Origin of the sequence: Oscillibacter sp. 1-3 (assembly GCF_000403435.2) — a bacterium.
In the GTDB taxonomy this organism is placed as follows: domain Bacteria; phylum Bacillota; class Clostridia; order Oscillospirales; family Oscillospiraceae; genus Oscillibacter.
Genome location: NZ_KE159707.1, coordinates 2,274 through 59,944, shown reverse-complemented (window position 1 = coordinate 59,944; position 57,671 = coordinate 2,274). Strand labels below are relative to the sequence as shown.

Annotated in this window: 41 protein-coding genes and 1 pseudogene; 29 read left to right on the top strand and 13 right to left on the bottom strand. The window is 54.5% G+C overall.

Annotated elements, in window-relative coordinates; all coding sequences use genetic code 11:
- Positions 1–149: 149 nt before the first annotated feature.
- From C816_RS25570 to C816_RS06575, 15 genes are all read left to right on the top strand, one after another.
- Complete coding sequence (locus C816_RS25570) at positions 150–3,236, top strand: flagellin N-terminal helical domain-containing protein (RefSeq protein ID WP_016321622.1); 3,087 nt, start codon at positions 150–152, stop codon at positions 3,234–3,236.
- 194 nt (positions 3,237–3,430) lie between these two features.
- Positions 3,431–4,240: a hypothetical protein gene (locus C816_RS06635; protein WP_016321621.1), complete on the top strand. Its 810-nt coding sequence runs from the start codon at positions 3,431–3,433 to the stop codon at positions 4,238–4,240.
- Positions 4,241–4,273: 33 nt separating this feature from the next.
- On the top strand, positions 4,274–4,840 hold the full coding sequence (locus tag C816_RS06630) for a hypothetical protein (RefSeq protein ID WP_016321620.1): 567 nt from the start codon (positions 4,274–4,276) through the stop codon (positions 4,838–4,840).
- 140 nt (positions 4,841–4,980) lie between these two features.
- A complete protein-coding gene (gene fliB, locus C816_RS06625) occupies positions 4,981–6,195 on the top strand; it encodes a flagellin lysine-N-methylase (RefSeq protein WP_016321619.1) in 1,215 nt (404 codons plus the stop codon).
- Positions 6,196–6,262: 67 nt separating this feature from the next.
- Positions 6,263–7,762 carry a tetratricopeptide repeat protein gene (locus C816_RS06620; RefSeq protein WP_016321618.1) on the top strand — a complete coding sequence of 500 codons (1,500 nt, stop codon included), beginning with the start codon at positions 6,263–6,265 and terminating at the stop codon, positions 7,760–7,762.
- Between the two features lie 67 nt (positions 7,763–7,829).
- Positions 7,830–9,167: an S-layer homology domain-containing protein gene (locus C816_RS06615; RefSeq protein WP_016321617.1), complete on the top strand. Its 1,338-nt coding sequence runs from the start codon at positions 7,830–7,832 to the stop codon at positions 9,165–9,167.
- Positions 9,168–9,757: 590 nt separating this feature from the next.
- Complete coding sequence (locus C816_RS06610) at positions 9,758–10,243, top strand: sigma-70 RNA polymerase sigma factor region 4 domain-containing protein (protein ID WP_016321616.1); 486 nt, start codon at positions 9,758–9,760, stop codon at positions 10,241–10,243.
- A gap of 497 nt (positions 10,244–10,740) precedes the next feature.
- Complete coding sequence (locus tag C816_RS06605; protein ID WP_016321615.1) at positions 10,741–12,669, top strand: ATP-dependent DNA helicase; 1,929 nt, start codon at positions 10,741–10,743, stop codon at positions 12,667–12,669.
- A complete protein-coding gene (locus C816_RS24215; RefSeq protein ID WP_016321614.1) occupies positions 12,666–12,821 on the top strand; it encodes a hypothetical protein in 156 nt (51 codons plus the stop codon). Before C816_RS06605 ends, C816_RS24215 begins: the two co-directional genes overlap by 4 nt.
- Positions 12,822–12,922: 101 nt before the next feature.
- On the top strand, positions 12,923–14,446 hold the full coding sequence (locus tag C816_RS06600) for a recombinase family protein (RefSeq protein WP_242832152.1): 1,524 nt from the start codon (positions 12,923–12,925) through the stop codon (positions 14,444–14,446).
- On the top strand, positions 14,443–15,219 hold the full coding sequence (locus C816_RS06595) for a recombinase family protein (protein ID WP_016321612.1): 777 nt from the start codon (positions 14,443–14,445) through the stop codon (positions 15,217–15,219). The genes C816_RS06600 and C816_RS06595 overlap by 4 nt, the downstream gene beginning before the upstream one ends.
- A gap of 19 nt (positions 15,220–15,238) precedes the next feature.
- Positions 15,239–15,721 (top strand): recombinase family protein, encoded by a 483-nt coding sequence (locus tag C816_RS06590; RefSeq protein ID WP_016321611.1) that lies wholly within the window; start codon positions 15,239–15,241, stop codon positions 15,719–15,721.
- Positions 15,722–15,746: 25 nt separating this feature from the next.
- The gene (locus C816_RS06585) at positions 15,747–17,381 is read left to right on the top strand and encodes a recombinase family protein (RefSeq protein ID WP_016321610.1); all 1,635 of its coding nucleotides are present in this window, start codon (positions 15,747–15,749) and stop codon (positions 17,379–17,381) included.
- A 22-nt stretch (positions 17,382–17,403) separates the two neighbouring features.
- Positions 17,404–18,156, top strand: a complete 753-nt coding sequence (locus tag C816_RS06580; RefSeq protein WP_016321609.1) for a metallophosphoesterase family protein — start codon at positions 17,404–17,406, stop codon at positions 18,154–18,156.
- Between the two features lie 462 nt (positions 18,157–18,618).
- A complete protein-coding gene (locus C816_RS06575) occupies positions 18,619–19,185 on the top strand; it encodes a hypothetical protein (protein WP_016321608.1) in 567 nt (188 codons plus the stop codon).
- Positions 19,186–19,679: 494 nt separating this feature from the next.
- Here C816_RS06575 and C816_RS06570 read toward each other — a convergent pair whose 3' ends face one another.
- Together C816_RS06570 and C816_RS21660 are read right to left on the bottom strand one after the other, a co-directional pair.
- On the bottom strand, positions 19,680–21,161 hold the full coding sequence (locus tag C816_RS06570; protein ID WP_207636898.1) for an FRG domain-containing protein: 1,482 nt from the start codon (positions 21,159–21,161) through the stop codon (positions 19,680–19,682).
- Between the two features lie 316 nt (positions 21,162–21,477).
- Complete coding sequence (locus C816_RS21660) at positions 21,478–21,903, bottom strand: transposase (protein ID WP_155978943.1); 426 nt, start codon at positions 21,901–21,903, stop codon at positions 21,478–21,480.
- Between the two features lie 837 nt (positions 21,904–22,740).
- On the opposite strand from C816_RS21660, the gene C816_RS06555 reads away from it, so the two are divergent.
- Both C816_RS06555 and C816_RS06550 read left to right on the top strand, forming a co-directional pair.
- Positions 22,741–23,091 carry a hypothetical protein gene (locus C816_RS06555; protein WP_040655063.1) on the top strand — a complete coding sequence of 117 codons (351 nt, stop codon included), beginning with the start codon at positions 22,741–22,743 and terminating at the stop codon, positions 23,089–23,091.
- 260 nt (positions 23,092–23,351) lie between these two features.
- Positions 23,352–24,041 (top strand): SWIM zinc finger family protein, encoded by a 690-nt coding sequence (locus C816_RS06550; protein ID WP_016321602.1) that lies wholly within the window; start codon positions 23,352–23,354, stop codon positions 24,039–24,041.
- A 242-nt stretch (positions 24,042–24,283) separates the two neighbouring features.
- On the opposite strand, the gene C816_RS06545 is transcribed toward C816_RS06550, so the two are convergent.
- From C816_RS06545 to C816_RS21655, 5 genes and pseudogenes are all read right to left on the bottom strand, one after another.
- The gene (locus tag C816_RS06545) at positions 24,284–25,900 is read right to left on the bottom strand and encodes an AAA family ATPase (RefSeq protein ID WP_016321601.1); all 1,617 of its coding nucleotides are present in this window, start codon (positions 25,898–25,900) and stop codon (positions 24,284–24,286) included.
- 23 nt (positions 25,901–25,923) lie between these two features.
- Complete coding sequence (locus C816_RS06540) at positions 25,924–26,373, bottom strand: low molecular weight protein-tyrosine-phosphatase (protein WP_016321600.1); 450 nt, start codon at positions 26,371–26,373, stop codon at positions 25,924–25,926.
- 91 nt (positions 26,374–26,464) lie between these two features.
- Positions 26,465–26,776 (bottom strand): annotated as a pseudogene (locus C816_RS25565) (DUF1016 N-terminal domain-containing protein); the annotation flags it as partial.
- Between the two features lie 777 nt (positions 26,777–27,553).
- Positions 27,554–28,021, bottom strand: coding sequence for a hypothetical protein (locus tag C816_RS06535; protein WP_016321599.1), 468 nt, complete (start codon positions 28,019–28,021; stop codon positions 27,554–27,556).
- Between the two features lie 217 nt (positions 28,022–28,238).
- The gene (locus C816_RS21655; protein ID WP_016321598.1) at positions 28,239–28,841 is read right to left on the bottom strand and encodes a helix-turn-helix domain-containing protein; all 603 of its coding nucleotides are present in this window, start codon (positions 28,839–28,841) and stop codon (positions 28,239–28,241) included.
- Between the two features lie 371 nt (positions 28,842–29,212).
- Between C816_RS21655 and C816_RS06520 the strand changes: the two genes are divergently transcribed.
- On the top strand, positions 29,213–31,108 hold the full coding sequence (locus C816_RS06520; protein ID WP_016321597.1) for a hypothetical protein: 1,896 nt from the start codon (positions 29,213–29,215) through the stop codon (positions 31,106–31,108).
- Positions 31,109–31,504: 396 nt separating this feature from the next.
- On the opposite strand, the gene C816_RS06510 is transcribed toward C816_RS06520, so the two are convergent.
- The 5 genes from C816_RS06510 to C816_RS06490 form a co-directional block, all read right to left on the bottom strand.
- Positions 31,505–32,068 carry an RNA 2'-phosphotransferase gene (locus C816_RS06510; protein WP_016321596.1) on the bottom strand — a complete coding sequence of 188 codons (564 nt, stop codon included), beginning with the start codon at positions 32,066–32,068 and terminating at the stop codon, positions 31,505–31,507.
- Positions 32,069–32,228: 160 nt separating this feature from the next.
- Positions 32,229–32,978: a metallophosphoesterase family protein gene (locus tag C816_RS06505; protein ID WP_016321595.1), complete on the bottom strand. Its 750-nt coding sequence runs from the start codon at positions 32,976–32,978 to the stop codon at positions 32,229–32,231.
- Entirely contained in the window at positions 32,975–34,414 is a 1,440-nt protein-coding gene (locus C816_RS06500; protein WP_016321594.1) for a recombinase family protein, read from the bottom strand. The genes C816_RS06505 and C816_RS06500 overlap by 4 nt, the downstream gene beginning before the upstream one ends.
- A gap of 143 nt (positions 34,415–34,557) precedes the next feature.
- The gene (locus C816_RS06495) at positions 34,558–34,935 is read right to left on the bottom strand and encodes a recombinase family protein (protein WP_016321593.1); all 378 of its coding nucleotides are present in this window, start codon (positions 34,933–34,935) and stop codon (positions 34,558–34,560) included.
- A complete protein-coding gene (locus C816_RS06490; RefSeq protein WP_081646316.1) occupies positions 34,925–36,508 on the bottom strand; it encodes a recombinase family protein in 1,584 nt (527 codons plus the stop codon). The genes C816_RS06495 and C816_RS06490 overlap by 11 nt, the downstream gene beginning before the upstream one ends.
- 126 nt (positions 36,509–36,634) lie before the next feature.
- Between C816_RS06490 and C816_RS06485 the strand changes: the two genes are divergently transcribed.
- From C816_RS06485 to C816_RS06435, 10 genes are all read left to right on the top strand, one after another.
- On the top strand, positions 36,635–37,420 hold the full coding sequence (locus C816_RS06485) for a ParA family protein (protein ID WP_016321591.1): 786 nt from the start codon (positions 36,635–36,637) through the stop codon (positions 37,418–37,420).
- Positions 37,417–38,328 carry a ParB/RepB/Spo0J family partition protein gene (locus C816_RS06480; RefSeq protein ID WP_016321590.1) on the top strand — a complete coding sequence of 304 codons (912 nt, stop codon included), beginning with the start codon at positions 37,417–37,419 and terminating at the stop codon, positions 38,326–38,328. The genes C816_RS06485 and C816_RS06480 overlap by 4 nt, the downstream gene beginning before the upstream one ends.
- A gap of 55 nt (positions 38,329–38,383) precedes the next feature.
- Positions 38,384–39,505: a DUF6017 domain-containing protein gene (locus C816_RS06475; protein ID WP_242832151.1), complete on the top strand. Its 1,122-nt coding sequence runs from the start codon at positions 38,384–38,386 to the stop codon at positions 39,503–39,505.
- Positions 39,506–39,536: 31 nt separating this feature from the next.
- Positions 39,537–39,878: a DUF3846 domain-containing protein gene (locus tag C816_RS06470; protein ID WP_016321588.1), complete on the top strand. Its 342-nt coding sequence runs from the start codon at positions 39,537–39,539 to the stop codon at positions 39,876–39,878.
- An 85-nt stretch (positions 39,879–39,963) separates the two neighbouring features.
- Positions 39,964–45,795, top strand: a complete 5,832-nt coding sequence (locus C816_RS21650) for an S-layer homology domain-containing protein (protein ID WP_016321587.1) — start codon at positions 39,964–39,966, stop codon at positions 45,793–45,795.
- A 27-nt stretch (positions 45,796–45,822) separates the two neighbouring features.
- A complete protein-coding gene (locus tag C816_RS06460; RefSeq protein WP_016321586.1) occupies positions 45,823–52,515 on the top strand; it encodes an S-layer homology domain-containing protein in 6,693 nt (2,230 codons plus the stop codon).
- Positions 52,516–52,527: 12 nt separating this feature from the next.
- Positions 52,528–53,376, top strand: coding sequence for a phosphoadenosine phosphosulfate reductase domain-containing protein (locus C816_RS06455; RefSeq protein WP_155978941.1), 849 nt, complete (start codon positions 52,528–52,530; stop codon positions 53,374–53,376).
- Between the two features lie 87 nt (positions 53,377–53,463).
- On the top strand, positions 53,464–54,441 hold the full coding sequence (locus C816_RS21645) for a hypothetical protein (protein WP_016321584.1): 978 nt from the start codon (positions 53,464–53,466) through the stop codon (positions 54,439–54,441).
- A 39-nt stretch (positions 54,442–54,480) separates the two neighbouring features.
- On the top strand, positions 54,481–54,960 hold the full coding sequence (locus C816_RS06440) for a PcfB family protein (protein WP_016321583.1): 480 nt from the start codon (positions 54,481–54,483) through the stop codon (positions 54,958–54,960).
- Positions 54,957–56,729: a VirD4-like conjugal transfer protein, CD1115 family gene (locus C816_RS06435; protein WP_016321582.1), complete on the top strand. Its 1,773-nt coding sequence runs from the start codon at positions 54,957–54,959 to the stop codon at positions 56,727–56,729. Before C816_RS06440 ends, C816_RS06435 begins: the two co-directional genes overlap by 4 nt.
- Here the strand turns inward: C816_RS06435 and C816_RS06430 are convergent.
- Positions 56,687–57,160 (bottom strand): hypothetical protein, encoded by a 474-nt coding sequence (locus C816_RS06430; protein ID WP_051147054.1) that lies wholly within the window; start codon positions 57,158–57,160, stop codon positions 56,687–56,689. The two genes, C816_RS06435 and C816_RS06430, sit on opposite strands and share 43 nt — an antisense overlap.
- 242 nt (positions 57,161–57,402) lie before the next feature.
- Here C816_RS06430 and C816_RS06425 point away from each other — a divergent pair, with 242 nt between their 5' ends.
- Positions 57,403–57,618 (top strand): Maff2 family mobile element protein, encoded by a 216-nt coding sequence (locus tag C816_RS06425; RefSeq protein WP_016321580.1) that lies wholly within the window; start codon positions 57,403–57,405, stop codon positions 57,616–57,618.
- Positions 57,619–57,671: the final 53 nt, after the last annotated feature.

Sequence of the window (57,671 nt, the reverse complement as noted above, 5' to 3'; positions counted from 1 at the left end):
GAAATATAGCACCGTACCCGAGATCCTCGCTCCAAAGGCCACGGGGCTTGGATCGGACGGCGTGCCCTCCACTGTGTGGGAGCAGGGAAAATTAGCGAAAGCACAGTGGAACGTAAACTCTAAATTTATTTTGGAAAGGAATCTGAATCATGAGAATCCAACACAACATCCTCGCCATGAACGCGTACCGGAATTACAACACCAATACCAGTGCGCTGGCGAAAAACCTGGAGAAGCTCTCCTCCGGCTATAAGATCAACCGGGCGGGCGACGACGCCGCGGGCCTTGCCATTTCCGAGAAGATGCGGGCTCAGATCACCGGCCTGAACGCCGCCCAGAAGAACGTCAAGGACGGCATCTCCCTGGTGAAGACCGCCGAGGGCGCCATGCAGGAGATCCAGGACATGCTCAACCGCATGGAGTATCTGGCCACCCAGTCCGCCAACGGCACCTATGACAATACCGTGGACCGCACTAACCTCCAGAAGGAGGTCGACGCCCTGAAGAGCGAAATCAACCGTATCGCCGATTCCGCCAACTTCAACGGCATCAACCTGCTGGACGGCAAGACCGCCAAGGCCACCAGCATCAGCGCCCTGGGCGCTATGGACAAGGACTCCATGATCGACGGCACCGACCCCACCGCCGGCGGCAAGGCGCAGGTCACCGTCAACATGGGCGGCGCGGCCGGAACGAATCCCTCGCTCACCGGGATCACGGCGTCCACGGACCCGGCGGAGACCTTTGACGGTCAGGCTCCCAGCGCCGCTACGGCGGACGTCCTGGTGTTCACGACCAATGGTAACGATACAGCTTTCGGCGGATTTACCTTCTCTACCGCCAAAACGGTTACTGACCTTGAAAACGCTCTCGGTGGAAAGTATACTATTTCGGTTAATGATGGCGCTAAAACCGGTACTGCTAATTTCGCGGCCGACGACGTCATTAAACTGACCGCCAAGAAACCGGGCGCTTCCGGTATTGCCGCGTCCGATGTCACCAACGCCAAGGGCCAGGTAGACTTTACCGCCGGTATCAATGAGGGCGACGGCACCGCCGCGACCAACGCAACGTATACCTTCGAGCTGGACGTGAACCAGCTGGAAGGCGGCCAGAAAATCTCCCTGGGCGGCAAAGAGCTGCTAATTTCCAATACGGATGGTGCCACCACCGCAGCGGGAAAGTTTGAAATCAGAAACCTTGATCCGACCGATGCCGGCGGAACGTTGGCCAGCGACCTCGAGACCGCTCTGGGCGTCTTTAATACTGACTTTACCGCCAAGGTTACGTATGACAAAGGCACCGGCAAAGCATCCGTCACTCTGACCGCCAAAAACCGGGGCGCGGCTGGCAACAAGGGCGAACTGGAAGTCAGCACCGCGGCTGGAAAGACCCCCGTCGGCAACATCGTTCACACCGTTGGCCAGGACGCGCAGGCGGGCACCGCCGGAAAGAAGGCCCAGGCGACCTTCAAGAGCGCGGACCTCGCGCTCGACAACCTCCAGAAGGTCGGCACGAAGTTCAAGTTTGGCGGCACCACGTATGAGGTGGTGGCCGACACCGCGACAAACCTCACGGCGAACCAGATCAAGACGAGCGACCTGAGCGCTGACAAGGTCAAGGAGCTCCTCGCAAAGGAAATCGGCGAGGTCGACCACAAGACCAACGTCAGTTACACCGACGACGGTGTGATCACCCTCACCGGCACGGATGCCGCGGCTAATACCCTGGACGCGCTGAAAGGCAAGACGATTGAGGTCGCGAACGCCCCCGCCGCGGGCACCAAGGCGGGCAATGCCGCCACTGGCTGGAACGGCCTGGAGATCGAGGTCGGCAAGACGACGCTCCAGGAGCTGAAGGATCACGAGATCACCCTGGACAACGGCGATACGGTCAAGCTGGGCGAACTCTTCGATATCAAGGCCACCAACGCGACCGCCGCCATCTCTGCCGACAGCGTTATCACCTTCGAGGCCAAGCAGACCGGCAAGCTGTCCGACAAGGTAATGAACGCCATTACCTATGACAAAAACGCCGCCTCCGAGGTCCGGGACGGCTGGGACGAGGGCCAGACCGGCGCGGGCAACAACACCCACTATGAGCTGGAGATCAACACCTCCAGCGACAAGCTGGCGGGCGGCGCGTCCTTCTCCTTCGGCACGGGCAGCAACATCAAGACTTTTGACATCAGCTATGACGGCGTACTGACCGGCAACGGCTCCATTGGCACCGGCAAGGATGAAGTGGGCGCCGGTCGCGTCAAGATCGACCTGTCCTCCAGCATGACCGACAACCAGAAGGCCGAGGCCATCAAGAAGGCTGTGTCTGACGCCATGGGCGGCTTCAATGTGAAGACCACCGTCAGCGGCGGCAGCATCAAGCTGGAGGCGGACGCCAAGACCGCCACCCCCGACACCAACTATGGCGGCGTGCGCTTCAGCAGCGCGGGCGGCGCGTTCAGCGGCGGCGTGTACAGGGCTTACAACGCTTTCGACGGCGGCACCGAGGGCACCTATGCCCAGGTTGGCTACGAGTTCGACCCCTCCAAGCTGAAGGCCGGCGACAAGGTGACCATCGGCGGAACCACCATCACCGTGGGCGAGAAGGACTCCACCGTGAAGAACGACGACGGCACGGTCAGCATTACCATTGCCGAGAGCAAGGCTCAGGACGCCGACGAGCTGATCTCCGCCTTCGAGTCCGCCGGATTCCAGTCCGGCCAGCTGGAGATCGCCGACGGCAAGCTGACCATCACCGGCCAGAAGACCGGCCAGACCGCCGAGGACCTGGCGAAGGCCATGGGCGTTGAGGTGACCTCCTCCCGCGTGCTGACCACGGGCGGCCTGACCTTCCAGATCGGAGCCACCGCGGATTCCTTCAACCAGATGACCGTGTCCATCGGCGACATGCACACCAAGGCCATGGGCATCGACGGCCTGGACATCAGCCTGCAAGACGGAGCGAAGAACGCCATCCAGACCATCAAGGACGCGATCAACTATGTGTCCTCCGTCCGCGGCGACCTGGGCGCCACCCAGAACCGCCTGGAGCACACCGCCAACAACCTGAGCGTCATGGCGGAGAACATCCAGGACGCCGAGTCCACCATCCGGGACACCGACGTGGCCGAGGAGATGATGGCCTACACGAAGAACAACATCCTGATCCAGTCCGCCCAGGCCATGCTGGCCCAGGCCAACGCGGTTCCCCAGGGCGTGCTGCAGCTGCTCGGTTAATCTGGGCGGGAATTTACAGACCGCATAATCCCACACAAAAAGAGGGGAACGAGGCTTGCCCTCGTTCCCCTCTCGCTGTAATCGGAAGCCGCGCAAATCATGGTGAGGATCGAGCGGATTCTCTAAAAATCGGCGGGAGACAGGGCCTGTGCGCCTTACCTCCCGCGAACAATAAAGGCGAGGAGGATATTACTGTGACAGAGTTGGAACAGGCCCGCCTGGAACAGGCTTTTCAGGCCGCGAAGGAATGGAAGCGGCAGCGCGTCAGCCTCCGCAACGACGGCGGGGAAGGCTGGGAGGAGGCCAAAACGAAATTTGAGAAGGCCAAAAATGATATCATGCTGGAGTACGACCAGAATGTCAATCCCGACGCCGTCAGCAAAGAGCTGGAGGACCAGCTTCGCTTTGTGATGCAGGTGGTCCAGCAGCAGGCCAGCAACACGTTCGTGAAAAGGGGCGATGATTTCACCCGTAACCCGGAGCTTTGGATCGCGTTCTTCGCACGCTATCCGCTGCTGTTCAACTTCCGCGAGCGGGAAAGCAAAACCTTTGATAAAAAGGAATTTTCCCTGGACGCCAACGCGGAGCTCATCACCGACTGCCTGGGGGCCAATACGCCCAAGAGCATCGCGGAATCCTTCATCAAGGCGCTGCAAAAGGCATCCGGCAAGGTGATCTCAGCCAGCAGCGAAAACGAGCATCTCCAGTACCTGACCCTGATCCGCTCCTATGATAAGGCAAGCACGCTGACCATCTACCGGGCGGAATTGAAGCTGGAGGTCAAGAAGGTAAAGACCATCTGCGCGGGAACCGCCAAGCAGGACCTTCACATTGATTATGACCGGACCGTCTTCGAGATCAACAACCTGCTGGCCCAGGCCCTGTATGAGCCGCTGGTGAAGGCCGCCAAGGACGAGCTGGTTGCCCGTCTCACGGAATTTTTCCTGAAAATGGCGAAGGAGCAGTTCGACGATTTCGACAAGTGGCTGAACGATCCCAAATGACAGAGACCGGAGACGAGAGGAGATGAACAGGCGATGATCTATTTCAAATTAAGAACAGGAGAGCAGAAGATTCTGTCTATTCGCAGCACGTTTGCGAGTCAGGCGGACACGGGCGCTGATCTCGACCAGGCGATGGCAAACCCGGTCATCGATCCAATCGGACTGAATATCAGGATTGCTTCCCAAAATCCGTGTTTTGTCGTGGAGAAAACGTGGTACAGCGCGGAGCAGCTGGCCTCCCAAAACCACGACAGCTTTATTGTTGGCGGCTTGACATGCTGTGCGGCCGTGTTGTCTTACGATGGGGCGTCAAATCTGGTCAACGTGGGCCACGCTCAGGGCGGATTCATCAACGATAGCCAACTGGCTTATATCAAATCTCTTTGCGATTGCGGGAGCATCCAGCATATTATTTACGCGACGCCGATTCTTTCGACCAGCGGCGCCGGTGCGGATAAGGGCTACAAAGACGAAATTTCCCGTCTGGTCAACGCAGCCGGGAACAGCAGGATCTACATAATTGATGGGTTTGGAAGAGGCGTCGGCTCAATCGAAGGCACAGTCTATGGGGATATGATGGGAAACATTTGTTTCCGTTAGGATAGCAGCTTTTTATGGCAGCACCCGCGCTGTGGGAGCTGCCATAAAATTCTTTTGCGCATCCTTTCAGTGACATGATTCCCGTGTTATATTGACCTGCCCCATAACCCCAGCTCAGATTACGGAAAGGAGACGGCTATATGCCTGAAACACCATATCAAGTTCTAATCGATAAAGATTTACGCCCCGCGTACTATGATGATTTTCGCTGCCTGTCCTCTGCCTGCCGGCTCAACTGCTGCGGGGACGGCTGGCATATTGGTTTCGATAAAAAGGACTACCAGACGATAAAGCGGCAGAAGGGCACACCGGAGCTGAATGCGCGCCTGGAACACTGTGTGCGCCGTGTCCGCTCAGGAGAATTCGCGGGCAGGAACTACGGGGAATTTGTCCTTCATGACGGCGTGTGCCCTCTGCTGCGGGATGGCATCTGCTCTCTCCAGCGTGAAAAAGGCGAGGAAGCGCTGCCCAAAATCTGCCGGGCCTTCCCCCGCAGTGAGAGCTGCTCTCCGTCCGGGTATTTCGAGCGAATGCTCGGCCTTGGCTGTGAAGGCGTCCTGTCCCTGCTGTGGAATCTTCCCGGCGGCGTGAATTTTGTGTCGGACCCGCTGCCGAAAGCGCGGCGCCGTATGTGGGAGCCGCCGAAAGATCAGCCGCTGCCGCCCTATTTTCAAGAGATTCGTTCTGTATGCATTGATATTTTGCAAGATCGCCGTCTTGCGCTTCCAGAGCGAATTTTTGTGATGGGTATGGCCCTCCGGGAGCTGGCGGACGGAGAGGAGGACATCCCGCGCTGGCTGGCGCGCGCCGCTGTCTTGGCGGATCAGATAGAGCCGGGACAATTTTTGCGGCATGATTCTTCTACGCTCTCTATATTCCTGATGAACAATGCCAACAACCTGCATTTGCTGATACAAGGCGGCAGGCCGTCGCTGCTCGGCTTGGCGAAATCGTTGGAACTGGAGCGGAACCCGGAGAGCGGCCATTTCAGGCTTCGCCGCAGCCACTATTTGAGCGCTCAGGCCCGTTTCAATGAAACGCTTGGAAAGCAGGAGTGGTTTTGGGAGAACCTCATGGTTACGCTATTTTATAACTGGCGTCTGCCAGACTGCACTTCGCGGGAGCTGCTGTGGCGCAGCTATGTGAATTTTTGCAATATGTATTCGATATACCGCTTTCTTTCAGTTATGAGCTGCCGTGACGGCGTTTCAGAAACAAAAGAAGAACTATTCCGGCTGCTGGTCATCGTCAGCCGCGCTTTGATTCACAGCACGGGCGCGCGGTTCCTCAGTGACCAGATGCTTCAGCACGACAGCGCCACGCTGGCTCACATGGCGATTTTGCTGAGTGGCTGACCAGTGCTTGAATAATTATATACCGAGGACGGCATGGCATTCCTAAAATTACCTGGGAGGGATTTCAATGAGCAGAAATAGAAAGGATTCTTCAATTTCTCCGCTGAGAATGCGCAATTTGAACTTCAACGCTCCTTTCGTTTTAATGTTGATGTTCCTGCTGGGAGTATTGCTGAAATACGCTTCGGGACATTTGCCGATCCCCGAATTTTGGCGTGATATTGTCAGTATTTTAGGGGATGGCATTATTACAACGACGGTCCTGGGCTTTTTCGTTTCTATTTCTACTGAAAGAGACACGATCAAGAATTTTTCGGAGGAAATATGCAGTCATATCGATGTGCTGTGGAGAAATGATTATTTTCCTGTCCGTTTTGCGAAACCCATAGGCATTCTAAACACAGAAGATATCGCTGGAAATTCTGGAATACCGGCCAAAGAATTGCGCGATTCATTTCAAAACTATATCAAGGACATTGCGCAATACACAGATGATCTTGCGGAACAATTGGTCTATATCCACAACTTCACCAGACAGGTTTCCCTGTATATCAGTGAAGCCAATGATTTTGTTGAGGTGTATACCATCACGGATGCCATCTATGTGAATCTAAGCAGAGACCCGTATAAGGCCGCGCACAATCCACAGTTTCTGAAAACAGATGGAAGCGGGCCGTCTTACCAGATCATACAGATGGAAGTGAATGGTGAGGATCAGACCAAAGAGGCGCAGGAGAGCTTACGGCAAATGGCGTTGAAGCCCATATTTGAAAGCAGCGTTTATGAACATGGAAAAGGCTATGATGTGGAAGTTCCTGCGCATCAGGCGATAAGAATCCATCTGAAAACCGTTCATAAGATGCCGCTTAGTATGTTCTTTCAGTCTAAGGTATTTGACATTCCCTGTATGAATTTTTCTCTTACAGCAAATTTGCACACTGCAAAGACGGATGGCGATGCTATAAAAAATCTCACTTTTCGATACCAGCTTTTTGAAACAAAGGCCCCTTCCTCTAAGGAAACGATCAAAACGCAAAAAGCGTTTACGGAAGGCTGCGACGGCCCTTTACATCTATCCGGCAAGTACATGAAACCTGGAAGCGGATATGCGATAACCCTTGGATTTATTTATGATGCCAACAGTTTGAACTTGCTTGGAAAAATTAGAGGTTTATCGAACGAGATTGGCGTCAGCGTAATTCTGGAAGAAGCAATCAGGTGGAAAAAGCAGGCTGATCCCAAAAAAAGACCCGACTTAAAAGAAAACCCGAAAAGAGAATTCGAAAAGGCCAAGCTGCTGTTTGAATATGTCCTCCTTGTGGAGCCAACCAACCAAGAGGCCCTCATAGAATACGGAGGACTATACTATGACGCCAAACAGTATGTGAAAGCGTTGGAAAAGTGGAAGGCGCTGCTTGTTCAAAAAAAATCAGCGTACCACTGCTGGCTGTGTGCCCATGCGGCTTCCTGTATGGGGGATATGCTGCAAAAAGGAAATTACCGCCACGAAGGGCTGAACTGCCCGGATGAGCACGATGGCTGGCACGAAAAACTACGAGAGATGTAGCCCTGTAAGAATTAGCCCTGCTTGACTTTTTTATAGTTCGCAAACCAGATGATGGGAGGGATATGGGGTGAACAATATTGATTTTTTTCGATATTATTTGGCAAGCGAAACTGGACTGATTATAAGCATAACTGCGCTTATCTTTGATTTTTGGGCTTTCTTTTATAGCAATAGTTTACCCTGGAATGCAGAAGTAGCCTTCTCAAATCTCAGCGCACAGGAAAAAAAGGCTGCAGAGTATATCGAAAGAAAAAAGCTGGAAAGTCGGCGGCATTTCAAAAACAGTGTGTGCTTCATTGTTTTAATTCTGTCAATTCTGGTTATTGCGAATTATGTTTCTGTCAAATTCATTGAGCGAAACCCATTGGTTGAAGTTCCAACTTTGCAAAACCTGCCGTATTCGGATGCTGTTATTTTACTCCGGTCCGTTGGCTTGACCGAAAAAATTACGGGTGAGAGTGATTCCGATGAATGGGCGAACTGCACTGTTCAAGAACAGCATCCCAACGCAGGAGAGGGAGTGCTGCCAGGATCGTCTGTCATATTGGAACTTGCGGATAAAAATTTGAACTCCCTGCACTACATTGCTGTTGATCCGCTCATAAGCGATTATGTGGATGTTCGAGAGGTCCCCTCTCGGGCCGTCTGCGGGGAAACTGTTACGATAAGAGCGACGTTCCCTGAGCAAGCACTTGTTTTTGTGGTTGGACATAATGGGGATATGCTCGAGCTCTTATGGACTACCGAAGATGAATTCACGTTTATCATGCCGGAACAAGATGTTACGGTATGTATGGACCCACCCGCTGGAGCCGATGAAAACCCGGTTGACGAAAATTTGACCGATTCGCCTGGCAGCTCAATCGATGTAGATTCAGAAATATGGGACTACAACGCAATTGAGTTTGTTTTGAACGCAAGTTTGATGAGTAACTACGAGGACGGTACATTTCATCCTGGAGAAGCGGTTTCTCGAGCAGAAGTCGTCGGCATTTTGTATAGGATGGCAGGTGAACCACCGCCAAAAACTATGGGACATCTCGACTTTCAGGATGTGGAACTCGACGCTTGGTATTTTGACGCTGTCCTATGGGCCGTGCAGAATGGAATCGTTATTGGCAACAGCGGTTTGCGCTTTTACCCAGACGATTCCGCTACGGTTGAACAAGTCGCTGATATGCTCTGGCGTTATGTGGGGAGCCCTTCTGTCAGAAGTATAGCTCCAGCTTTTATAGATGATGATTTGGTGGATGAGTCCATGCACGAGGCCACCATATGGGCTGTGGAGCAGAAAATTATAACAACTACAAGTACGGGAATGCTTTACGCTAAAAGTTTTGTAACTCGTAACCACCTAGCTCAAATTCTTAGGCGATATTATAGTGCGGATTTTCAACGTATTTAAAGATTACCGATTATACAGCTATTTTCAGCTTTTAACCTCATTTGTGGACAACCCTCTGCGAAAATACACTCGTCTGGATTTCAGTTCATTTTTCTGAGAAGCGGATTCGACCGCTTGTGTCGTGTCCAGAGCACCTTCACCATAATAAAGCTGATAAGAAAACGAGGGTGAGCATTTTATAAACTGACAATAGCAGAACTCAAGCGGGTGAGATCATGAGGCGGCCTTTCGATTTACTTAAGGCTGTTAGTTGGCGAAGTTCAATTCCATTATCATATTTTTTGAGATCGGTGCGGACGGCCCTGTGGCTGTCTGCACCATCTTTTTTCCTCGACGGTTTTCCCCAAAATCCTCTTATATTCGACAGGGGATTTTGGGGAAAACCGTCGAATCATATCCCCGGAGCCTGCCCTCTTTGTCGGGTCTCGGGGAAAAAGGGGGAGCTATTTAGAAAAAGTTTACAGTTGCGCAAAAAATGGCGGTTTCTTTGCTTTCGGCTTGTTCCCACGGATTGGGACCCCCGCATAGCTAAATACCCGTGATCTTCAATCTCAGACTCTTTACAAATTCTGAGATTGGAGATCAAACAAATGAAAAACTGGCAGGAAAGCCGGAATTATAGGCGAATCAAGGATAAAGACGGCAATATTATTGCAAACATCATCACGGTAGACGGCGTAGATGTGGAGGTCACAGAAGATGTTTTCCTGGCTTATTCCCAAGCAGACCGCAGAGAACGTTACATAGCTGAAGAAGTGGAACCCGGTAGAGTCTTGTCGTTGGAAAGACTGATGGAGGACGGGGTTCCTTTGGCCAAATTAGGGATTGAGCAAGAGCCGAGTGCGGAGAGCATCGTACTGGAAGGAGAGGACGAAAAAGAGCTGGCGATTCAGAAGTCTCGCCTTATTTCGGCTCTTTCTAGCCTGAATGAAGCTGAAAAACAGCTTGTTCAAGCTCTTTTCTTTGACAGCATCCCGCTCCGTGAGTACGCAAGATGTCTGAATGTCCAGCTTCGGACGGTTCAATATCGCCGGGATAAACTGCTGGATAAATTGCGGCGTGAAATTTTTTCGTGAATTTGTTAGTCACCCGTTGATTCGTCGGGAGGGGGAGTGAGGGAATTATTGCCTCCCTCACTGCTCCTTGACAACTGAACATCAGCAGTACGGGGAACCACCTGAGCAGACGAGCGTCCAGCAGCGCACGCCATGACATCGAAGTGCAGCGTACCATAATGTGGCGAACACGAATTTTATCGCCACATCTCTTTCTCTCCCCCGGAGCCGTTCCATCCCGGAACGGCTCCGGGGCCTTCGATGAGCGAGAATGCCACCTGCGGAACGGCCTTTGGCAAGGCCGTCAGCATTGACCCTGTCCAGGTTTATAATGAGACACCTTCGCGCGGCCTGAAACCCAGGCCGCGGGGCTGCCCTGGAGTTGAAAGCAGTAGAGACTCCTGGTATACGCCCGCGCAGGTCCCGCCAGACCTGACCCGTACTGTTCCCGATCCACCGGGGCGCGCGCGCAAATACGGTGGAATTGACGAAAGAACATTGATTGGGGACTTTTACGGATGAATACTTCAAACAGGCAAGATTCCCATAACGAAATCGGACACATCTTCAAGGACTTACTCCCTGCTCAGGGGATGCCGGAGCGCCCGGAGCAAATTGCCCTGAGCTATCGGATGCTGGACGCCATGCTGGACGGCGGCATCGCCCTGTGCGACGCCGGAACGGGCATCGGCAAAACCTATGCCTACTTGGTCGCCGGAACGGCGTACCAGCGGTTCCTGGCGGACAGCGGCAAGTCTCTCCGCCCCATCCTCATTTCCACCTCCAGCATCGCCCTCCAACGGGCCGTGCGGGACGAATACCTGCCCTTTCTCTCCGCTGTGCTGATGGCGGACGGCATGATCGCCGCGCCCATTCAAGCGGTGATCCGCAAGGGTAAGTCTCACTATGTCTGCGACGAGCGCCTGGAGCGGCGGCTGGGCCAGCTGGACCTGAGAAAGAAAAACTGGAGGGCCGGAAATGCCCTGCTTTCCCTTCGGGAGAGCCTGGACCTCGACGGAGCCGCCCGCCTGAGTCACTATGACCGGGAGCGCGTCTGCGTTCCCCAGGTCTGTGACTGCAAGCGTGAGCATTGCCGTTACCGAACCTTCCTGGAGAGCTGTGACAGCAACTGGTATCAATTCCAGATTTGCAACCACAACCTTCTACTGGCCGACGCCATCCACCGTGGGACAGGCCGAAGGCCCATCCTCCCGGACAGCCGGGCCATTATCATCGACGAGGCCCACAAACTGCCGGAGACGGCCCGCCAGATGTTCGGCGTATCCCTTCGGGCCGAGGACATCCAGGGCCTCATCCACGATCTGCGGAAGGAAAAGTATCTGCTGGCGGCGGACGCTCTGGCGGACACCACGCGGCTCCTTCTGCGGAAGCTGGGCCAGCCCTACGATCAGAACCGGCACTTTTCGGAGTACACTCGGCTTCTCATCGCGCCCAACCGAGCGATGGAGGTCGTTCACAAGCAGATCAACTACCTGCTCTCGCCTCCGGTACGCAAGCGGCTGGAGAAGCTGGCTTCCACAATGGCGCTGTTCAGCGAGGGCCATCCGAACATGGTGTTTTATGTCTCCGAGGATGCCCGCAACAGCGTCATGCTCTGCGCCACGATATCCGACCTGACCGCCCAGCTCCGAAGCACCCTTTGGAACCAACCCCGCCCCATCCTGCTGACCTCCGGCACCCTGGCCGTAGGCAGCGACTTCCGACGCTTCCGGGAGGAAGCGGGGCTGATGACCAACGACCGGGTGACAGAGTCTGTTTCTCTTTCCCCTTTTGACTACCGGGAGAACTGCCTGCTCTACATCCCGCAGTACCCTCCCGGCTTAAAAGACCATGCGTATTACAATACCCTGGCAGAAGAAATCGGCCTGCTGCTGGGAGCGGTCGGAGGCCACGCACTGGTGCTGTTCACCTCCTACGCCGCCATGTCCGCCGTGAAGGAACGGCTGGCTGAAAGCGGCCTCGCTTGGCCCCTGTTCACCCTGGGCCGCAACGCGGTACATACCACGGAGCAGTTCAAGGCCAAACCCGGAAGCGTCCTGCTGGCCACCGGGGCCGCCTGGGAAGGCTTTGATTTTCCCGGCGACTGCGTGTCGCTGCTGGTCATCCCCCGCCTGCCCTTCGCCCACCCGGACGCTCTCAAAGAGAAGGAAAAGGAGCTGTATCCCAGCCTCCGCGCCTTCATCCGGGCCGTGGTGGTGCCGGAGATGCAGATCAAGCTGAAGCAGGGTTTTGGCAGGGCCATCCGCACCGAAACGGACACCTGCGTGGTGGCCATTCTGGACGAGCGGTCTGTCCCCGGAAAACGGTACTTCGAGGACGTGAAAACCGCCCTGCCGGAAATGCGGATCACCGATGACCTGGATGACGTGGAAGCGTTTATTCGAAGCGTTAAGGGACCGGACTATTTTCGGGAGGACGGCAGATGAGCGGCGTCAATGCGAAAAACGAAATCCGGTACATTCTCGTCACCCGGACGCTGGAGGATATGGCCCAGGCGGGCTTCCTGACGGCGGAGGAATTGGCGGTCGCCAAACACCTTGCGGTGCAGAAATATCGTCCTTCGGCTGTGTGGGAATAGTTCTGGATATCTCCGCCAAGGTGTGGTAGTGTTGGCGTTGCAAAAAAGGAAGGAGGCGCTGATCGATGGCGGCAAATGTGAAAATCATCCCTCCCAGAGAGATGAAACCTGACACTCTGCGTGTCGCAGCCTACTGCCGGGTCAGTTCCGACTCCTCCGACCAGCTCCATTCCTACGCCGCCCAAATTCGTGCCTATACCGAAAAGATCGGCAATCACGAGGGCTGGGAGCTGGTGGATATCTACGCCGACGAGGGCCTGACGGGCACCCGGATGGACAAGCGGGAGGACTTTCACCGTATGCTCGACCACTGCCGGAAGGGCAGGATCGACAAGATTCTGGTGAAATCCATCTCCCGCTTCGCCCGGAACACCAAGGACTGCCTCGCCTCCCTGCGGGAGCTGACGGTCCTGGGCGTGTCCGTCGACTTCGAGGAAAATCATATCAGCACCGAAACGCTCACCACCGAACTGATGGTGAGCGTTTTCGGCGCCCTGGCCCAGCAGGAATCCGTCTCCATCTCGCAGAACCAGCGGATGAGCTATCAGCGCCGGATGGAGCGGGGGGAGTTCATCACCACCAAGGCTCCCTTCGGCTACCGGCTGAAAGACGGGAAGAACCTTGAAATCGCGGAGGACGAAGCGTGGCTGATCCGCAAAATATTCGGCCTGTATCTCTGCGGCATCGGCACAGAGGAAATAGCGAAAGCCGTCACCCAAACCGGAGTTCGCACAAGAGATGGCCATGCGGAATGGAACCATGTGGGCATCAACTATATCCTCCGAAACGAAAAATACATTGGTGACGCCCTATGCCAGAAAACGCTGGCCACGGACAGCTTCCCATTCGCCAAAAAGCGGAACGAGGGTGAAAAGGACCAATACTATGTGGATGGCACTCATCCCGCCATCATTTCAAAGGACACGTTCCAAAGGGTGCAGAGGCTTCTTAACACGAGAAGCCAGCACCTGGACGGTCCCTATAAGGTCTATCCTCTCTCCAAAAAGATACTCTGCGGCGTGTGCGGTTCCACCTTCGTCCGCAAGGCGTCCCCCAGCGGATACGTCAGCTGGGTTTGCCGCAAGCACAATGAAAGTGCCGTCGGCTGCCCCATAGGCCGAATCGCTGAGAGCGAGATATACGCCGCCTTTGTGCGGATGTACAACAAACTCAGGCTCCATGAGGGCGTCATCCTCAAACCCGCTCTTGCCCAGCTGAGGGACCTGAACGACGCCCTCCAGCGGAGCAGCCCCGCCATGCTGGCGGTGAACAAGGCCATTGCCGAAGCCACGGAGCAGAGCTATAAGGTCGCCACCCTGCAAAGCAGGGGCCTGCTGGACGCCGCCGCCTGTACCGCCAAGCTGCGGACCATCGAATGCAGGCTGACGGAGCTTCGGCGGGAACGCCGCCGTCTGTTGAAGAACGAGGACCTGGACGAAACCATGGAGACGCTCCGCCAGACAGTGAATATCATCCGCGGCGGACCGGAACGGCTGGAGGACTTCGACGAAATCCTGTTCGCTGATCTGGTGGAGCGGATCACGGCGGAGTCCCAGACCCAAGTCCGCTTCCGGCTCTACGGCGGGATCGAGCTGACGGAACAGCTCCGGGAGGCGCGGAGATGAAAAACCGGAAGATTTTATATGGCTATCAAATCCAGCGGGGCGAGTTCGTTATCCAGCCCCAGGAGGCCATCATCGTGAAGCGGATAGCGACAATGTACATTGACGGCCTCTCCTATCAGAAAATTGCCGATACGCTCAACCGCGACGGCATCCCGTTCAGCGCGGAAGTCCCGCTCTGGAACAAGCACAAGGTCAAGCGGCTCCTGGAGAATCCCCGTTACACGGGGGCGGACGGTTATCCCGCTATCATCGACGGCGAAACCTTCCAAATCATCCAGCGCAAAATCATGGGCAAGACCGAAAATTACTCAAAAGCGGAAAAACGGCCCGCCCTTTCTTTAAAAGATTCCCTTCGCTGCCAATGCGGCGGCGATTTACATAGGACCGCCGGACCGAACCGGCGAAAAGATACCCTGTATCTCAAATGCGGGGCCTGTGGTCAACAGTTCACGATATTAGACGCCGACCTACTGACTGAGGTATCCAAACAAATGGCATCGCATGATACGCCTGCCGAGGAAAGCTATGCCCCCTCCGGCAAGGTCATTCGTCTGACCAACGCCATCAACCGCGGCCTGGAGCATCCCGGCAAGCCGGAGGACGTGGTATCCCTGATCCTGCAAGGCGTTTCCGCCCGGTACGACTGCTGTCCCGGTCCAATGGAATCCAACGCCTCCAACCACCCAGCCGTGGTGGACTTCAAGTCCTTCGGTCAGGCGGTTTCTTATATCACGATCTCGGAGGAAAACACCATCACGGTACATTTCAAATAGGCGAAAGGAGCGTATCATTATGGAACGCAAAAGAACCAGACGAGACGGCAGGCTGCGGGTCGCGGTTTACTGCCGCGTCAGCCCCGACGGTGGCGACCTGTCCAACACCCTCGAAGCGCAGAGAGAACACTACACGCAAGAAATCCAGGCCCACCCCGAATGGAAGCTGGCCGGAATCTTCGCTGACAAGGGCCTGACCGGGGCGGACATGAAAAGACGGCCTGGGTTTAACCGTATGATGTCCGCCTGTAAGCGAGGGAGCGTTGATGTGATCCTCACGAGGTCCGTGACCCGTTTCGACCGGTGCCTCTATGATGTTCTCAAAACAATCCGATCCCTGAAAGCTATGGGCGTCAATGTGGTTTTCGAAAAGGAAAACATCAATACCGCTTCGGACAACCAGGAGTTCCAGACTGTCGTATACGACCTCTTCGCCACGCTGGAAAGCAAGTGCATCGCACGGAGTTTCATCTACCCCGTTAACCGGCCCACGATGCGGTAAAGACGAACCGGGAAAGGAGAGGCATATGACACAGACCATACAGCGGCGGGTGCGTATCATCCCCGCCACTAAGCCTCTGGCCTCCAACGGCCCCAGGCACAGCGGCAAGCAGCGGGTCGCCGCCTACTGCCGGGTATCCACCGACAGCGAGGAGCAGCTCAACAGCTACGAGGCCCAGAAAACCTACTACACCCAGAAGATCGAGGAGAACCCTGATTGGGAGCTGGCCGGGATCTTCGCCGACGAGGGCCTGAGCGGCACGAGTTTGAAAAAGCGGGCGGAGTTCAACCGCATGATCGCCGCCTGCAAGCGGGGACGCATCGACATGATCCTCACGAAATCCGCCTCCCGTTTCTCACGGAACACGGTGGACTGCCTCAAGATCATCCGGGTCCTCAAGGCCAGGGGCATCGGCGTGATCTTTGAAAAAGAGAACATCAACACGCTCACGGAAACCAGCGAATTTCTAATCACGCTGTTCAGCGGCTTCTCTCAGGCGGAGAGCGAATCCCTCAGAACCAATGTGATCTGGGGAATGCAGCAGAGCATGAAAGAGGGAAAACTCGTCTTTCACTACGACAAAACGCTGGGCTACCGTAAGGGGGCGGACGGCGAGCCGGAGATTGACCCGGAGGAGGCCGAAATCGTCCGCATGATTTACGCCCGGTATCTGGAGGGCCGCAGCCTTGGAGATATCCAGAAGGAGCTGACGGCGAAGGAGATTCCCACGGCGGTGGGCGTCCAGGGCTGGTCCCGGCAGGTGATTCAGAACATCCTGACCAATGAGAAATACATTGGCGACGGCCTCCGGCAAAAGACCTACACCACCGACTGCATCAGCAAAAAGGTGAAGAAAAATGAGGGCGAACTGCCGCAATACTATGTGGAGAACAATCACCCCGCCATCATTCCCAGGGAAATCTTCCTGCGGGTGAAGGAGGAGATGGCCCGCCGGGCCAGCAAACGGAAGGTGATGCAAAAGACGGGCAGGACCGAGCAGGGCAAGTATTCCGCCAAATACGCCCTCTCCGAGCTGCTGGTCTGCGGCGAGTGCGGAACGCCCTATAAACGCTGTACCTGGGCCAGGAACGGCAAGAAGCGTATCGTCTGGCGGTGTATCTCCCGCCTGGAGTTCGCCCGGCAATACTGCCACGACTCCCCCACCATCGACGAGGACAGGCTCCACAAGGCCATCGTGGCCGCCCTGAACCAGTACGGCGCCGTCCGGGACGAGGTGAGGGCCGACGCCCTGGAGCTGGCGAGGCTGGCCCAGAGCCGCGGCGTGGACGGCGGTGACAGCCTCCTGGAGCTGCGTCAAAGGCTGGACGCCCTGTCGGCGGAACAGGCCCTTCTGCTGGACGAGATTCTGGAGGACATGGACAACGCCCAACTGAACGTTCAGCTCAAGGCCATGGCGGAGGAAAAGCAGGACCTTCTGGAGCGGATAGAAGCTCTTGAGCAGGATGAGGCCCAGCAGGCCCTCCAGGCGTCCCGGCAGCGGGAGATGGAGGAATGGCTGGAAACCCAACCTCTGTGCTTCACGGAATACGAGGATACCGCCACCCGGAAATTGATTGAAAAGATCACGGTGGAGGACGCCGAAACCATCCTGGTCAAAATTCGGGACGTCGATGTAGTGATCGAACAGAAAATGTGCTAAAATAGGACAAGGGAGTGAGCGTATGGCGATATTCGTAACAGGCGACACCCACGGAGATTTCACCCGCTTCAAAAAAGAAATCTTTTATGAGCAGGCGGAGCTGACCAAAGATGACTGCGTTATAATTGCCGGCGATTTTGGCAGCGTATGGGACGGCAGCGCCAGAGAGCGGTGTCAGTTGGACTGGCTGGAGCGGAAGTCCTTCACAACGCTGTTTGTATCCGGGAACCACGAAAACTTCGACCTTCTGGCGGAGTACCCCACAGAGGATTGGCATGGCGGAAAGGTCCAGCGTATCCGCCCCTCGGTAATTCACCTGCTGCGTGGGCAGGTCTATGACATCCAGGGCAAGACCTTCTTTACGATGGGCGGAGGAAGCAGTCATGACATCAGCGGGGGCATCCTGGAGCCGGACGATCCGCAGTTTAAGCGCAAGCGCCGGAAGCTGGACGCCAGCAGGGCGCTGTACCGGGTGAACCACCGCTCCTGGTGGAAGGAGGAGCTGCCCAGCGAGGAGGAGTACCAAACCGCCAGGGCCAGCCTGGAGGAACACGGCTGGAAGGTAGATTACATCGTCACCCACTGCGGCCCCACCTCGGTGCAGGACGAGTTGAGCGGCAGGTTTTACAAAGCCGATCCGCTGACGGATTTTCTGGACGAGGTAGCGGAGCGGTGTGCGTTCCGAAATTGGTTCCTGGGCCATTACCATGTGAACAGCGTCATAAGGGAAAAGTTCGCCATACTTTATGAGCAGATCATCCGGTTAAAGATATAAACGAAAATTGCAGATAAGCAGAACGGTATTGACACGATCTTTCAATACCGCTCTGCTTGTTTGCAATTTTTTATTTACAAAAGGAGTACGATGTGTTACAATAAATCGTAGTTAAAAATTATGTTCCTCTTCCTAATTACCGAATAAGGCTCCGTTTCTAACAACATTGTTGGGGGTTCGAATTGCGTTACCTGATTTTCAAAAAATCAGCGTCCAAAAATCCAGCAAACCCTTGCGCCGCAAGGATTTGAGATGCATCTTTTTTGTCAAGAATAGACACTCAAGAAGACCGTCGATTTTTGTCGGCGGTCTTTTGCTATGCTTTTGTTTGTGCTAGTTTTGAGGAATGCTCTTGAACGGAAATCCTATAATTACACTCACAAGTAAAAAGGAGTGACAAGATTTACTTTATATATTATAATTCTTTTATAATCATCCCAAAACAATGAGGGGAGATATATTATGGATAAAGCAATAGAACTAATTGTATCATGGATACAAAAGAACCTTAAAAATCCAAAGTTATATGCTATATTTGCAGCTGTAATCGTTGTTATAGCTCTTGTTTTCCCATATGTAGATGCAAATTTTTTCTTTTATAACAGGATTGGAAAAAGAGTAGATATTTTACAGAGTCTTTCAGAAATTGATATGGAAAAAGTATCCCACTCCCCAGCGTTACAAGAAGAATATGACGCAATCATTTCAGAAGTTAAGAAACAGCGCGAATTATCAATTTCTAGTGCATTTTCTATTGAGCAAACTACAGGCAATATTCCCTTGTTTAAATTTTTGTCCGGTGGAGCCTTGACCTGGATTATTACACTATGCGTACCATTTATGAATACGCTTAAAGATAAGAAAACAAAGGTATTAGCGTTCTTTTTACTTGCATTATTCGGTGGAATTTTAGGTGGAGTCGCCTATATGATACCAACTATTTTTAATCCATGGATTAATTACATTGGTTATCCTGTGTTACAGATGATTGTAATAATTGCTTTAGCTATAAAGCCCAAGCAAGGATAAAATCCTCTTGCTGACGGGCTGTAAACCGTTGATCTGACTGGCTTTTTTGAACTCCTATAATTATACTCGGGCCAAAAGCCCTCTGAAATCAACAATTTCAGAGGGCTTTTTCTCTGTCTGTGGGCAAATATGTGGTCAGAGAGTGAACACTCATAATGGATAGACAAAAAAGTTGCGGAAATGATGGGTTCCTGGGAGTTGTCAAGAACTTTCATGGGTATAAATCTGCTGATTCTTATGGAGTACTGTTTGTGCTGATACATCCAAAGAAAAAGCAGAAAACGAAATGGAACGCAATAATGCCGAGGAAAAAGAAGTGCCGATATATTTTAGAAAGTCCTGTAAGTCAGTAGGGAGTTCTAAAAATATCGGCATTACTTGTTATGTTTTGGGTATCGATATAGAATAGGATATAGGTTTTGCAAAATTTAAGATGCGGTGGGCCGTGTATTGAAGACCAGGTGCCTATGCGGGAGCAAAGTTATTGGTCGAAATCACTTTATGCTAAATGGATGTACAAATTTGGCATCAATGTCTTTCTCAACTTGTACCAATTTCGTTAAAAATGCATCTTCATCCTCTCTTGGAAAAAGATAGTTTTCATCATATTGAGAACCGTATTCAATTGGCTGGTCCAAGACAATTTTTAGCGCAACATATCTTGAATAAAATTCTTTGCATATATTGGATGTACCTGTCAGAACTCCACAATGTTGTCGCAAAGGTCTTAACGCACTAATATCGCTCATCAGGTATTGAGAGTCAATAAACGGATCAAGAGTTTCGTTTATCAAGAATCCATATATTACGGAAGGCGTTGAGGTATGCTTTATCGAAGTGTAGTGAGTATCTTCAATTTCATTTTGTGCAAAAAACAGAGCGACATCGATATCTGAAGTAACATCAAGCAATGGAGATTCCAAACCATAGTGTTGCTGAAAGAGCAACTTAACAAATGCGGCATATTCATGATGGTAATCCTTTACCGAAAAAATTGTCTGCCCATCCATACTGCTAAACGTCGATGTTAATCCAAGTTTCACCAGATGGTCCGTTATTTTTTCTTGCCGATCTTCAGCAGGGTTTCTCGGTTCATAGAGACACCGATGAAAATATCCTTCCAAAGCATATTGGTATTTCAATATTTCTAACATCTTATATGAATATCTCTTAATATCCATGTTTCGGTAGATTGAGGGTGTCAGCGCCTCATCTCTTACGTTTCGCCAAGGACAGATAGGAATTTTTGGATCGATTGCAACCTTCCGAAGGTCAGGCAACCAATATTCTCTTGTTTGCCCCCTAAACCACAGGGAAAAGGGTGTTCCAGAAATTTTCTGTTCCCACAAGAAAAGAATTTTATCAAGTTCATGCCGACTGGATATATGGTAAGTAACATGCTGTGCGGAATCTAAAAGCATACCGAAGCCAATGGATTGCGCAATAATATTGCCGATTGAAAAGATGTCTTGTGCATGTTCTAAAAAGGTATACGCATTTGCATATTCTTGTATTGTTATTGGATCAAAGGGGAAACTATGCAAATGGTTATCTGCTTTGTTACGAAATGGTATAATTCCGTAGCTGGCATCTATCAAGATATGGTTGTCATTTCCAAAGAAAGATTCAAATGGATTTTCGTGTAGGCTCCCTTTTTCCAACAGAGATCTATCGGCTATCGTAAATCCGCCGTTGATAAGTTGGAAAAATAGTTCCTGATCCAAATGATACTGCGGAACTAAATTAGGACGCCATTCTGTTTTAGGTAACGAAGTTGGATACGCAATAGTAAAAGAATCTGGAATAGTGCAAGTTTTCGTAAAGTCAAGAAGATCTTCTAATTGAAACAACGCTTCATTGTAGTCACCGAAAGATCGTGCGTTGTTCAGTTTTGCCTCAGTAACCTTGATAGCATCCATTTTTGTAAAAAGCATAACAACCTCCATAATATTTTTCACATTCATTTCCGTAATCATCAGAAAAGCTATACCAATGTGCAACAACATATTTTATAATTACATTATTTGGCAATTTTTCCAGAGCATAATTTGACAACAGTTGCAGAATATCGTTGCGGCAAATGAGTGAAAAAATTTTTGAGGGTCTCGCTGCCTTTATTTCTTCCTTTTTTCCGTTCGTATATACTGTTCAATAACTCCATGAAGGAAATCTCAGTACCACGTTCGTGATGCCGGTTGATTGTGCGATGGCAAATGCTCCAAGTCATGCGTTTTATGGAGTAATCCCCAATTCCATGCTAACATATTGCATCTATAGTAATCTTCAAAAAAGCTAACAATAAACGGAAGCGGCAAACCAATGCAGGCAATCCAGCTGCGAAACAGAAGCGAGAGCCAAACGAACCTTGTCAGGGAGCAGGTTCAGACGTCGGACCTTCCATCCACGAAGGAGGGCCTTCATCTTGGACCACATCTTTTCAATGGGATTCAGATCGGGACTGTAGGGCGGAAGATACAGTGCTTTCATTCCCTTTTCCTCCAGGACCTCCCAGACAGCCTTTACATGGTGAGAGCGCATATTGTCCATCACAACGATGTCTCCGGGCTTAAGAGTTGGAAGCAAGGTCTCTTTCAAATATTGGACAAAGCGTTCCCCGGTTGTCCCGCCCTGGTACGTTGTAAATGCCTTTTCCCCATTCAGGCGGATGGAAGAAAGGACTGTCGTTGTCTGTGGTGTATTCAACGGGGCATGATCCACTGCCCTTTAGGATGAAAGTGCCGGTCCATACAGGCGGGTCAGGTTCGTATTGACACCGCTCTCGTCCAAAAACACTAAATGTTCTACCATATCAGGCCGTATTGTCTATTTCCATTCTTTGCGCTTCTCCTGCACATCGAATACGTTCACGCTCACTTGCATAGAGCGATTTCTTTTTCAGAGTATAGCCCATTGCGTTGATTGCCTGCTCTACGGTACTATAGCTTGCGGAGAGGCTCAGCTTCTCCCGGATTTCTTCGATTGTGATGTCAGGTTTTTTATCAATGCACTGATGGATATTTTCTTTATCCTCTGCTGTCAGGACAGGCTTCCGGCCTCACTGGCTGGTTCGCAAGGTTACACTGCCTGGTTTCCGCTTCTGTTCGGCCAGCCGGTATACTGTCCATTTGCTCACCGAATATGCCCTCGCTATCCCCTTGGCATCATGGCTTGCTTCGTAGCCTCGTACCAGTAGTTCCCGCGCTTCATTGTGTAGCATACCATCATCTCCTGACTCTGTTATACCACTCCTGTCAACTTTTGGCCTTAGTTTTGATTGTTGCTATAAGCACATCGTTCACAGTATTTTCGATTTTTTGCAAAACGGCACCGCATATTATACTTAATGCATTCAAATATAAAGGTAATGCCGACATTATCGCTATTGTCTCCCTCTTTGAAGGAGCTTACAGGCAATATCAGCATTTTTTTCCTCGACTTTATTTGAAAAGGATTTATGCAGTAGTCGATTGCACAAATCCTTTTGCCCTTGATAAATGATCGGTGCCGTGATATGCTTGGTTTGTTCATTCATTCAGATTTGATGGGGGTGAAGTCGTGGGGGAGCAGCGATTTACAAAACGGGATTGGGCTCTTTTCCGCAGTAAAATCGGCAGTTGGCAGGAAGCCTACATGGGCAGGCTATGCGATGAATGCATAGAACGGCTGAGCGGCGATGGTGATCCGTCAGAAAAATTCTGGAAGCTGGATAAGCGGATAAGAAGTGACAAAAGAAATCCAGGCGTCCAGCTACAGATGACCCGGACAAATTTTATCTACAACATCATTGCACTTATCAACAATGATGCAATCAGCATAGAAGCTCTGGAAGATTTCAGTTATGAACTGAAGGAAACTGTAAAAGCTTTCCTTGAGCGGCAGACCTGGGACTATTCAGATGAAGAGTAACTTCGGGTAGCAGAGTGCGAGCTGGATTGCTCCTATTGGAACAAAAAATTAAAAGGGAGTTTTATTGGACACCTCCTGCTGTAAGCTGGAAGCACAATATGAGATACCATATGTTAAGAGGAGGATATCCTATGAAGCGGAAAATCGGTTTTTAGAATGAGATTCAAGGAAATACCGATAATATCACCCGGCCCAAAGATACATATTCACCTTCTGCGCCGAGAAAATCTCTGGTTCAGGTCTATTTCCCCAAGCGAGGAATGAACCTATCCTACTACAACGACCAGTTCGCCCTTCAAGTGGGAGATACTGTCTACGTGGACGGCAAGCTGGAGGGCCTGTGGGGGCGTGTGACCGCTGTGAATTACAGCTTTAAGATCAAGCTCTCCGATTATAAGCGGGTGATCGCTGTGGCGGATACCCACATCTCTGGAGAACTCCGCATGGCCGGCTCCCACTTGGTATCCTTTGACCCTCAGACGATCCCCTATGAGAAAATCATCACCTGGTTCAAGGCCCCGGACAAAGAGGATGACGTCTATGTGTCTGGCAGTGATGACCACAGCTTTCGGCTGGACGACCTCAGCGGGATGAAGGTCACCAGCGCCATTGCGGAGCGTGGGCACGACTACTATACAGAGAACCGGGTTGTCTACCTCTGCATTGACCGTGGTCATGGGCGGGGGATCGTGGAAGGAACTTCCCCTTATGAGATCGAGTTTGATTATGGCGGCGGCGAGATCAAAAATCTCACCTGCAGCTGTTATTGCGGCTATCCCTGCAAGCACACTTTTGCCGCCATGCTCCAGCTGCGGGAGACGCTGAAGCTATTGGAAGAACACGACGGTTTCGATTGGAATGAGGGCGGTTACGCTGCGGCGATCAGTCAAGGTGCCTTTTTCTCTTTTGCCGTGGACGGAAAAACGACCGGTAGCTTCGTGTTTCGATAGTCTCACACACAGTAAAGGTTGAGGCGCTATATCCAAAGAATAGGACGGCGGGCCAAAGTAACAGCCCGCCGCCCAAAATTTTCTGAAACCCGTCTGTGGTATTTCTGTGGTCAAAAGAAAAATCACCCCAGTTTTTACTGAGGTGATTTCCTTATTGGTGCAAGCGCCCACTTTCGAACCCGTTGCTTGAAAAGGTGACAATCCAGGTCGCCCCTTTGTTTTCAGGATATTGCTGTGTTTTCTCACATAACAGGTCCAAGATCAGGTCTCATCTTCTCTTCAATGACCAGCGCCATTCCCTCTGATAGAGCCTGGAGGTACTCCTCCACATTCCGATACTTCACTCCGCTTTCCAGTTGCATATCCTCACCGCGGTACAGAACAGTACGCTCTGTGATCTGGCCGAACCTGCGCTCAGTCAGACGGCACTTTTCTTCGTCCAGCAGATGCCGGTACTGTGTGGGTACCTGCTGGACGCTATGCTTGACTTCATATATTTTGCAGCAGTCCTGTTCCCCGTCATAGACCACCATATCAAATTCTCCGTCCGCGAACTGCAGCTTGAATACCCGCTGGTGCCTACCTGCCGCTTTCATCGTCTCCAGCAGTACAATATCCTCCAGCATCCTGCCGCGGACCTCTTCGAGGATTCGATCTGTAACAGCTTTCTGCTCCTTTTCACTCAGCGTGAGGAAGAGTTCATCTTTCATCAGAGCGTGGACCAGGGCCTGTGCCTGGCAGTAACGCATTCCGGGCTGAGTGAACAGGATGTGCTCCACCGGCTCCGTTCCAGGTTCCGCCGTCTCAATCGGAACATTCACGATCAGGTCCAACGCTGCTAGGTACTCTTTGATTTCAGATATATGAGCGTTTGTGATTCTGACCGTCTGCTCCGGGCGGTTGTGAATGTCCAGCAGCGCCATGAGCCGCTGGGTCACAGCGGGAGTGTCGATCTCATCCAGAATGTCCGTCCGCTTTGCGGCATCGCGCTCTTTCCGGAGATTCCGCGCGGTCAGACGCAGATCATGGGAGATGAAATCGGCGGTCAGCACAGAGACCAGGAAAGCATGGTTCATATCCTCAACGATGCGGTTGATGGCGCTGGTCAGCTCCCCAGCCTCATAGAGAGTACGCAGATGCCGGAAGTGCCCTCCGTCCTCGTAACAGGCCAGGGAGTGCTGGATGTTCTTGCAGATGGCGGTGTCGATATAGCGCCGGGTGGACTCATCATCACGGAAGGAGGCGTCCTCCGCGTTTACCTCGGCATCGTCGAAGTTCAGCTCCCCGGCCCGGAGGGTCCCGCCATAGCGGATGTAATCGTCAATGCTGTCGATTCCAAGCAGACGGCTGTGCTCCCGGTATGGAATGAATGTGGTATGAATCGCCTTGGCCCGGTCATAGAGTTCCTGGTGGAGCGCGAACCAGAAGCCGAGGGAGTCCGTACCGGACAGGACGATCTTCATTCCCTGGGCGGCATAGATGTCGGAGAAAAGGGCGGCGGAATCAATGAATTCTGGGATCAGTGTCACCTCATCCAGCAGCACATACCGGAAGCCGGCGGCCCGGAGGCGTTTCATATCCCGGTTCAGAGCGGCCATGGTATCCAGCACCGTGGCCTTGATATAAGCGGTTTTCGCCGCGTCCTCCGGGGCCATGTCCAGCACTGCCTGCCGAAGCATGGTGGTCTTTCCAGTGCGGCGGAGGCCGAAGAGCAGGCACACCCTGTCATTCTGGCGGGTATGGAGATAGGTGTCTAACTGCTGGTAGCAGTCCCGCTTTTCCCAGTCACGGACATTTTCGGACAGGGCAAGCAGGTCAGCGCCTGTTATTACGTTGGTTTCAAACATTTGCTGGTTCATACCGCGCACCTGCCTTTCCAGTTTTATTGTAACCGCTCCAGCAGTCCCTTACACCCGGCCAGTACATCCCGCCAGGTGGTTTCAAAGTCATCCGTGTACCAAGGGTCGGCCACATCGCCGGGGTGGTCGGTATACTCCATCAGCAGGTGGAGCTTTTCCTCTGGATCGCCGCCGCAGATCCGGTTCATATTCCGGATGTTGGCCCGATCCATTCCGATCAGGAGATCGTATTGATCGTAATCGGTGCCGGTGAGCTGCCGGGAGGTCTTTCCGGCGCAGCTGATCCCATGCTCCGCCAGTTTGCGGCGGGCTGGGGGATAGACCGGGTTTCCGATCTCCTCGGTGCTGGTAGCGGCAGACTCGATGAGGAATTCTGTCTCCAGCCTCGCTTTCTTTACCAGGTCCTTCATCACAAATTCGGCCATTGGGCTGCGGCAGATGTTGCCGTGGCAGATAAAGAGGATTTTCGTCATTGGCGGTACGCTCCATAACGCTGTTCTTTCCCTCAGTATAGCACATCCCGTCTGTGAAGTCGAGAGAGATTTCCAGATGGACTCCGGCGGCAATCTTTCGTTGAAGCTCCAGCTTTGACCATCCAAACTGCTGAACCGCCCGAATGTACCATGCCCGTTCCTGGAGTGTCAGCTCTGCCTCCAGAATGACCACGTTCTGTGTCCAGCCGATGGTCATGGCCCGGGCCAGCACCTCTAGGGAACTTTCGTATGTCCGGTAGAACGCCCGCATCCGGCGCAGGTTTCGGGGAGAGAAGCCGGAGACGTCAGGACACATACCGCATAGGTATTTCGCCGCAGCGACAGCGGCGCCTTTCTCCGACCTGCCGCTGACCAGCCGGCCAATCTCACAGTATAGCTTCATCTGCGGCAGATCTGCCGCCATCAGCGTGTCCAGCGCCGCAAACATGGCACTATAGTCTATAGGTTTTCTGACGTTCATGAGGCACACTCCTTTCCGTGCTGATGCACTTATTTGGGCTCCACAAATAATATGCCGCTAGGGAATCTATGATAAGGTAAGCTGCTTCTTTTTTACTACTTACTACATAGCCAGATGCTCTATCTCTACTTTCTCCACGATACCTACATGGTCATCAGGACTGTCCTGGAGGCCGGAACTTGAGGAAGTTGGAAATCTCGTGCACTTTAGCCAGAAAAGGCCGCTTGAACGGCAAGACCGCCAGAAAAGCTGAAACGACTGTTTGAATTTAAGACCTACCGATCTGCAATGTGGGTGTGGCCAACCGGAGCCTTGTGTAGCAGGGTGCGATGGACAAGCCTGGCCTAGTGCTGATCCCCGCAGCAGCCAGGACGCCGTCTGCACTGGCGGCGTGCTCGGCCTGCCGGAGTTGGAGCCGGTGGAGTTTGAGTTAAAGGTTATAGATAAAATTTGACCAAAAGCTCTATTTATCTGCAACAGTGAAACCAAAGAATCTGTTTACAGGATACGTTTTTACTGGTTTGATTGCCCGTTTAAAATTAAAGTTTTTACTTTGAGATTAGTATTAGCTGGAGGTATGTATTTGAGCCATTATACCCGCATATACCTGTAAGATTCAGGCAGAAAATAACAACTGCCAGATACACAACAATGCATATCTGGCAGTTTTATATAATTGTGTTGTATCCTTGCGAAGGCCTAATCGTCTTTGGAACACTCTACCGTTTGCACCAACGCGTCATAGAGCTCGTAAATCAACGCTGCGTATTTTTGGTACTTTGTCTTTTTGGCAAATGTGGACATTGTTTCGTCAGGGGAGAGATTGTCCACCAAGTCTGCCGGGAGACAGGTCAGTACGATACCAATGCTCAGCTGCATCAGCACATCCGGAGTGATCATACCTTTTTCGGTATCCGTTCTGGTGAAATATCTCAGGCTAATTGGCGTCCGAGGTTTTGCAGAAGCGCGCATCTGCGGGAACCGTCGCATATTGTCCTTGCCCTCCACAAAAATCAGTTCAATTCCAGCATTGGAAAGGACAATGTCTTTGAGATGGTTTAGTATATCTCGGCCACAGATTGCCTTCAGTTGAAGAATATCCCCTCGGACGGTTCGAACTACTTTCTCGGTAAATTGGTAGTACCGATCTTGCTGGGATGACGGCATCCTAACTGCCTCCTTAAGATTAGTAGTGAGACCGATAACTCCGGCGAGCCACAAGCTGAACGGGCAAATATCTCCAAGAAGAAAAGATAGCCGCCTGCAATCTTTTTTTCTCGGACCGATTCCGGTCACTGGAAGATACCCCCCCAAAAAACAACTTGCCGAGTGGTGGGTTTGTATAAGCTGCCTATCAGAGTGGTGGAACGTTTGGATTGTAGGATCAGGCTTGTGCGTATGACTCAAGGAACGGCGTCAGAGCCGAAAGAATGAACCGCTTTAGAGCCAGAAAAGCGTCCAGGAAACAGTTGACCAGAGGGTTCGGGGCCACTCCATCTTGGTTTTGTATTTGCGCTTCTTTCCGCATCGCTTTCAGCAACACGCAAATGACCTGCAGATTCTCCTGGGTCCCAATTTCATCGAAATTGCGAAGAAGCTCCAGAAAATCCGCATCCGTACGGTAAATTGATCGGATAATCTGATCCGTGTCCAGAACAGTTCCATCACGCTTATATAGTGTATCAGCCCCCTTCATATTGTTGTATCCGGCAAGGAAAAGGAGCTCCGAGAATGGAACACCGATTTGTCCAGAAAGCTTCTGGAGGGTTTGCCGGGTCGGCGTGTGTTCGCCGTTCTCGATTCTGCACAACTGAACCGGGCTCATTCCGATGGAGCTGGCCAGTTCCTTTTGTGTCAACCGTTTTCTCTGCCGTGCCTCCCGAATCACTTCTGCAACTGATTCGCTGCCCCCACATCTGTGAACTCCCGTTGTGTGTGAGGTAAGATTTGAAACGTCCTCTTCCATGCCTTCCCGATTTGACTGCATCCGACGCTGTCTCCTTTCTTCATATAGTGACCTCCCCCCCTCAAATCTCACCTCTCGCAAGAGAGATGATATATAATATTATCATCTATAAGTGGGCTTGTCAATAGGAAAAGGATAGAATAAATTGAGATCCTTAACTTTTGATACCGCCGACTGCTTTTGGATTTGTCGCAGGAAATTGAATAAATCTTGAAAATATATAATAAAGTCGGAATTGAAGTAACAAAAACTTGCTTTGTAAATTTTGCGCATTTTGTGTGATAAATTGAAATACATAGATGTTCTTCTTTACAAATGGATTTTCCATGGTATAATAGCTTGTAAGAAAACATTAACTCAAATTATCTTTGTAAAAGAGAGGAGCGGATCTCGTGAAAAGAAAAATCAATCAAATTACAAATAATTTGCGTTCTAGCCAAAAGAGCAGCATTTATGAGCGCAACCGCGAGCAGTATGAATTTATTCTTAATCCGGACCCCGGAATTCGAGAACGGGACAGTTTCTATATTCCGGATCAGGATGCGCAGGCCGCACTTCAGCGCATCCTGACTGAGCCGATGGATTCGGCTACGTTTTTTATCGGATATCCAGGGATTGGAAAAAGTTCTGATTTAAGGGCCTGTTATCATGTCCGAAACGGCGTACCGGGTTTATGCAATGAGTGGAAAACCATCATATTGAATTGTTCGTTTGCGGGGCATTTTGAGCCGGCCATGCAGTCGGACAGCAACAGATGCACCCTGGAGCTGGTGAAACGGATGGCGGCTGTCTGCACTGCGTTGGAGACTGCGCTGCCCGACCTTCAAGAGCATTTCCGCACTCCGGAAGGCCGGCGGGAGTTTTTGTCCTTCATTCAAATGACAAATCCACAGTCCCTGGAGAATATCCGCTCCCTGCCGATAGAATCGGTGGAGGATAAGCTTCGGCTTGTTCAGGAAAATGAGTATTTTATCTATGTGGCTTCTCAGCTGAAATATTATCTCTCGCGGGACAAAGCCCCCTACTCGCGTATCCTCGTTGTGGTTGATGATATTGAATCGCAGTCAGAGCTTTTTCAGGACCAGCTTGTAGCAAGCTGTCTCAGGCTTTTTTCTTGCCTGCGGAATTTTCCGGCAGGTTGGAAGGGAAAGCGGGTTTATGTGAATCTCCTGCTGTCGGTTCGGCCCGCGACCTATCACCGATTAAAAACCATTCCTGCGGTTTCAGCTTGCTTTATGCGGAAAATTTATAAGCAGAAATGTGTTGATTTAATTCCCTATTTCCAAAAAAAGATGGAGCTGGTGCCGTTGGAGCTGAAAAAAGCACAAAGCGAGCATTGGAGGGAGGTTAAAAATACGCTTCTTACCATCTGTAGCAAGTTTGGGAATAAATACTCCAATATGATTCTGCATCTTGTGGATATGGATGTCCGGCGGACACTCCAGATTTTGGAGCAAATTTTATCCAACCCCGTCTGGGTAACAAAGGATCTCTGTACAGACAAAATGTCGGACAGCGGTTACGTCATCAATAATATTACTGTAATCCGTGCCATTGCCTGCGGCAGGAACCTGGTCTATTTTAATGGAGAAGACCAGCTTATCCCAAACATCCTTGTGCATAACGATACTGAGGATAACTCCCTGCTCAGCCTATATGTTATCGCCTACTTTATCACCCATGACGCCCAATTTGGGGAATATTGCGGCTTCCCAGTTCTTAGGTCTGACCTGATGCGTGATTTTTCCGATGTTTTTCCCAACATAAGAGAGCTCAACAGGCGTCTGGACACCATTTTGAATCGTTTTTTCCAGTGGCGGATTTTAGTGCCGACCGGTCCTGATTATGTGTGGAAGCAAGATTCAGCAAAAGGGGAAACGTCCTGTCTGGCACTTTCTCCCCTTGGTACAGAGTTGTGGAATATGCTGAGTGCTGACAGCGTTCTTCTTGAACTCTACCGCGAGGATTATTATCAGGAATACCCTTCTCAGAGGCCCGCTGCATTCCAGTCAAGTTATGATTTAATGCAGGAAAATAATCAGAGAGCAATTTTTATTGAACTTTATCGGATACTGATCGATCTTCTGGAAGAAGAAATATCTTTGATTTTGGAGACGCGCAAATACGGTTCATTGCAGAAGCGCAACAGTATATTTGGCACCAGAACCATGGTGGAGCATCTAGCTGCTGGTGTTGACCGCTCGATTGAATTTTCCGGAAAGCAGGGAGATCAGGATATTCAGAGGCTTCGTGCGCAATTCGCTGCACATTTAACTTCAAATCTTTGATACACAGCAGAGACAGACTGCCTTGCATACTGTCTGGTCTGTTGCTTATCTTAATGAAATTACGGCGAAGCCGGAGGCTTGAGTAGGCCCTATAAGGGCTTGATACCGACGGGCATCTCAAGATGCATCAAATATCTCTCGTCTGCATCTCGTGCTCCGCCGTCCGTAGACAGGCAAATCATCTTCATGCACAGAGACGAAGTGATCATAACCCGATAGGCTATTGAAGTACGCATAAAGTAATCCTTTCTATTCCAAAACAATATAAAGTACCACAGAGCAAAGAGAAACGCGGCGAGTTGCCGCATTTCTCTTTGCTCTGCCGTTTTTGTCCATAATTGTCGATTGTTATTTTAATTCCGCCATTTGATTCATTTGACGATGAACAGCGTGTAATTATTTCACCAGCGGCTCGGGGTCAAGAAAGTATTCCGGCGCAACATGATCGCACAGCCACACACCGTTTTCCGACAGATAAAAGACCGCGCCGTCCCGCGCCATTGCTTCGGCGTCAATGACGATCACTACAGGCGTCCCGCGGCGGCGGCCCACTTCTTCCGCGGTCTGATAATCAGCGGAGAGATGGACGTACTGCCGCCCCATTTTCCGAATTCCCTCCCGCCGGATAGACGGGAGGAACCGCTCCACCGTCCCGTGATATAGTCGGTGGGGTGGTGTTTCTTTTTTCAATTCCACATCCACCGGAATGGAATGCCCCTGGTTGGCACGGATTTTCGTATGGTCCTCATTAAATGAGTAGCGCCGCTTGTTGTTCTCCCGGACGATACGCTCCAGTGTGTCCATGTCGATCCGCCGCCCGGTGCGCCGCACGCCGGATAAAAGTTCATCCACGTCCGCCCAGCCAAGGGCGTCCAGTGTGATACCCGCCGCCGAGGGCCTGTGCCGCAGCACCAGGCTGAGAAACCGGCCCAGTTTGATGTCGTTTGCTTCCTGTGTCATTCACCGTGCCTCCTCACCGAATCAGTTTGATCAAATCATCGCCATGCGCTTCTAGATACCGTGATCTTAAATGGTTGGTCATTAGCATACCACATTGCCGCTCTGGAGTCGAGGGCGATTTCCAGATGCGCATTAGCAGTGTCAAGTAGTTATGCCGCGGTTACTCCCATTGCAGTTCCACCATCTGTTTCCACTGGATGATGAAGCGGTCATCCACCACGCAGTTCCTATGGTAGTGGCCCAGGAACCAGTAGCTGAATTGACACCGCCGCTTGATCATCTGGAGGAAATCCGTCAGCCGGTCTGGGGTATAGTTTCCGTCCAGCTTCTGTTGGATGCTGGTGGGAGCGCAGTGGGTCAGAACACAGTCCACCTCCCAGCCGGCCTCATCCAGACTCTTTACCGCCTCCTCGTACTCCGCGTCGGAGGGCAGCTCCTCGGGCCACCAGGAGACGCCTTTCACCCGGAACATCTGCCGTGTCCTGCGCTTGAACCAGTATTCCCGCTCGAAATCGGGGGACGCCGGGTCGAGGATGCCGTCCTGTATATCATGAGAGGAGGCGCCGCCCATGGTGAAGAAGGTGATGCCGCCGATCTCGAAAACCTGTCCCCGCATGAGATGGATTACATGAGGGCGGATGAAGTGAACATTTCCGCCATGCCAGTGATGGACGGAGGACTCGTTGAGCCTGTCGAAATTCTCATGGTTTCCGTCCACGAAGAGGGTGGTAAACGGCCTTTCCTCCAGCCAGTTGAGCCAGTAGGTCTCCCTGGGTGAACCGTCCCATATCCCCCCATAATCGCCTGTAATAATTGCGTAGTCATCGCGGCTCATCCGCTTTTGCTGAGGAAAGCTGCCGGTGGCAAACCGCTGGAAATCGCCATGGGTATCGCCAGTGATCCAGATCACTGCAATTCCTCCCCTCCAAGCGTCTGCTCGATTTCAATGCCACCCCGAAGGCAGACTCTGATTCTATCCGCCGACAACACCTTCACGGTGTCCACCAGCTGGCGGACGAGTGTCTCACTCCACTCTGTGAAGGCGCCGGAGCCGGTGTTCAGAATGTCCAACGCGCTTTTGATCCGTCCGTTGGCGGCGGAATCGCTGTTCTGCTGTTCCAGCAGGCTGGCCTTTTGCTCTTTCAATGCCGCCATATCATCGGAGATCCGTTTGAACTCCTCGGCGTGCTGCATGAATCCACCATCCTTGGAGTCAGCGAACAGGGCCTGAAACTCCCCGTCCAGCTCCTCGAGCTGGCGGTCAATGTCGGATACGCTCACGGTACCGCCGGGAAATGGGATCAGCTCCATCCGCATGGACTCCTCGATCTGGCCTACCAGCGCCTCCCTCTGGCTCATGACAGAGTTGATGGCGGCAAGGATGGCCGCTTGCAGGGATGCCTCCCGGAGCGTGGGGGAATCATGACAGTATTTCGTACCGTAGTCAATCCGGCTGGCGCACCGCCACACGGCGAACTTCTGCCCCCGTTTGACCCATACACACCTCCGGTAAAGGGTCCCGCACTCACCGCACACCAGCCGCTCCGTAAGGGCGTACTTGGCGCTGTAGCAGGAGCGGCCTGTGGGGGCCAGCTTCCGGGTGGGAGCCCGTCCCGCATTTCGCCGGGCAAATTCCGCCTGAGCCTGGTTGAACCGGTCCCGGCTGATGATGCTCTCATGGTGATCCCGCATCAGGTACATGGGAAGCTGTCCCACATTGCGGATCTGTTTCTTGCTGATGCAGTCCTGTGTGTAGGTCTTCTGCATCAGGACATCGCCGCAGTATTTTTCATTTTTCAGGATACTGCGGATCACGGACTCGGACCAGACATCTCCCCCCTTGGCGGTGGGGACGCCCTGCTGCTCCAGCAGTTTCTTGATCATGCGGACGCTGTGACCGGCGATGAAGCGGTCATAGATCTGCCGCACCACAGCCGCCTGCTCGGGGATAATGCGGGGATTGCCGCTTTCGTCCAGCTCATAGGCGTACAGATGCTGGTACTGGACATTGGCCTTTCCCTCCCGCATAGCTTGGCGCTTGCCCCAGACGATGTTGGCGGACATGGACTCGCTCTCCGCCTGGGCGAAGGCGCCCATCATGGTGATGAGCATCTCGCTGTCCGTTTCCAGCGTGTTGATGTTTTCTTTTTCGAAGATCACGGCGATACCCAGGGTGCGCAGGGCGCGGATGTAGTTGAGGCAGTCCACCGTGTTCCGGGCGAAGCGGGAGATGGACTTGACCAGCACCAGGTCGATCTTCTTCTGGCGGCACCTGCGGATCATCCGCTGGAACTCAGGCCGCTTCTGGGCCGAGGTTCCGGTGATACCCTCGTCCGCTAATGTCAAGCACGGAACAAAAACAAATTGTAAACAAACCGTGAACGATGTCGAATATGAGAAATTGGCTTTATTTCATGGCAAGCTAGTTAATTTTTCTGAGGGGGTTCTCCGCCCAAGTCCCCGGAGGGAGAATCCCCTTTGTGCTGCGCTCAATTTGCCACGCTTGCTTTCATCAGCTCATGCAGTATCTCGGTGGCCGTCTGCGGGACCATGCCATCGGCACAGACCACTTCGACAAGCCGATCTTCCAGCCAGCGCAGATAAGCGTCCGTCTTTACCACGTCCCGGCCCAAGCGGGAGAGGTTTGCTACCAGCAGAAGGTCAACTTCCCCAGCGTCTACCGCATTAGAAACCTCGGTCAGCCCCCGGCGGGAAAAGTCCAGTCTGCCGGCCTGTTCTGCGGTAGTACCTGCGATCTCAAAGCCCTGCTTTTCGGCAAACGCCTCCAATGCTGCCTGTTGAGATGCCAGCGCATGAGCGTCAGGGTACGCGACCCTGCAATAAATCCAGGTCCTTTTATGCTCCATTCTGATGCTCTCCTTGTAAATCAAGTATCAGCTTTTCCAGTTCATCCCGGTAATTCCAGGCGATTTCAAACCGATCACCAGGAAAAACAAGGACTTCTTTCAAAACCTCCGCCGTAATCTCACTGGTGATTTCCTTCACATCCAGATACTTTCCGAATGTAGAAACAAATCCGTTCCGCAAGCTGCCATCCGCGCCCATGTTTTCCAGCGCGGCCTCCAATTCGCTGATCCGGGCGGCGGTATCATCCCGCTGCTTGGCTGCGGCGGCTTTTGCCGCAAGATATTCCGGCTTGCCGATCTCTCCCAGCGCAAAGGATTCATAAAGGCCGCTGATCTGCTGGGAAAGCCTCTGGTGTGTCTCCCGCAGTCCGGCGAGATTTTTCTTAACTGCGGCGGCGTCTTTTTTCTGCTCACGGTGCTGTTCCTCCCACAACCGGCTCAACTCCACCGCCATTTGCGCCTGCACACGAAGCCCATCGGAAATGACTTCCAAAATATCGGCCCCCTGCACCTGTTTGACGCAGGCAAAGGAATCGTTGTATCGCGGGGTGTAGCAGTAGAAATACATTTGCTTGCCCAGCTTGTAACTCATTGCGTGGCCACAAACACCGCACCGAACCTTACCACGCAGAGGCCAATCACGCTTTTTTAACTCGCCATGTTCCACAAACTCCCGCATAGCCGTCTGCGCCCGGTCAAATTCTTCCCGCGTTACGATGCCCTCATGGGTGTTCTCCACGGCGATCCAGTCCTCACGGCTGACCTTGACGGTGTGCGTGTGGCCTACCCTGTCCCGTATCCGTTTTCCAAAGATGTTTTTACCAAAGTAGCGTTCATCACGGAGAATCTTTACAACAGCGGTATCCGTCCAGAAGTTGTTTTCTTCAATGCTGGGCCAGCGTGTCCGGGAGCAGCCCGCCGCCCGCTTATAAAGCATGGGCGTTGGCACAGTTTCCCGGTTCAGCGCCATGGCGATCTGGTCTGCGCTGTGTCCACTCGCCGCCAGATGAAAGACGCGCCGTACTGTCTCCGCCGCTTCCGGGTCTATGACCAGCCGGGCCTTATCAGCCGGGTCCTTGACATAGCCATAGGGGGCGAAGGGCGCGAGAAAGTCCCCCCGCTGGGCGCGGAACTTCTTCGCGCTCCGTACCTTCCGGGACAAGTCCCGGCTATAAAGGTCATACAGAAGGGCCTTGAAGGAGGTTTCCAGGCTGTCCACATCGGTGGGCCGGATGCTGTCAAAGCCATCGTTGACGGCGATAAACCGCACTCCCAGGAAGGGGAACACGCAGGAAATGTAGTTGCCGACAGTCAGGTAATCACGGCCAAAGCGGGATAAATCTTTGACAACGATACATTGGATTTTCCCGGCCCTTGCCTGGGCGATCATCTCCTGGACAGCGGGACGCTCAAAGTTTTTGCCGCTCCATCCATCATCACAGAACTCGATCACGCTGGTATCCGCCAATTCCGGGGTACGGCTGATAAAAGCGTCCAGCAAATTTCTCTGGTTCGTGACGCTGTTGGATTCAACTTTGCCGCTTTTCCCTAAATCATCATCCTCTGATGACAAGTCAAATTGGTAAAGGGAAATCTGTCGAAACAACGGGAAAAAACAATGTGCGACTGTCAGAATCCAGTAGAATAGTGTCGAAAAAGCGAAGAAAGACACACCAGATATTTTATGGAGGAATCGCACATGAAAAACAGAGCAAAAATCACGGCCCTCTGCAACCAAAAGGGCGGCGTAGGCAAAACCGTAACGGCGGTCAATCTGGGAATTGGTCTTGCGCGTGAGGGTAAACGCGTTCTCCTGGCTGATATAGATCCCCAGGGTTCGTTGACCGCCAGCTTGGGCTATCAGCGTCCTGACCAGATGGAGAATACGATGGCTGAAATCCTGGGGCGTGTCATTTCGGATGAGCCGCAAGCCCCCGACGAGGGCATTATTCATCATGCGGAGGGCGTTGACCTTCTCCCCGCTAACATCGAGTTGTCGGGCCTGGAGGTCACGCTGGTAAATACCATGAGCCGGGAGACGATCCTGCGGGACTATCTGAACAGCGTCCGTGACCGCTACGATGTGATTTTGCTGGACTGCTGCCCTTCCTTGGGTATGCTGACCATCAATGCCCTGGCTGCTGCGGATGAAGTGATCATTCCCGCACAGGCGCATTACCTCTCCCTTCGCGGCATGGAGCAGCTTATCCGTACCATATCAAATGTGAAACGGAAAATCAATCCTGCTTTGGAGATCGCGGGTATCCTCATCACCATGGCGGATATGCGGACCAACTACTCGCGGGAGATTATTGAGCTGCTCCGCAACACCTACGGAAGCAAGCTGCGGATATTTGATAGCATTATTCCCCTGTCCATCCGGGCGGCAGAAACCAGCGCGGAGGGCCGGAGCATCTATCTCCATGACCCTGCGGGTAAAGTCTCCGCCGCCTACACCGCGTTGACACAGGAGGTTTTGTCATGAAAAGCAGCGCCAGTAAGATACAGTTGGCCGGGTTTGACGATCTGTTTCAAACGAGCAGCGAGGCGGAGGCCAACGGCGAACAGGTGCGGGAGGTTCCACTGACAGAGCTGTTTCCTTTCAAAGATCATCCCTTCCAGGTTCGGGACGATGAAGCGATGCAGAAAACCGTGGCGAGTATCGCTCGAAGTGGCGTTCTGTCCCCCGGCATCGTCCGTCCCCGGCCAGGGGGCGGCTATGAGATCATAGCGGGCCACCGGCGCAAACGGGGGAGCGAACTGGCAGGCCGGGAAACGATGCCGGTGCTCATTCGGTCCCTGGATGATGATGAAGCCACCATAATCATGGTTGATTCTAACCTTCAGAGAGAGAAAATCCTTCCCAGCGAGAAAGCCTTTGCTTATAAAATGAAGATGGAGGCATTGAAACATCAAGGAAAGCGGCAGGACCTCACTTGTGAACGCGGCGTTCACAAGTTGAAAAGTCGAGATAGGATTGCACAGGAAGCTGGGGAGAGTTGCGGATTGAACGTCACCCGTTACATCGCTTTAACCAAGCTGATTCCGCCTCTACTGGCATTAGTAGACGAGAACAAGATGGCCTTTACCACTGCTGCGGACCACATTGCCTGTCTGTCGCAACAAGAACAGACCGACCTCTTAGCGGTGATGGATAAGTTGAAAGTGATTCCAGCCAAAAGTCAAGTGGTACAAATCAAAAAACATAGCAAAGATGGGACGTTGACGGTCAAAGTCATGGAGAAGCTGCTTTCCGCAGAACACTCCGCTCATGCACAAGTAGTTTTCAAACAAGCACGGCTACATCAATACTTTCCGCAGTCTTACACTGTCCAACAGATGGAGGAAGTGATTGTATCGCTGCTGGAAACATGGCGCGTTCAAAATACATAGCAACATCTCCCGTCTGTGACTGACTAAAATCAGTTGCGGACGGGCTTTTTCGTTTATGGACAAATCAACAAGCGGCAGGAGCATGAGCGCCCCGGTGACTACCAACAGTCACCGGGGCGCTTTTTTGTTTCTCCGCAACATCACGAAGGAGGCAATCACCATGCCGTCAAATCTGAATCTGGACTACTACTACGGCAACGAAGCGGAACAGTACAGTTTCTACCGTATCCCCAAGGCCCTGCTGACAGACCCCCGGTATAAGAGCGTTTCCATTGAGGCCAAGGTCCTCTACGGCCTTCTGCTGGACCGTATGGGGCTGTCGGTGAAAAACGGCTGGATGGACAGCGATAAGCGCGTCTACATCTACTTCACCCAAGAGGACGCTATGAACCTCATGAGCTGCGGCAAGGACAAGGCCACGAAGCTGTTCCGGGAATTGGATAAGGACGGCATCGGCCTGATCGAGCGGAAGAAGCAGGGCCAGGGACGGCCCACCCGCATCTACGTCAAGAACTTCATCCTGCCCCCGGAACCCGGCCAGCCCCAGCAGCCGGAACAGGCACCGCCGCCCCCCGCCCCCCAGACTGCGGAAAATCAGCGGTCAAGACCGCTGGACAGTGCCGCACTCTTGACTGCGGAAAAACCGCAGTCTGCACCGCTGGAAATGCGCGGTCTTGACAGCGGTTTTTCCGTCCCTAATAAGACTGAAAAGAAAAATACTGAACTGAACGATACTGACCCATCCATCCTTCCCCCTACCCCCGCTCCGTCTGCCCGTGCCAGACCCAAAGGCCGGATGAGGATGGATGAGATGGATGGATACCGAGAGCTGATAAAAGAAAATATCGACTTTGACCTGCTCCTGACCGAGCATCCCTACGATGAGGAAACGCTGGAGGGCTATGTGGAGCTTATGGTGGAGGTCTGCTGTTCCCGGCGGGACTTCATCCGTATCGCCGGAGAGGAAATGCCCACCGGCGTGGTCAAGAGCCGGTTTCTGAAGCTGAACCATGAGCATATCGCCTACGTTCTGGACAGTCTAAGCCAGAACACCACGCTGGTAAAGAACATCAAGGCATACACCCTGGCGGCGCTCTACAACGCGCCCACAACCATCAGCCAGTATTACGCATCCCTGGTCAGCCACGATCTGGCCCAGGACGCCGCTGGAATATAAAAACCGGACAAAACGAAGGAGGATTTTCTGTATGGCAAACAAAATCGACATTCTGGTGGTAGAACCCGGCGAGGCTCCCCGCCCCGCCAAGGTGGAGGACACGCTGGAAGCCTTTCAGCAGATCGTGGGCGGTCCCATTGAGGCGGGGTGCTACCTGCCCCAGCGGGTCATGCTGATCTGCAACAGCGAGGGCAAGAACATGAAACTCATGCCCAACCGGGAGAACCCCACGGACAACGGGGACTTCATTGCCGGGACATTCCTGCTGTGCGGCTTTGAGGGGGAACACTTCACCTCCCTGACCCCTGCCCAGCAGCGGGAATTTGAAGCCTACTTCGCCACGTCCGGGCCGGAGGGAGGCGATAAGGATTGACAGCCCGCCATCTGCTCCGCCGCCTGCTGGTCCCGCCTTAGTACATAGCACACCCCGGAAAATCCAAAATCTGAAAGGAGGACGCATGAGCATCAAATTTCCCAATCTAAAGCGATTCTTTTCTCTGTTCCTGGCGGCGGTGATGATGGTCAGCCTTTTAGCGGTCAACGCCCATGCCGCCAATGCCAACAAGATCACCGACTACGGCGACGCCTACGGCCATTGGGCATACGAGGCCCTGGCGTGGACGGTGAACAATGGTGTGCTGGTGGGTACGTCCGAGGACAAGCTGAACCCGGACGGCTATCTCACCCGCGCTCAGATGGCCGCTATGATCGACCGGCTGTTTAACACCTACAAGAGCGCCGACATTTCCCGCTTCACGGACGTGCCCCGTGGGAGCTGGCACCATGACTACATCGCCCAGGCGGTCCACATGGGGACCTTCGCCGGGTATTCCAGCAGCCGCATGGGGCCGAATGAGAATATCACCCGCGAACAGGCCATGGTGGTGCTGGCCCGGACGGTCTGCCTGTCCTCTGCCGGTAATTCCGTTCTGACCCGGTTCCCGGACCGGAACCAGGTAGGCGCGTGGGCGGCGGACGCTGTTTCCGCCATGGTGGAGCGCAGCTACGTCAGCGGCTACCGTGATGGCCGCTTGAATCCCAAGGGCCAGATCACCCGTGCGGAGATGGCGCAGATCATGAGCAATATCTTCCAGAGTGTCCATGATTCCGGTGATCTCACCGGCACCTATCAGGACACCGTACTGGTGCGGGGTGCGGTGAACATCCAGGATGCCGTTTTTAACGGCGATCTGATTCTCGCCAACGGCCTGGGAGAGAAAATCCTGAACCTCCATAACATTACCGTCAAGGGACGGCTGGTGGTGTGGGGCGGCTCTGCTGTCAACATCACCGGAAAATCCACCGTGGCGGGCGTGGTCACGCCCCGGAATGACGGCCCGGTGCAGGTGGTCTTTGACGCTGCGGCCACGGAGCTGTCCGAGAAGGGCTGCTCCATCGTCTACCCCAGCGGCATGGACAAGGGCAACAAGGTCCTGTTCACCGGCAAGGCCGATAAGCCCACCATCGCCTTTGATCTCCCGGCGTATCGGTATGTGGGGGATTCCGTCTCCGTGAAAACCACCCTCACCGGCGCGGAGGCCGTCACATGGGAGCTGACCCGTGACGGAAAACCTGCCGCCATGCCGGAGGGCTTCACCAAAGACGGCGGTATCTGCTTCTTCATGGAGGCTGGCCGCTACACGCTGAAAGGCACTGCGGAGAACAGCGGCGGCACCGCCTCCTGCGAGAAAACTGTGGAGGTCCTGCCCATCGGTGACATTGCCTTTTCTCTGCCGGAGTATGGCTACACCGACCGGACGGAGGATGTGAAGCTGCTGCTGAAAAATGATCTGACCGGCTCCGTGGCCTGGACGCTGGCCAAGGACGGGGACAGCGTTCCCATGCCGGAGGGCTTCACCAAGGATGGCGGCACTCTGGCCCTGACCGGGACAGGCAAGTACACCCTGACCGCCACCCTCACGGACGCTGCCGGAAAGCAGTACACCGCCAGCCAGTCCATCACCATTCTGCCGGTGATCGTCCCTACCGTGACCGCCAGCGCGGACAAGGTGCATGAGGATGAAACTGTGGAGATTGGCCTGACGGTGGAGGGCGGCAAACCCGATTCCGTCCGCTGGACACTGACCAGGGACGGCAAGGAGGTTCCCGTGACCCTCTCCGCCAACGGCGGGACGCTCACCTTTGACGGTGCTGGGGACTACATCCTCACCGCTATCGCCAAGGATGCCCAGGGCCGGGAGTTTTCTTCCGAACCCGTGACAATCAAGGTTATCACGAACCTGTCCCTCTCCTTGACCTCCGACCTGGAAAAACTGCATGAGGACGAAGCGGCGGCGATCAGCTTGACCGTGGAGCATGGAACACCCTCGACTGTTGCATGGGCCTTGACCCATGACGGCGAGGGTGTTCCCGTTTCTCTGGTCGATCACGGCGGCAAGCTGACCTTTGACGGAGCTGGGGCCTATGTCCTCACCGCTGCTGTTACGGATGAGCTGGGGAAGGAGTACACCGCCGCCCTGCCCATGGAGGTCTGTCCGGTGATCGTCCTGACCCTGGACGCGCCGGAGACGGCCCACGTTGACCAGCCCGCCGCCATTAGTCTCTCCGGGACTGATATGGACGTGACCTGGGAAGTGACCACCGAGGACGGCGCTGTGGTTGAGAACGAGCTGACCAACAGCGGCGGCGAGATCACCTTCCCCTCTGCGGGTAACTACACCGTAACCGCCAGCGTTACGGATGACCTGGGCCGGACATTCACCGCCAGCGCCACCATCGCCGTATGGGACACCATGAGCCTGTCCTTCAAGCTCCCGGAGTTCGCCCACCCGGACGAGACGGTGAAGGTGAAAATGACCTCCGAGAATGTGGGGGACAGCAAAATTGCGTGGTCCCTGGCCGTGGACGGCCAGCCCGTTTCTCTCCCTGCCGGTATCACCGGGACCCTCGACAACGCTGGGGGTAACGTGAAATTCCTTCAGACCGGCACAAATATCCTGACCGCCTCCGTGACGGACAGCCTGGGCCGTGCGTTCACCTATGAGCAGACCATCGAGGTCTATCCCGTTCTTTCCCTGGGCCTGACGGCGGATGCCGCCACTCATACGGACGAGCAGATCAGCGTCACGCTGGAGAAGGACACCGCTCTGCCTGTGGCGTGGAGCGTAACCCCCTCCAATGACCCCGGCACTCCCGCCACCTACTCCGGCGAGTTGTCCGATACCGGCGGCACCATCCAGATCACCAGCGCCGGGGCCTATGATATTGCCGCCAGCGTGACCGACGCTACCGGGCGGGTGTTCGCCGCTCCCGCTGTCACTGTGGCGGTCTACCCTGTGGCGGGCCTGGACTTTACCCTCCCCGCCGCCGCGTGGACAGACAGCAGCACCCCCGTGGACCTCCTGACCTCCGATTTGCAGGGGCAGGACGTGACGTGGACGCTGACGAAGGACGGCGCGGCGGTTTCCCTGACCGGCTCCATGCTGGGCGACCTGGGGAACCTGGGCGGCAAGGTTCGTTTCCCCGAAGTAGGGACCTACACCCTGACCGCCTCCGCTGTGGACGCGCTGGACCGGGAGTATAGCTGTTCGCAGACAATCAAGATTTACCCTGTTGTCGGCCTGAGCGTTTCCGCCAACGATATGAGCCACACCGATACTGCGGAGGATGTGCGGCTGACCACCGAGAATCTGGGCAGCAACGAAGTGGTCTGGACAGTCCTGCGGGACGGCAAGGAGATCGTACCGCCCTTTGACCTGACCGCCAGAGGCGGGCATGGCTTCTTCTCCGAAGCGGGCCTTTATACCTTCACCGCCAGCGTGACGGATGAGCTGGGCCGCGTGACCACCGCCAGCGATTCCATCCAGATTTACCCCGTGGGCGTGTCCGGCTTCTATCTGCCCAAAATGTTCCACACCGATTCTGTTGTCACGCTGGTGACAGGCTTTGAGGAATTGGGCGAGAACCCCCTGCGCTGGTCCCTGACCCGGAACGGCGAGAATGTCCCTGTCTCCGACTATGTGACCGGGGAACTGACCGCTGACGGCGGGAAAGTCCAATTCAAGCAGGCGGGCGAGTATAAGCTGACCGCCAGTTTCAAGGACGCGGGAGGCCGCAGCTATTCATATGAGCAGGCGTTCACCGTCTATCCCATTCCCACCGTGGCCTGGACGATGCCCAACTACGCCCACACGGACAGCATCTTTACCGTGGCCGTTGAATCCAAGAACGTGGTGGAGGATGCCGCCGTCAAGTGGCACATTGATGACACCTACGGCCTCCGTCAGAATTGGGGGACCTACGTTGCCGGAAACCTGACCACCAATCCCGGCGACATTCGTATCAAACACGCGGGCGTGTTCACCCTCGGCTGTGAGATCACCGACCCCACCGGGCGGGTGTTCTCCTTTGACGGTCCCAGCATTGAGGTTCTGGCCGATCAGGAATTGCAGGTGGATATGGTGGAGCGGCAGGTCTACACCGGCGAGACGGTACAGGTGCGGACCCTGGGCAATAACATTGAGCTGCCTGTGGAGTGGTCCTTGGAGAAGGACGGCAAGCCCGCAGACCTCTCCACCTACGTTACTGGCGATTTGAACAACCTGGGCGGGGCGATTCAGTTCACCCAAGGCGGAGAGTTCCGGCTGATCGGCACTCTGCGGGACGGCCTGGGCCGGACCTTCACCGCCAGCGACACCATTACTGTTCTGCCCGTTGGCTCCCTGCAATTCTCCATGGCGGATATGGAGTATGTGGGCAACCGCGTCCCCGTGGTCATGGATAAGCTCTTTAACCCGGACGGGGCAGTTATCGCATGGTCCGCTCAGAAGGACGGCGCGGCCTGCCTGATTGACCTCTCCACTCTGGACAATGACGGCGGCACCGTGATCTTCCCCGAACCCGGCGAGTACACCCTGACCGCCACCCTCCGGGACAGCAATGGCAAGACTGCCACCGCCAGCCAGAGTATTACCATCATTTTCAAAGCCGCCCTGACCGTCACCGCTCCCGATTCCATCCATATCGGAACCAAGTTCCCCGTGGGCATCAGCGGAGCGGGCAGTCTGCCCGTAAGCTGGGGCGTGAAGCTGGGCGGCAGGCCCGTCACCCTGGACAGCAACACCGGCTTCCTTTCCAATGACGGCGGTGATCTGGCCCTCTATGCCGAAGGAACCTACACCATCACCGCCACAGTGCGGGATGACGCGGGCAACCTGACCAGTGCCTTTGCCAACATCACCGTGACCAACACCGCCCCAATCATTGAGAGCTTTACCGCCAACGCCACCCGGAACATGAAGGATGGCCGCTTCTACGCCGATCTGAACGCCGTGGCCTCCGACCCGGACGGGGACGCTGTGCATCTGGAATGGAGCAGCGAGTACCAGCAGGACGGCTATTACGAAGTCGGTACGCACACCATCCGCGTTCGTGCTGTGGATGAGTGGGGCGCGGCCTCCGCCTGGGAGAGCCGGACGATTGAATTTATCAACAACGCTCCTGTTATCACCAGCTTCACCGCCAGCGTAACCCGGCAGACCAGCGGCAATAACTTCTTTGCCAATGTCTCCGCTACGGCCAGTGACCCGGACGGCGATACGGTCCGGCTGGAATGGGGCGGGGACTATGTTTCCTCCGGCTGGTATTCCCGGAACGGCACCCATACCATTCGTGTCCGGGCAGTAGACGCTTATGGCGCGGCTTCCCCCTGGCAGGAAAAGACCATTGAATTTGTCAATCAGGCCCCCAGCAAGCCCGTGATCTCCCGGAACCCCGCCAACGGCGTGGTGCGCCCCAGCCAAGCGGTGACGATCACCGCTCGCTCTACCGACCCGGAAGGGGACGCTATTACTTATGAATGGGACGGCAGGGACAAGGAAACCACCACTTACGGATATGGAAAGCACCTTATCAAATGCAGAGCGGTGGACGCCTATGGCGCGGCTTCTCCCTGGTCTGCTATCGTGTTCTTTGTGGCGGATGATGTGGGCGGCGGCATGACCCTGACCTCCGCCAACTCCTTCATTGAGGAAACCGGCATCAGCTTCAATGACGATGGGGAGACGATCTATGGCTACATCACCGAGTACACCTTTGATGTGCCGCCCGTCAGCGGTCACAACGGCAGCGACTACGGCAGGGTTGAAGCCTATAACATTCGCACCGGCCAATGGGATGAGATCGCCTATAAGACTACGAATAACGGCGTGACCCTCTCCGGCAAGCTGCCCACCGGCACCTATACGCAGATGCGGTTCTATTACTATACGAACCACGACTGTATGTATAACAAGAGCAACATCACCTATTCCATTGTGTTTGATTTTTGAGAAAGCTGAAAGGAGAATTTTCTGCCTATGCGAAAAACGAAAAACCTTTCCCGCGTAATGAGTATGATCCTGGCCTTCTGCCTGAGTGTGGCCCTGCTGCCCGCCCAGGCGTTTGCTGCCACCACAGATGACAACCCCGCCACATGGCCCGCGCCGGATTCCCACTACACGGCCCCGGACAAGAACCCCGTCTATCTCATGGTGGACTTCACCGATGAGGACAACGGCGGTGTTGCGGCTGCTCACCGCTGTCTCTCCGGCGCGGAGCTGAACCCGGATATTGTCAAGGCCACCGCCTCCGCTGGCGGGCGGGTCAAGTACACCTGCGACACCTGTGGAAGCTGGGCGCAGATCAACGTCCCCGCCCTGACCCTGAGCGCGTTTACCCTGGACCCGGCCTACAAGACCCACATGACTACCGGCGTGGAGTTCAGCGGCAGCGCCTACACAGTGGTCTATAACGTGGCCCCGGCGTTCCACCGCTATGTCGGCACCACGCTGGACAACCATGTTTCCGTCACCTCTACCGGCTCCTACGGCATTATCATCACCGTGGACAGCGCCATCTATGACAATGTGGAGCTGACCACGGCGGAGCGGCTGCTGGTGCTGCCCAAGGCCATCCCCTGGACAGCCGACTTTAGCAGCAAGATTTATGACGGGAACAGCCTGCTGGACGGCAAAACCGTCACCTATCTGGATGTAAACGGCGCGTCTGTCCCCGCCGCCCTCTCCGCCTGCAATGTGAAGGTTGAGAATGGGGAGCTGACGGTGGATACCGCCTCGCCTGTCACCCGGCCCGTGGCTGCTGGTCCCTATGCCATTGGCGCGACCATCACGGATGATAACTACGTCTGGCAGACCGAGGACGGCAAATATAACACTGTTTATACCCTGGCCTGGATTTTCCCGGCTACCAATACCATCTATGTGGGCGATACCGTCCAGGCGGTGAGGCTGACCACCGGCAGCAGCGTGTATGCTTCTCCCTACACCTGGACCATTGACCCCAGCTATGCCGGGTTCAATTCCAGCAAGCCCGGAAGCACTGAGGTCCAGGCGGTCATTACCAAGGGCGGCACGTCCTTTGGCCGTGTCACCATCCCCGTGACCGTCGTTCCCCGGCCCATTCTCAGCGTGGAGGAAGTGGTGCGGACCGCTCCCATGGGGACGGCGTTCAATAAGCTGGGCCTGCCCTCCACCGTCTCTGTTGTGGCCGAGGGCGGCACCGGCAACGCCCAGACCGTCACCGGCGTTCCTGTCACATGGAGCAGCACCGGCTATGATCCCTATGCCCTGACGCAGACCGTCAAGGGAACGCTGAACCTCACCAACTTCCCCCAGCTCTCCGGCGAGAACATCCCCGCTGTCACCGCTACGGTCAATCTGACCTATGGCACCGTGGAGGCCCCCTCCATCAGCGATTACACCAAGACCTATGACGGGCAGTCCACCGCCCTGCCCATGCCCGGACTGCCGGAGGGCATCCAGTCCGTCACCGTGGCCTACAAGGGTACTGCCAATAACGGACGGCCTTACAGCAGTTCCAACCCTCCGGTGAACGCTGGCAGCTACACCGCCACCGTCTCCTTTGTCATGGAGCAGGGTTATCCCCAGCTCTCCACGACTGCTGTGAGCTATACCATTGAAAAAGCGGCTCAGACCTGTCCCGCCCCCACGCTGGCGGCGGCAGCTACCAACTCCCTGACGCTGAACACGGTGGAGAACGCCGAGTACAGCATGGATGGGCAGGTGTGGCAGGACAGCCCCGTGTTCAAGAATCTGGACGCTGGCACCGCCTACACCCTCTACCAGCGGTTGAAGGCCACCGAGGACGGCAACTATGACGCTTCTCCCGCCGTCTCCGCGCAGTTCTCCACCGAGTACACCACCGTGGACCCCGGCGATCTGTCCGCTGTCCTCAAACCGCAGTCCTATCCTTACACCGGGAACCCCATTGCCTATCAGGTTCCCACAATCTCCCACGTTACCCGGTCCACCGTGACCTATACCGTGGACGGCCAGACCACCACCGCCGCCCCCACCAACGCGGGGACCTATCCTGTGACGGTCAGCTTCACCATGCAGGCGGGGACGGCGCAGTTGGAGCCGGTTACTTCCACGCTCACCATTACGAAGGTGGAGCAGAACGCCCCCAACCCGCCCCGTGCCAGCAATACCGCCACCAACTCCATCACCGTCACCGCCATTCCTGGGGCGGTGTTTTCCATTGATGGGGGCAAGACGTGGCAGGCCAGTACCATTTTTGAGGGCCTGACCCCGGACACGGCCTATACCATCCTGGCTAAGTATCCCGGAGATCGCAACCATGAGGAAAGCCCCACTTCCTCCGCCATTATCCGCACCACCCGGCAGAACGCCTCCGCTGGGACAGTCCAGTCCGCCGTCTATACCTATGACGGGACGCCGAAATCGCTGGTTGCGGATGTTCCCGCCGGATGCACCGAAGTGGTGCAGACCTTTACCGGGACCAAAGGGACCTCCTACGGCCCCGCCACCGAGCCGCCTGTGAACCCCGGCGTTTACAATGTGAAGGTCAGCTATACCATGCAGAGCGGCTACGCGGAGTTGCAGCCGCAGTACGCCACCCTGACCATCAACAAGGCCATCCCCGCGCGGCCCCTGGCCCCTGTGGTCACTGGCGTGACCGATTCCTCCATCACCATTGAAGTGGTGGACGGCATGGCCTACTCCATTGACGGCGGCGTGACGTGGCAGACCACCGGCACCTTCACCGGCCTGACCCGCGACACCACCTATGAGATCAAGGTCAAGGCGGTGGAGACGGCCTGTTACAAGGAATTGGAGGGTCCCTCCACCATGCAGGCCACCGAGAAAACCGTTGTCACCTTTGAGCGGTTCGCGGATCAGACGGTGGAGTACAACGGCCACGCGCAGACCTACACCCTGCCCAAGTCCAACCCCGGCATCGCCTCCATGACCATCACCGGCTATGACGGCATCGCCACCCCGCCCATCACCGTGGGCGATTATGTGGTCAACATCGACTTTGTAGCGGCAGACGGCTATATGCTCCCCGAAACCCTGCCCGCCCCGGTGCTGCATATCACCCGCGCCTCCGGCGAGGCCGGGACGATCCGGCCCGTGCTGAAGGATGAGACTGTCACCTATACCGGCGCTCCCCAGCGTTACCACGGTGCGGACGGCATTGAGGGTATTTCCTCCGTTGCCCTGACCTACACCGGTGCGGACGGCGTGGAAAGCACCACCGCCCCCACCAACGCCGGAGTTTACCATGTGACCGCCATCTTCTCCCCGGACGCCAATCATACTCTGGCGGCTGGTAACTACACCGCCACCCTGACCATCCGCAAGGCGGGGCAGGATACGCCTATGGCTTCTCTGGAAAGCAGCAGCGCCCATGCGCTGACCGTCTCCGCCATTCCCGGCGCGGAGTACAGCATTGACGGCGGCACCACATGGCAGACCGGCAATACCTTCAGCGGGCTGGACGCTGACAAGAGCTATACCATCCTGGTCCGCATGGCCGAGGACGAAAATCACACCGCCTCTGGCACCCGGCCTGTTTCCGGTAGGACCACCGATACGCCGGTGAACATTCTGGACACGGATATGCCCGCTTACAGTACCGTTTACAACGGCAACCGCCAGCCCTATCCCTACACGGATTTGCTCACCAGCATGGAGGGCATCAGAAGCGTCAGCGTCATGTACGTTGGCACTCTCGCCAGCGGCAACCCCTATGAGACATCCGAGGCCCCCGTGGACGCTGGCACCTATAAGGTCCGTTTCTACCTGGTTGCCGAGGACGGCTACGATCTGAGCGCCGAGCAGGTCTATGCGGATATGACCATCTCCAAGGCCCCGCAGACCATGACCAACCCTCCCACCATTGCCCGCCGCACAACGACCACCATTGCGCTGAACCCCGTCCCCGGCGCGGAGTACAGCATGGACGGCGGCGAGACTTGGCAGGACAGCCCCAAGTTTACCGGCCTGACCCCCGATACCTCCTATACCTTCACCCAGCGGATGAAGGAGACGGACAACCTCACCGCCTCTGACAGTCAGAGCGTGGAGGGCCGGACTGTGGCCGACACGGGGCTGAATTATGAGATCGACTACCGGAAGGAGATCATCACCTTCGACCCCGATGTGGTGGAGGCCGGTGAGGACTACACCCTGACGAACGGTCTACCCAACAACGGCGGCATTACCCCCGGCACAACCATCTATGTCCGACTGGTGGACGATGGCACCGGCAAACCCGGCCCCGTGGTCATGGAGGTTCTGCCGGAGCGTCCCACCGCCCCGGACGTGAAGGTGAATCCTTTCGACTTCACCATGAATACCACCACCGGCATGGAGTATTCCGATGACGGCGGTGAAACCTGGAAGCCCTGCGAGGACCGGCAGAACGTGGAGGACCGGCAGGGCGAGACGCTGCTGGTGCGGATCGCCGCCACGGACGATTCCTTTAAGAGCGACCCCACCACTGTGACCGTTCCCGTTCGGGGGGCGGCTCCTGTGCTGACCATTGACAACGCCGCCGAACGCATGGACGCTACCTCCGCCATGGAGTATTCCAGGGACAGCGGCAAGACCTGGATCGCCTGTCTGGACAACATGGACCTGTCCGAGCTGACCAACGCCACCCTGCTGGTGCGCTATGCCTGTGACAGCACCAAGCCCGCCAGCAATCACGCCACCGTGACCGTCCCCAGCCGGAACGCCGCCCCCACCGCTGACATTGACCGTGTAGCCGAGCTGCTGACCGTCTCCGGCACCGCGCCGGAGTACCGGACGGAAAGCGGCTGGACTGCCGTTCCCGCTGACGGGCTGGATGTGTCCAGCTTCTACGGCAAGGAGCTGGCTGTTCGGGAGAAGTACGATTCTGACCATTTTGCCAGCCTGCCCGTGCTGGTGAAGGTCCCGCAGAAGGGTGACAAGCCTGATCTCACCATTGACCGGGACAAGCAGACGGTCAACACCACCGCTGGCATGGAGTACAGCACGGACGGCGGCAAGACCTGGACCAAGTGCGACCCGGATATGGATGTTTCCAACCTGACCGGCCAGACCATCCTCGTTCGGGAGGCAGCGACCGAGGACAAGTTTGCCAGCGATTCCACCGAACTGCGGATTCCTAACCGTACAGAGAATCCCGTGGTGGAGCTGGACACCGTTACCGAGACGGTGAACACCACCACGAATATGGACTACTCCATTGACAGCGGCTTGACCTGGAACCCCTGCAACAAGCCCATGGACGTGTCCAATCTGACCGGGCAGACAATTATCATCCGCAATCATGGGAACAGCGATTCCTTCCCCAGCAGCGGTGTGACCGTGACCATTCCCGTTCGCCGGGAGGCCCCCAAGGTGGAGGTGGACAGCAAGGCCCAGACCGTCAGCTCCGACAAGGGCGTGGAGTTCTCCGCTGACGGCGGCAAAACATGGACCACCCTCTCCAAGTCACTGAACACTGCCGATTACCTGGGCAAGACGGTCCTTTTCCGCTATCCTGCCACCAGAGAGGACTTTGCCAGCCGAACCGTCACTGTGGTGATCTCCAAGCACCCCGGCGCTCCTGTGCTGGTCTTTGACCCTGACAATGAGACGCTGAACACTACGCCGGATATGGAGTACAGCACGGACGGCGGCAAAACCTGGAAGCCCTGCCCGAACCCGCTGGACGTGTCCGATCTGGCCGGGAAGGATGTTCTTATCCGCTACCCCGGCAAGGGTGACGGCCTGCCCGGTGAGACGGTTACGGTGAAGATTCCTGACCGCCGCAAGGCTCCCAGCGTGGGCCATACCGATGAAACCCGGCAGGGCCGGAATGACGGTACTTTCACCAAGACAGATAAGACCATGGAATACCGGCTCCTGCCCGACGGCAAGTGGACCGCTATCACAGGGAACACCGTGAGGGGACTGGCTCCCGGCACATACGAGGTGCGCTATGCGGCCACCGCCTCTGAAATGGCCTCCCAGGTCCAGAAGGTCACGATTGCCAAGGGCGGCAGCACGGGCGGCATTGGTGATCTGACCACTCCCGGCTCCAAGCTCTCCCTGCTGAACCGAAAGGACCATATCGCCTATATCGCCGGACGGACCAGCACCCAGGCCGCGCCCAACGCCGATATTACCCGCGCCGAGGTTGCCGCCATCCTCTACCGGCTGCTGACCCCGGAGGCAAAAGCCGCCTATGGCACCAACATCAACCGTTTCAAGGACGTTCCCGCCGGGGCGTGGTACGGCACCGCTGTCTCCACCCTCTGCAACATGGGCGTTATCACCGGCTACCAGGACGGCAGTTTTGGTCCCCAGCGGAATATCACCCGTGCGGAGCTGGCAACGATCCTTGCCCGGTTCTGTGACAGCAGCGGCAATAACACCGTTCTGGACCGCTTCACCGACATTTCCCATAGCTGGGCACGGAAGTACATCAATCTGGCGGCGGATGCCGGTCTGGTCTATGGCTACACAGACGGCACATTCCGCCCCGACCAGAACATCACCCGCGCGGAAACCATTGTGATGGTCAACCGTATCCTGGGCCGCTCCGCTTCTGCTGACACCGTGGTGAAGGGCTACAAAACCTTCTCGGACGTTGCCGCTGGCGCGTGGTACTATTGGGATATTGTTGAAGCATCCAATGGTCACAGCTTCAGCATGGACGGCTCCACGGAGAAGTGGACTGCCCTCGGCTGATTCACAACACACATTTGCCCCGGAAGGACTGATTCCTTCCGGGGCTTCTTTTTTGCGTTTAAGGAGGTATGCTTAACGAAAACAATCGAAAATGGCAATTTCTATCATGCAATTTCGGTATCTGGTGGAAAAGATTCAAGTGCGCTCCTGTTGCTGATGATCGAAAAGGAAATGCCCATTGACTGCGTACTCTATGCGGATACGGGTATGGAGTTTCCTGAGATGGAGGCCCATATCGCCAAGATGGACGATCTTCTCTACCGGGAGCGCGGTATCCACATTACCACCCTGCGGCACCCCCATGGCTTTGAGTGGATGATGTTTGACGAGCCGAAGGTAAAACCGAGCTGCCTGGAACGCCGCGCCCAAATGGGTGTGCCGCCCTACGGCAACGGCTGGCCGGGAATGACCGTGCGCTGGTGTACTGGCCAGCTCAAAACGCACCTGATTTCCAAAGAGGTCAACCGGCTGAAGAAGGAGCAGAATGCCCTGCACTACATTGGCATTGCCGCCGATGAAGCCCACCGCTGTAAAGATGATCCGCAGAACCGCTATCCCCTGGTAGAGTGGAAGATCACCGAAGCCCAGGCGTTGCAGATTTGTTATAGCCGGGGCTTTGATTTTGGCGGGCTGTACGAAATCTACCGCCGTGCTTCCTGCTGGTGCTGTCCCTTGCAACGGATTGACGAGCTGCGGAAACTGCGGACCCACCACCCGGAGCTGTGGGCGCGGTTGCGGGATATGGACAACCGGGCGCGGACCATGTTCGGCCCCGGCCCCCTGGGACAGTTCAAGAAAGATTGGAGCGTGGAACGGCTGGAGGAACGCTTTGCCCGTGAGGAAAAGGCAGAGCGCAAGTGACACATCATCTTCTCCGCCGTTTGGTAGTCCCGCCTTAGTTTTTCCCGCTCATATAACACAAAATCACGAAAAGGAGGCAGACCCTCTATGAACTATGAGATAAAGCGTCCGCTGATGAAAGTGATCGACAAATGCCTGCTGGACCACGCTGCCGCTGTCGGCACAAAAGAGGGCGGGCCGGACATTGAAGATGTGTACCGGCTGCAAAACTTGTCTAAAATTCACTACTATTTGAAGGAGGAACATGACTTTCTGGCCGATGAAGTAACAGCCCTGCTGCAATTTACTGACCCGCTGACCGTGGCGCTGGAGTGCTGGAAAGAACAGGACCACCCATGGGAGTTTCCCATCTGCGACATACTCTATGCGATCAAGGCGTATGAGCGATTCCCCCTGGTGAACCCGGCTGGCTATGTCCAGCAGAAGGTGGATCAAATCCAATCCCTGAAAGACCGGCTGGACCGGAATATGTCTGACTTTCGGGCGGAGCTGCTGGGCATGGACAAGATGGAGATCATTGCCATGAGTGCAGAAATCTCTGCCATGCAGGGAGCGCACAATTTTATGAAGAAATACTTCAAATTTGAGCCGGGTAATGCTGAAATTTTACTCCGCATGGAAAACCCCCTGAAATTTGTCGCGACCCAATGGCGGTCTGATGTGGCTGAACTGTTTGATATGAACGCTCAGGTGGGAGAGGCGATTGTGGAGGCGGGCAAGGAGGCCGCAGTCCTGCGGTATTTTGCTGCGCCGGAACAGAGACAGGCTATTTCCGCCGAAGTGCAGGCCACATTGCAAATGCTGGTGGACACCGACCTGAAGCTGTACGGCGAGGTAACGGGAGATACCTTGGAGGCGATCCAGACACAGGGCTTTCTTTTGCGGGACGGCGCTTTGATAAAAGCGGACCCGGTACAGATTGGAGAGGTCCAGAGTGGACGGGAGCCTGCCGCAATATCTGATTCGGTAAAGCCCTCTCTGCGCGGCCAGCTCCACGAAAAAATGCGGGAAGCGGGTCAGCGCCCGCCCCCGTCAGAACATCCCAAGGGCGGCGAGGCTCGCTGACCCCGCCCGCCGCCGCTTGCAGGAAGGAGGCAGATCACTATGCAGGACGAAGTGCGGGATAAATCCGTTGCCCTGGCAATCAAGGTGGGCAAGACCGGCGGCAGACTGACCGCCGATCTGCTCAAATGGGCGATACGGAAGTATCTGGCGCAGTCCCAAAACCCGAAAATCCACCATGGCAAACAGAGCGTGAAGCAGCTTGTGGGCCAGGGGACGGGCGTGAAAAGTATTGATATTACCGCTAAAAATATCAAGTCATTTGAAAGTGTGGCGAAAAAATATGGCGTGGATTTTGCTCTGAAAAAGAACCCGGAGAAGGGTGAATACTACGTCTTTTTCAAGGCGCGGGATGATGACGCCATGAAAGCCGCCTTTGCCGAGTACACCGCCAAGACCATACGCCGCAAGGCCCCGGAGAAGCCGTCTGTCCGGCGGCAGCTTGCCCACTTCAAGGAGGTTGCCCGAAGCATGGCGCAGGATACCGTTAAGGACCGGGACAGAGGGGAGCGTGGACTGTGAAATTTGACTTGAAAAAGTTTCTGATTCTCAATTTCCCCTATGTGTTCATGTTCTGGTTCTTCAACCGTGTGGGCGAGGGCTACCGGCTGGCCGCTGGCGCGGATATGGTGGCAAAGGGCATGGGGGCGATCTCCGGCCTGGGTGCGATCATTTCCCGCAATCCCCTCCCCAGCTTCTACCCCCAGGACCTTCTTGTGGGGCTGATTGGCGCGGCCTGCATCCGTGCGGTGGTCTATATCAAGGCCAAAAATGCCAAGAAATACCGCCACGGGGTTGAGTACGGTTGCGCTCGTTGGGGCACGGCGGACGATATACGCCCGTTCATAAATCCAAAATTTGACCAGAACATTCTCCTGACGCAGACTGAGCGCGTCATGGTGGGCCGGAACAAGATTCCTAAGTATAATATCAACAAAAATGTTCTGGTTATTGGCGGTTCTGGCTCTGGAAAGACACGATTTCACATTAAGCCAAACCTCATGCAGATGAACGCTTGGTATATTGTCACGGACCCGAAAGGTACAGTTTTGGAAGAATGTGGTAAAATGTTTCAGCTGGGTGGGTATGAGATCAGAGTGTTCAATACCATCAATTTTAAGCAGTCTATGAGGTATAATCCGTTCCGGTATATCTACTGCGAGAATGACATTCTGAAGCTGGTCAATTGCATTATGGAAAACACCAAGGGCGAGGACAGCAAGGGCGGTGAAGATTTCTGGGCTAAGGCCGAGGCGTTGTACTATCAGGCGTTGATAGCCTATATCTGGTACGAAGCCCCGGAGGAAGAAAAGAACATGACCACATTGTTGGAAATGTTAAACGCCTCAGAAGTGCGTGAAGATGATGAAAATTTCAAAAATGCCGTTGATTTGATGTTTGAACAGTTGGAAAGCCGGGACCCGGATCACTTCGCTGTGCGGCAGTACAAGAAGTATAAAATGGCGGCGGGCAAAACAGCTAAATCTATACTTATTAGCTGCGGCGCAAGGATGGCCCCCTTTGACATTAAGGAGGTTCGCCAGCTTATGGAGGGGGACGACCTGGAACTGGACAAGATTGGGGACCGGAAAACGGCGCTGTTCTGTATTGTGTCCGATACGGATATGACCTTCAATTTCATCTCAGCCATGGTCTACACGCAGATGTTCAACGTCCTGTGCGACAAGGCTTTAGAGAACGGCGGCGCATTGAAAACCCACGTCACCTGCCTTCTGGACGAGTTCGCCAACCAGAAGATTCCCAACTTCCAGCACCTTATCAGCGTTATTCGCTCCCGCGAGATTTCCGCGCATATTGTTGTGCAGACGCAGAGCCAGCTCAAAGCGGTCTACAAGGACCATGCGGAGACAATTATCGGTAACTGTTCCTGCGTTTTGTTCCTCGGAGGCAAGGAAAGAAGCACCTTAAAGGAGATTTCTGAAACTTTAGGGAAAGCCACAATAGACAGCTATAACACGTCCGATACCAGAGGAAGCCAGCGGAGTATGGGCGTCAACTACCAGAAATTAGGCAGGGCGCTCATGGACGTGGACGAACTCGCGGTGATGGACGGCGGCAAGTGCATCTTGCAGGTGCAGGGCGTAAGGCCGTTTTTTTCCGACAAGTTTGACATTACCAAGCACCCGCAGTACAAGTATCTGCTGGATTCCAGCAAGAAGAATTACTTTGATATTGCGAAGTTCCTGGCCCGCAGGTTGACAGTGAAGCCGGATGATGTTTTCGAGTGCTACGAAATGGAAGCTCCGTCCTCCGGGGATTCCCCCTCCTGACGGGGCGGCTCCACTCTCTCCAATGCTGCCGCCTTTAGCTGGCTAACCCGCTTTGTATCAACGAAGTGCGTGGCATACCAGCGTTCAATTTCTGGATCGCCGCTCTTGCTGAACCGAAGGGGGATCACCGGCTTATGGCCCTGACCGCCCTTTTTCTTTACGCCCCACCGTTTGTAGTAGCAGAAAGACGGCTTTAACCCCGCCTTTTTCGCATACACCCGCATCTGGTGCATGACGGTGGACAGCTTGCTTAAATTGGCCGTACAGACGCGCTCCAAGTAGGAGACGCGCCCATACCGCCAGTTTTCATAGTCCTTTTTGGACAAATAGCCTATTTCCATCAGCACATCCACCGGAGCCGCAAAGCCCCGGTCCCGGCATTGCCGGTACATGGCTGAGTTTACCTTGCCAGTCAAATCTCTATTGTTCATGGAGAACCCCATTTATCTGTGTTATCTGCATTATACGGCAGAAACCGGCATTTGTAAAGGCTGGCACAACCTTCGACCGTCTGGCCGGACAAGCTGCTTTTGATAGCTGTTACTCAAAAGCCACGTTCCCGGCCCGGTAGCACCGCCGACTGACACGTTCAGTTGGCGGTGTTTCATATTTCCGGGGAGGATTCCCCGTCACATTCAAAATCAAAATTTCACAACATTATGGAGGTATTTTAATGGAATTTTTCACTTCTGCTATCGACACTTTGAAGGTTCTGGTAATTGCCCTCGGCGCTGGCCTGGGCGTGTGGGGCGTCATTAACCTGCTGGAAGGCTACGGCAACGACAACCCCGGCGCGAAAAGCCAGGGCATGAAACAGCTCATGGCGGGCGGCGGTGTTGCCCTGATTGGTATGCAGCTCATCCCCCTGCTGGCGAACCTGTTCGGCTAAGAGGGCGTAGCCAATGCTGAACATCCTCGACATAATCACAGACTGGATCAAGG

Bases quoted from the DNA above. Each gene is read 5' to 3' on its own strand.
- C816_RS06570 (WP_207636898.1), bottom strand. From the start codon at position 21,161: ATGATTACGGAAATGAATGTGAAAAATATTATGGAGGTTGTTATGCTT.
- C816_RS06585 (WP_016321610.1), top strand. From the start codon at position 15,747: ATGACACAGACCATACAGCGGCGGGTGCGTATCATCCCCGCCACTAAG.
- C816_RS06470 (WP_016321588.1), top strand. From the start codon at position 39,537: ATGGCAAACAAAATCGACATTCTGGTGGTAGAACCCGGCGAGGCTCCC.
- C816_RS06575 (WP_016321608.1), top strand. From the start codon at position 18,619: ATGGATAAAGCAATAGAACTAATTGTATCATGGATACAAAAGAACCTT.
- C816_RS21655 (WP_016321598.1), bottom strand. From the start codon at position 28,841: ATGCAGTCAAATCGGGAAGGCATGGAAGAGGACGTTTCAAATCTTACC.
- C816_RS06495 (WP_016321593.1), bottom strand. From the start codon at position 34,935: ATGGAGCATAAAAGGACCTGGATTTATTGCAGGGTCGCGTACCCTGAC.
- C816_RS06475 (WP_242832151.1), top strand. From the start codon at position 38,384: ATGGACAAATCAACAAGCGGCAGGAGCATGAGCGCCCCGGTGACTACC.
- C816_RS06620 (WP_016321618.1), top strand. From the start codon at position 6,263: ATGAGCAGAAATAGAAAGGATTCTTCAATTTCTCCGCTGAGAATGCGC.
- fliB (WP_016321619.1), top strand. From the start codon at position 4,981: ATGCCTGAAACACCATATCAAGTTCTAATCGATAAAGATTTACGCCCC.
- C816_RS06480 (WP_016321590.1), top strand. From the start codon at position 37,417: ATGAAAAGCAGCGCCAGTAAGATACAGTTGGCCGGGTTTGACGATCTG.
- C816_RS06510 (WP_016321596.1), bottom strand. From the start codon at position 32,068: ATGACACAGGAAGCAAACGACATCAAACTGGGCCGGTTTCTCAGCCTG.
- C816_RS06610 (WP_016321616.1), top strand. From the start codon at position 9,758: ATGAAAAACTGGCAGGAAAGCCGGAATTATAGGCGAATCAAGGATAAA.
- C816_RS06430 (WP_051147054.1), bottom strand. From the start codon at position 57,160: ATGAACAATAGAGATTTGACTGGCAAGGTAAACTCAGCCATGTACCGG.
- C816_RS06595 (WP_016321612.1), top strand. From the start codon at position 14,443: ATGAAAAACCGGAAGATTTTATATGGCTATCAAATCCAGCGGGGCGAG.
- C816_RS06425 (WP_016321580.1), top strand. From the start codon at position 57,403: ATGGAATTTTTCACTTCTGCTATCGACACTTTGAAGGTTCTGGTAATT.
- C816_RS06630 (WP_016321620.1), top strand. From the start codon at position 4,274: ATGATCTATTTCAAATTAAGAACAGGAGAGCAGAAGATTCTGTCTATT.
- C816_RS21650 (WP_016321587.1), top strand. From the start codon at position 39,964: ATGAGCATCAAATTTCCCAATCTAAAGCGATTCTTTTCTCTGTTCCTG.
- C816_RS06460 (WP_016321586.1), top strand. From the start codon at position 45,823: ATGCGAAAAACGAAAAACCTTTCCCGCGTAATGAGTATGATCCTGGCC.
- C816_RS06550 (WP_016321602.1), top strand. From the start codon at position 23,352: ATGAACCTATCCTACTACAACGACCAGTTCGCCCTTCAAGTGGGAGAT.
- C816_RS06540 (WP_016321600.1), bottom strand. From the start codon at position 26,373: ATGACGAAAATCCTCTTTATCTGCCACGGCAACATCTGCCGCAGCCCA.
- C816_RS06535 (WP_016321599.1), bottom strand. From the start codon at position 28,021: ATGCCGTCATCCCAGCAAGATCGGTACTACCAATTTACCGAGAAAGTA.
- C816_RS06545 (WP_016321601.1), bottom strand. From the start codon at position 25,900: ATGAACCAGCAAATGTTTGAAACCAACGTAATAACAGGCGCTGACCTG.
- C816_RS06605 (WP_016321615.1), top strand. From the start codon at position 10,741: ATGAATACTTCAAACAGGCAAGATTCCCATAACGAAATCGGACACATC.
- C816_RS25570 (WP_016321622.1), top strand. From the start codon at position 150: ATGAGAATCCAACACAACATCCTCGCCATGAACGCGTACCGGAATTAC.
- C816_RS06600 (WP_242832152.1), top strand. From the start codon at position 12,923: ATGAAACCTGACACTCTGCGTGTCGCAGCCTACTGCCGGGTCAGTTCC.
- C816_RS06580 (WP_016321609.1), top strand. From the start codon at position 17,404: ATGGCGATATTCGTAACAGGCGACACCCACGGAGATTTCACCCGCTTC.
- C816_RS24215 (WP_016321614.1), top strand. From the start codon at position 12,666: ATGAGCGGCGTCAATGCGAAAAACGAAATCCGGTACATTCTCGTCACC.
- C816_RS06485 (WP_016321591.1), top strand. From the start codon at position 36,635: ATGAAAAACAGAGCAAAAATCACGGCCCTCTGCAACCAAAAGGGCGGC.
- C816_RS06440 (WP_016321583.1), top strand. From the start codon at position 54,481: ATGCAGGACGAAGTGCGGGATAAATCCGTTGCCCTGGCAATCAAGGTG.
- C816_RS06590 (WP_016321611.1), top strand. From the start codon at position 15,239: ATGGAACGCAAAAGAACCAGACGAGACGGCAGGCTGCGGGTCGCGGTT.
- C816_RS21645 (WP_016321584.1), top strand. From the start codon at position 53,464: ATGAACTATGAGATAAAGCGTCCGCTGATGAAAGTGATCGACAAATGC.